The sequence below is a fragment of the Streptosporangium amethystogenes genome, from assembly GCF_000721075.1.
Taxonomy (GTDB): Bacteria; Actinomycetota; Actinomycetes; order Streptosporangiales; family Streptosporangiaceae; genus Streptosporangium; species Streptosporangium amethystogenes.
On sequence record NZ_JOEQ01000011.1, the window covers coordinates 1 to 55,296 of the forward strand.

General features: G+C 69.8%; 57 protein-coding genes, 2 tRNA genes and 4 pseudogenes (1 of these 63 only partly in view). 36 read left to right on the top strand and 27 right to left on the bottom strand.

What is annotated here, in order from left to right:
• Window positions 1–904: pseudogene (locus IG98_RS44980) on the top strand (IS630 family transposase); the annotation flags it as partial.
• Window positions 905–1,077: 173 nt separating this feature from the next.
• Here IG98_RS44980 and IG98_RS46970 read toward each other — a convergent pair.
• Entirely contained in the window at window positions 1,078–1,827 is a 750-nt protein-coding gene (locus tag IG98_RS46970; protein WP_084195416.1) for a TetR/AcrR family transcriptional regulator, read from the bottom strand.
• Between the two features lie 24 nt (window positions 1,828–1,851).
• Here IG98_RS46970 and IG98_RS0117310 point away from each other — a divergent pair, with 24 nt between their 5' ends.
• Entirely contained in the window at window positions 1,852–2,451 is a 600-nt protein-coding gene (locus IG98_RS0117310) for a class I SAM-dependent methyltransferase (protein ID WP_169750133.1), read from the top strand.
• A 73-nt stretch (window positions 2,452–2,524) separates the two neighbouring features.
• A complete protein-coding gene (locus tag IG98_RS0117315) occupies window positions 2,525–3,283 on the top strand; it encodes a hypothetical protein (RefSeq protein ID WP_157594376.1) in 759 nt (252 codons plus the stop codon).
• 101 nt (window positions 3,284–3,384) lie between these two features.
• Here IG98_RS0117315 and IG98_RS0117320 read toward each other — a convergent pair whose 3' ends face one another.
• Window positions 3,385–4,380 carry an ArsR family transcriptional regulator gene (locus IG98_RS0117320; RefSeq protein ID WP_157594377.1) on the bottom strand — a complete coding sequence of 332 codons (996 nt, stop codon included), beginning with the start codon at window positions 4,378–4,380 and terminating at the stop codon, window positions 3,385–3,387.
• Between the two features lie 66 nt (window positions 4,381–4,446).
• Here IG98_RS0117320 and IG98_RS0117325 point away from each other — a divergent pair, with 66 nt between their 5' ends.
• Window positions 4,447–5,757 (top strand): MFS transporter, encoded by a 1,311-nt coding sequence (locus IG98_RS0117325; RefSeq protein ID WP_030912970.1) that lies wholly within the window; start codon window positions 4,447–4,449, stop codon window positions 5,755–5,757.
• A 66-nt stretch (window positions 5,758–5,823) separates the two neighbouring features.
• Entirely contained in the window at window positions 5,824–6,660 is an 837-nt protein-coding gene (locus IG98_RS0117330) for a pentapeptide repeat-containing protein (RefSeq protein WP_051752279.1), read from the top strand.
• Between the two features lie 92 nt (window positions 6,661–6,752).
• Here the strand turns inward: IG98_RS0117330 and IG98_RS0117335 are convergent, their stop codons facing one another.
• On the bottom strand, window positions 6,753–7,742 hold the full coding sequence (locus IG98_RS0117335; protein WP_030912975.1) for a LacI family DNA-binding transcriptional regulator: 990 nt from the start codon (window positions 7,740–7,742) through the stop codon (window positions 6,753–6,755).
• A gap of 127 nt (window positions 7,743–7,869) precedes the next feature.
• Between IG98_RS0117335 and IG98_RS54310 the strand changes: the two are divergent.
• Together IG98_RS54310 and IG98_RS54315 are read left to right on the top strand one after the other, a co-directional pair.
• A pseudogene (locus IG98_RS54310) lies at window positions 7,870–7,932 on the top strand (hypothetical protein); the annotation flags it as partial.
• Between the two features lie 76 nt (window positions 7,933–8,008).
• Window positions 8,009–8,062: pseudogene (locus IG98_RS54315) on the top strand (hypothetical protein); the annotation flags it as partial.
• A gap of 129 nt (window positions 8,063–8,191) precedes the next feature.
• Here the strand turns inward: IG98_RS54315 and pcaC are convergent.
• Both pcaC and pcaB read right to left on the bottom strand, forming a co-directional pair.
• Window positions 8,192–8,581 (bottom strand): 4-carboxymuconolactone decarboxylase, encoded by a 390-nt coding sequence (gene pcaC / locus IG98_RS0117340; RefSeq protein WP_030912976.1) that lies wholly within the window; start codon window positions 8,579–8,581, stop codon window positions 8,192–8,194.
• 22 nt (window positions 8,582–8,603) lie between these two features.
• Window positions 8,604–9,938, bottom strand: a complete 1,335-nt coding sequence (gene pcaB, locus IG98_RS0117345; protein WP_030912980.1) for a 3-carboxy-cis,cis-muconate cycloisomerase — start codon at window positions 9,936–9,938, stop codon at window positions 8,604–8,606.
• A 210-nt stretch (window positions 9,939–10,148) separates the two neighbouring features.
• Between pcaB and IG98_RS54855 the strand changes: the two genes are divergently transcribed.
• Entirely contained in the window at window positions 10,149–10,370 is a 222-nt protein-coding gene (locus IG98_RS54855) for a hypothetical protein (RefSeq protein WP_030912982.1), read from the top strand.
• A 66-nt stretch (window positions 10,371–10,436) separates the two neighbouring features.
• Complete coding sequence (locus IG98_RS0117360; RefSeq protein WP_051752284.1) at window positions 10,437–11,666, top strand: CynX/NimT family MFS transporter; 1,230 nt, start codon at window positions 10,437–10,439, stop codon at window positions 11,664–11,666.
• A 32-nt stretch (window positions 11,667–11,698) separates the two neighbouring features.
• Here the strand turns inward: IG98_RS0117360 and IG98_RS0117365 are convergent, their stop codons facing one another.
• The 3 genes from IG98_RS0117365 to IG98_RS0117375 are packed head-to-tail and all read right to left on the bottom strand — an operon-like array spanning window position 11,699 to window position 14,584.
• Window positions 11,699–12,784, bottom strand: a complete 1,086-nt coding sequence (locus tag IG98_RS0117365) for an ATP-binding protein (protein WP_030912986.1) — start codon at window positions 12,782–12,784, stop codon at window positions 11,699–11,701.
• Entirely contained in the window at window positions 12,768–14,255 is a 1,488-nt protein-coding gene (gene kaiC / locus IG98_RS0117370) for a circadian clock protein KaiC (protein ID WP_211264005.1), read from the bottom strand. Before kaiC ends, IG98_RS0117365 begins: the two co-directional genes overlap by 17 nt.
• A gap of 23 nt (window positions 14,256–14,278) precedes the next feature.
• Window positions 14,279–14,584, bottom strand: a complete 306-nt coding sequence (locus tag IG98_RS0117375; RefSeq protein ID WP_030912991.1) for a circadian clock KaiB family protein — start codon at window positions 14,582–14,584, stop codon at window positions 14,279–14,281.
• 358 nt (window positions 14,585–14,942) lie between these two features.
• Here IG98_RS0117375 and IG98_RS0117380 point away from each other — a divergent pair, with 358 nt between their 5' ends.
• From IG98_RS0117380 to IG98_RS0117390, 3 genes are all read left to right on the top strand, one after another.
• Window positions 14,943–15,596, top strand: coding sequence for a response regulator transcription factor (locus IG98_RS0117380; RefSeq protein WP_030912993.1), 654 nt, complete (start codon window positions 14,943–14,945; stop codon window positions 15,594–15,596).
• A gap of 186 nt (window positions 15,597–15,782) precedes the next feature.
• Window positions 15,783–16,652 (top strand): sensor histidine kinase, encoded by an 870-nt coding sequence (locus IG98_RS0117385; RefSeq protein WP_084195419.1) that lies wholly within the window; start codon window positions 15,783–15,785, stop codon window positions 16,650–16,652.
• 176 nt (window positions 16,653–16,828) lie between these two features.
• On the top strand, window positions 16,829–17,926 hold the full coding sequence (locus tag IG98_RS0117390; RefSeq protein ID WP_030912998.1) for a glycerophosphodiester phosphodiesterase: 1,098 nt from the start codon (window positions 16,829–16,831) through the stop codon (window positions 17,924–17,926).
• Window positions 17,927–17,983: 57 nt separating this feature from the next.
• On the opposite strand, the gene IG98_RS0117395 is transcribed toward IG98_RS0117390, so the two are convergent.
• From IG98_RS0117395 to IG98_RS0117425, 7 genes are all read right to left on the bottom strand, one after another.
• Window positions 17,984–19,561, bottom strand: coding sequence for an FAD-dependent monooxygenase (locus IG98_RS0117395; protein ID WP_030913000.1), 1,578 nt, complete (start codon window positions 19,559–19,561; stop codon window positions 17,984–17,986).
• The gene (locus IG98_RS0117400) at window positions 19,554–19,871 is read right to left on the bottom strand and encodes a cupin domain-containing protein (protein WP_030913002.1); all 318 of its coding nucleotides are present in this window, start codon (window positions 19,869–19,871) and stop codon (window positions 19,554–19,556) included. Before IG98_RS0117400 ends, IG98_RS0117395 begins: the two co-directional genes overlap by 8 nt.
• 10 nt (window positions 19,872–19,881) lie before the next feature.
• The gene (locus IG98_RS0117405; RefSeq protein ID WP_051752288.1) at window positions 19,882–20,631 is read right to left on the bottom strand and encodes an ABC transporter permease; all 750 of its coding nucleotides are present in this window, start codon (window positions 20,629–20,631) and stop codon (window positions 19,882–19,884) included.
• Window positions 20,628–21,383, bottom strand: coding sequence for an ABC transporter ATP-binding protein (locus IG98_RS0117410; RefSeq protein ID WP_030913006.1), 756 nt, complete (start codon window positions 21,381–21,383; stop codon window positions 20,628–20,630). Before IG98_RS0117410 ends, IG98_RS0117405 begins: the two co-directional genes overlap by 4 nt.
• Before the next feature lies 1 nt (window position 21,384).
• Window positions 21,385–22,413, bottom strand: coding sequence for an ABC transporter substrate-binding protein (locus tag IG98_RS0117415; RefSeq protein WP_063766233.1), 1,029 nt, complete (start codon window positions 22,411–22,413; stop codon window positions 21,385–21,387).
• A gap of 113 nt (window positions 22,414–22,526) precedes the next feature.
• Complete coding sequence (locus IG98_RS0117420) at window positions 22,527–23,045, bottom strand: cysteine dioxygenase (RefSeq protein WP_037970647.1); 519 nt, start codon at window positions 23,043–23,045, stop codon at window positions 22,527–22,529.
• Between the two features lie 112 nt (window positions 23,046–23,157).
• A complete protein-coding gene (locus IG98_RS0117425) occupies window positions 23,158–24,069 on the bottom strand; it encodes an amidohydrolase family protein (protein ID WP_030913012.1) in 912 nt (303 codons plus the stop codon).
• A 235-nt stretch (window positions 24,070–24,304) separates the two neighbouring features.
• Here IG98_RS0117425 and IG98_RS0117430 point away from each other — a divergent pair, with 235 nt between their 5' ends.
• Entirely contained in the window at window positions 24,305–25,258 is a 954-nt protein-coding gene (locus IG98_RS0117430; protein ID WP_245651599.1) for a LacI family DNA-binding transcriptional regulator, read from the top strand.
• An 11-nt stretch (window positions 25,259–25,269) separates the two neighbouring features.
• Here the strand turns inward: IG98_RS0117430 and IG98_RS0117435 are convergent, their stop codons facing one another.
• Window positions 25,270–26,679 carry an aromatic amino acid lyase gene (locus IG98_RS0117435; protein ID WP_030913018.1) on the bottom strand — a complete coding sequence of 470 codons (1,410 nt, stop codon included), beginning with the start codon at window positions 26,677–26,679 and terminating at the stop codon, window positions 25,270–25,272.
• 4 nt (window positions 26,680–26,683) lie between these two features.
• Entirely contained in the window at window positions 26,684–27,064 is a 381-nt protein-coding gene (locus tag IG98_RS0117440; protein ID WP_157594378.1) for a phage holin family protein, read from the bottom strand.
• 845 nt (window positions 27,065–27,909) lie between these two features.
• On the opposite strand from IG98_RS0117440, the gene IG98_RS0117445 reads away from it, so the two are divergent.
• The 4 genes from IG98_RS0117445 (at window position 27,910) to IG98_RS0117460 (ending at window position 30,440) form a co-directional block, all read left to right on the top strand.
• Window positions 27,910–28,950 (top strand): NADP-dependent oxidoreductase, encoded by a 1,041-nt coding sequence (locus IG98_RS0117445; protein ID WP_245651600.1) that lies wholly within the window; start codon window positions 27,910–27,912, stop codon window positions 28,948–28,950.
• A 61-nt stretch (window positions 28,951–29,011) separates the two neighbouring features.
• Window positions 29,012–29,296, top strand: a complete 285-nt coding sequence (locus tag IG98_RS0117450; protein ID WP_245651601.1) for a hypothetical protein — start codon at window positions 29,012–29,014, stop codon at window positions 29,294–29,296.
• Between the two features lie 60 nt (window positions 29,297–29,356).
• Window positions 29,357–29,752 carry an OsmC family protein gene (locus IG98_RS0117455; RefSeq protein WP_030913025.1) on the top strand — a complete coding sequence of 132 codons (396 nt, stop codon included), beginning with the start codon at window positions 29,357–29,359 and terminating at the stop codon, window positions 29,750–29,752.
• A gap of 614 nt (window positions 29,753–30,366) precedes the next feature.
• Window positions 30,367–30,440: transfer RNA gene (locus IG98_RS0117460), tRNA-Lys, on the top strand.
• A 170-nt stretch (window positions 30,441–30,610) separates the two neighbouring features.
• Here IG98_RS0117460 and IG98_RS44985 read toward each other — a convergent pair.
• Entirely contained in the window at window positions 30,611–30,994 is a 384-nt protein-coding gene (locus IG98_RS44985) for an SbtR family transcriptional regulator (protein WP_245651602.1), read from the bottom strand.
• Between the two features lie 40 nt (window positions 30,995–31,034).
• Window positions 31,035–31,283, bottom strand: a pseudogene (locus tag IG98_RS54860) (hypothetical protein); the annotation flags it as partial.
• A gap of 26 nt (window positions 31,284–31,309) precedes the next feature.
• Between IG98_RS54860 and IG98_RS0117470 the strand changes: the two are divergent.
• The gene (locus IG98_RS0117470) at window positions 31,310–32,167 is read left to right on the top strand and encodes a hypothetical protein (RefSeq protein ID WP_030913026.1); all 858 of its coding nucleotides are present in this window, start codon (window positions 31,310–31,312) and stop codon (window positions 32,165–32,167) included.
• Window positions 32,168–32,320: 153 nt separating this feature from the next.
• Entirely contained in the window at window positions 32,321–32,776 is a 456-nt protein-coding gene (locus tag IG98_RS0117475) for a DUF488 domain-containing protein (protein WP_030913027.1), read from the top strand.
• A 114-nt stretch (window positions 32,777–32,890) separates the two neighbouring features.
• Here IG98_RS0117475 and IG98_RS0117480 read toward each other — a convergent pair whose 3' ends face one another.
• Window positions 32,891–34,156 carry an RNA-guided endonuclease InsQ/TnpB family protein gene (locus tag IG98_RS0117480; protein ID WP_245651604.1) on the bottom strand — a complete coding sequence of 422 codons (1,266 nt, stop codon included), beginning with the start codon at window positions 34,154–34,156 and terminating at the stop codon, window positions 32,891–32,893.
• A 23-nt stretch (window positions 34,157–34,179) separates the two neighbouring features.
• On the opposite strand from IG98_RS0117480, the gene tnpA reads away from it, so the two are divergent.
• Complete coding sequence (gene tnpA, locus IG98_RS0117485) at window positions 34,180–34,608, top strand: IS200/IS605 family transposase (protein WP_084195420.1); 429 nt, start codon at window positions 34,180–34,182, stop codon at window positions 34,606–34,608.
• Between the two features lie 62 nt (window positions 34,609–34,670).
• On the opposite strand, the gene IG98_RS46975 is transcribed toward tnpA, so the two are convergent.
• The 3 genes from IG98_RS46975 to IG98_RS0117500 all read right to left on the bottom strand — a co-directional run bounded on the left by IG98_RS46975 (window position 34,671) and on the right by IG98_RS0117500 (window position 38,290).
• Window positions 34,671–35,126, bottom strand: coding sequence for a hypothetical protein (locus tag IG98_RS46975; RefSeq protein WP_051752292.1), 456 nt, complete (start codon window positions 35,124–35,126; stop codon window positions 34,671–34,673).
• Between the two features lie 663 nt (window positions 35,127–35,789).
• A complete protein-coding gene (locus IG98_RS0117495; protein ID WP_051752293.1) occupies window positions 35,790–36,779 on the bottom strand; it encodes a hypothetical protein in 990 nt (329 codons plus the stop codon).
• A gap of 122 nt (window positions 36,780–36,901) precedes the next feature.
• On the bottom strand, window positions 36,902–38,290 hold the full coding sequence (locus IG98_RS0117500) for a DHA2 family efflux MFS transporter permease subunit (protein WP_051752295.1): 1,389 nt from the start codon (window positions 38,288–38,290) through the stop codon (window positions 36,902–36,904).
• A 93-nt stretch (window positions 38,291–38,383) separates the two neighbouring features.
• Between IG98_RS0117500 and IG98_RS0117505 the strand changes: the two genes are divergently transcribed.
• The 10 genes from IG98_RS0117505 (at window position 38,384) to IG98_RS0117550 (ending at window position 48,220) form a co-directional block, all read left to right on the top strand.
• Complete coding sequence (locus IG98_RS0117505; protein WP_051752297.1) at window positions 38,384–39,100, top strand: TetR/AcrR family transcriptional regulator; 717 nt, start codon at window positions 38,384–38,386, stop codon at window positions 39,098–39,100.
• Between the two features lie 206 nt (window positions 39,101–39,306).
• Entirely contained in the window at window positions 39,307–41,205 is a 1,899-nt protein-coding gene (locus IG98_RS0117510; protein ID WP_051752300.1) for a sensor histidine kinase, read from the top strand.
• Between the two features lie 396 nt (window positions 41,206–41,601).
• Window positions 41,602–42,426, top strand: coding sequence for a ThuA domain-containing protein (locus tag IG98_RS0117515; protein WP_245651605.1), 825 nt, complete (start codon window positions 41,602–41,604; stop codon window positions 42,424–42,426).
• Window positions 42,423–43,418: a hydroxyacid dehydrogenase gene (locus tag IG98_RS0117520; RefSeq protein ID WP_030913044.1), complete on the top strand. Its 996-nt coding sequence runs from the start codon at window positions 42,423–42,425 to the stop codon at window positions 43,416–43,418. The genes IG98_RS0117515 and IG98_RS0117520 overlap by 4 nt, the downstream gene beginning before the upstream one ends.
• A 186-nt stretch (window positions 43,419–43,604) precedes the next feature.
• Window positions 43,605–44,525 (top strand): NADP-dependent oxidoreductase, encoded by a 921-nt coding sequence (locus IG98_RS0117525; RefSeq protein WP_030913053.1) that lies wholly within the window; start codon window positions 43,605–43,607, stop codon window positions 44,523–44,525.
• Between the two features lie 275 nt (window positions 44,526–44,800).
• The gene (locus tag IG98_RS53360; protein ID WP_245651606.1) at window positions 44,801–45,667 is read left to right on the top strand and encodes a lytic polysaccharide monooxygenase; all 867 of its coding nucleotides are present in this window, start codon (window positions 44,801–44,803) and stop codon (window positions 45,665–45,667) included.
• 217 nt (window positions 45,668–45,884) lie between these two features.
• Entirely contained in the window at window positions 45,885–46,571 is a 687-nt protein-coding gene (locus IG98_RS0117535) for a DUF305 domain-containing protein (RefSeq protein ID WP_051752302.1), read from the top strand.
• 68 nt (window positions 46,572–46,639) lie between these two features.
• Window positions 46,640–47,476 carry a MetQ/NlpA family ABC transporter substrate-binding protein gene (locus tag IG98_RS0117540; RefSeq protein ID WP_030913061.1) on the top strand — a complete coding sequence of 279 codons (837 nt, stop codon included), beginning with the start codon at window positions 46,640–46,642 and terminating at the stop codon, window positions 47,474–47,476.
• A 163-nt stretch (window positions 47,477–47,639) separates the two neighbouring features.
• On the top strand, window positions 47,640–47,906 hold the full coding sequence (locus IG98_RS0117545; protein WP_030913064.1) for a DUF6458 family protein: 267 nt from the start codon (window positions 47,640–47,642) through the stop codon (window positions 47,904–47,906).
• Window positions 47,907–47,992: 86 nt separating this feature from the next.
• Complete coding sequence (locus IG98_RS0117550; RefSeq protein ID WP_030913067.1) at window positions 47,993–48,220, top strand: DUF4235 domain-containing protein; 228 nt, start codon at window positions 47,993–47,995, stop codon at window positions 48,218–48,220.
• A 114-nt stretch (window positions 48,221–48,334) separates the two neighbouring features.
• Here IG98_RS0117550 and IG98_RS0117555 read toward each other — a convergent pair whose 3' ends face one another.
• A complete protein-coding gene (locus IG98_RS0117555; RefSeq protein ID WP_037970649.1) occupies window positions 48,335–49,555 on the bottom strand; it encodes a glycosyltransferase in 1,221 nt (406 codons plus the stop codon).
• Window positions 49,556–49,701: 146 nt separating this feature from the next.
• Between IG98_RS0117555 and IG98_RS0117560 the strand changes: the two genes are divergently transcribed.
• Window positions 49,702–49,947, top strand: a complete 246-nt coding sequence (locus tag IG98_RS0117560) for a BON domain-containing protein (protein WP_030913072.1) — start codon at window positions 49,702–49,704, stop codon at window positions 49,945–49,947.
• Window positions 49,944–50,657 (top strand): metallophosphoesterase family protein, encoded by a 714-nt coding sequence (locus IG98_RS0117565; protein WP_211264007.1) that lies wholly within the window; start codon window positions 49,944–49,946, stop codon window positions 50,655–50,657. The genes IG98_RS0117560 and IG98_RS0117565 overlap by 4 nt, the downstream gene beginning before the upstream one ends.
• A 210-nt stretch (window positions 50,658–50,867) precedes the next feature.
• On the opposite strand, the gene IG98_RS51935 is transcribed toward IG98_RS0117565, so the two are convergent.
• Both IG98_RS51935 and IG98_RS0117575 read right to left on the bottom strand, forming a co-directional pair.
• Window positions 50,868–51,017, bottom strand: coding sequence for a GPGG-motif small membrane protein (locus IG98_RS51935; RefSeq protein WP_165959640.1), 150 nt, complete (start codon window positions 51,015–51,017; stop codon window positions 50,868–50,870).
• 22 nt (window positions 51,018–51,039) lie between these two features.
• Window positions 51,040–51,552 (bottom strand): DUF6328 family protein, encoded by a 513-nt coding sequence (locus tag IG98_RS0117575; RefSeq protein ID WP_051752304.1) that lies wholly within the window; start codon window positions 51,550–51,552, stop codon window positions 51,040–51,042.
• Window positions 51,553–51,618: 66 nt separating this feature from the next.
• Here IG98_RS0117575 and IG98_RS0117580 point away from each other — a divergent pair, with 66 nt between their 5' ends.
• A complete protein-coding gene (locus tag IG98_RS0117580; protein ID WP_030913078.1) occupies window positions 51,619–52,215 on the top strand; it encodes a nucleotidyltransferase family protein in 597 nt (198 codons plus the stop codon).
• Window positions 52,216–52,293: 78 nt separating this feature from the next.
• On the opposite strand, the gene IG98_RS0117585 is transcribed toward IG98_RS0117580, so the two are convergent.
• Entirely contained in the window at window positions 52,294–52,665 is a 372-nt protein-coding gene (locus IG98_RS0117585) for a hypothetical protein (RefSeq protein WP_030913080.1), read from the bottom strand.
• Between the two features lie 250 nt (window positions 52,666–52,915).
• Between IG98_RS0117585 and IG98_RS0117590 the strand changes: the two genes are divergently transcribed.
• The 3 genes from IG98_RS0117590 to IG98_RS0117600 form a co-directional block, all read left to right on the top strand.
• Window positions 52,916–52,989 (top strand) — tRNA-Lys (locus tag IG98_RS0117590).
• 298 nt (window positions 52,990–53,287) lie between these two features.
• A complete protein-coding gene (locus tag IG98_RS0117595) occupies window positions 53,288–54,340 on the top strand; it encodes a LacI family DNA-binding transcriptional regulator (RefSeq protein WP_030913082.1) in 1,053 nt (350 codons plus the stop codon).
• A gap of 82 nt (window positions 54,341–54,422) precedes the next feature.
• On the top strand, window positions 54,423–55,296 hold the 5' portion of the coding sequence (locus IG98_RS0117600) for a sugar ABC transporter substrate-binding protein (protein ID WP_084195423.1). 185 nt of this gene lie beyond the right edge of the window; only the first 874 of its 1,059 coding nucleotides appear in the window; it begins with the start codon at window positions 54,423–54,425; the stop codon falls past the right edge of the window.

Consider the following 55,296-nt stretch of genomic DNA (forward strand, 5'->3'; position numbering starts at 1 on the left):
AGGGCGACAAGGCCGCTCTGGCCTCCAAGGGGGCCGCCGGGACCGGTTGCAAGCTCACCGAGGCGCAACTGATGCGGCTGGAGGCGTTCTTGGACGAGGGCGCGATCGCGCACGGGTGGGACGATCAGCGCTGGACGAGCGCGCGCATCGCCGCCCTGATCGCTGAGAGGTTCCACATCCGCTACACGCCGCGTGGGGTGGCCTACCTGATGGAGCGGCTGGGATGGTCGTTCCAGGTGCCGGCGCATCGGGCGGCCCGGCGCGACGACGAGGAGCTCGCCGGTTGGAAACGGCAGGTGCTGCCCGCTTTAAAAGCACCCGGGCGGGCTGGGGCTCCTGGCTCGTCTTCGCCGATGAGTCCGGACAGAACCTGAGACCGCCCAAGGGCAGGACCTGGGCTCGCAAGGGGCGAACCCCGGTGTTGCAGGTGGTCTACCGCGGCCGTGGGCGGGTCTCGATCGCCGCGCTGATCTGCGCCAAACCGGGGATGCGGACGCGGCTGATCTACCGTATGCGCGCCTGTCACCATCGCAAAAACGAGCCGAAAGGCTTCACGGTGGCCGACTTCCAAGCGCTGCTACAGGCCGCGCACGCTCAGCTGGGCGGCCCGATCTCGTTGGTGTGGGACAGGCTGCCCAAGCACGTCAGTGCCGAGATGCGCGCGTGGATCGCCGGCCGGCAGGACTGGTTGCTGGTCTATCGGTTCCCGGCGTATGCGCCTGAGCTGAACCCGGCCGAGGGCGTGTGGTCCAACTTGCGTACCAAGCTGTTCAACTTCACCGTTCACGGCATCGACGAGCTCGCCGGTCTGATCAAGAACCGGCTCAAATCCCTGCAGTATCGGCCCGACCTGCTGAACGGCTTCATCGCCGAAACCGGACTCATGATCTCCGGCCCGGCATAACCCCCGGCTTTCATGCTCAGTAGTTGCTCGTCTGTCCTGTTCGGGCTGTCTGTCGTCAACGGCATCACGTGGCGAAGGTCGGTGACAGAGATCTCGATCAAAGCCGGTCGCCCGCCGTCGTACATCCCGTCGGCGAAGACCGTGCCCCCTGCCTGTCGTGACCGAGGTGTGGTTCATGCCTGTCGCCCGTCCCGAGCCGCCGCGAGCACCGCTTCCAGACCGGGCAGCACCACGGCGCGGAACGCCGTGTCCATCTCGGCGGGCGTGGCGACCAGCTCGCCGTCGGCCCACTTCCGCAGCAGCGCCATGAACGCACCGGTGACGCAGGTGACCATCATGTCGAGCGAGGCCGGCGGGGTGGCTTCCCCGGGAAGCGCGGCCAGCAGCTCGTCACGGACGATGGCGGCCATGATCTGTTCTCCACGTGTGCCTATGGCGGTGCCCCCGCGCCGGCCGAGCAGCGCCCGAGCCAGTCGGCGCTGCTCCTGGAGATGTTCGAAAATCGGCAGGCTGAACGCGAACAGGGTCTCCGAGCGTGACTCGGGTGCGAAATGCAGAAGTTCGGAGAGTTCGTCGAGACTGCTGAACAGCACCTCCTGTTTGTCCGTGAAATGCGCGTAGAAGGTCGAGCGGCCGACATCGGCGCGATTGATGATGTCGGTGACCGTCACCGCCTCATAGCCCTTGCTCAGAATCAGCTCCACCAGTGCCTGCCGGATGAGCCGGCGGGTCCGTCGCACCCGCCGGTCCGAGCTCTCCCGCTCCCGGGTTCCGAACACCTTTCCCGCTCCTGTCCGGTTCGGCACGGCCTGGTGGATCTGATTGTTGACCACTCCGCGCTGGTGAACTGACCATTCATAACTAAACAACCTATGCGGAAAAGGGGAAGCGCCATGGGTATCGGAAAATCCCTGCACGACCATTCGAGGCACGGCGACGGAGGCGGCGTGATCAACTACCCGCGCGCCTATGAGGTCCTGGCCGAGATCGGCTTCGCCGGGCGCCGCCGCAGGGTCTTCTCCCGCCTGGCCGCGCTTACCGGCATCCGGCAGGGGGAGCGGATCCTGGACGTCGGCTGCGGCACGGGCTACCTGACCCGGCTACTCGCACCTCTCGCGGGCCCCGCCGGGCAGGTGACCGGTATCGACCCCTCGGCACCGATGCTCGACCACGCCCGCGAGCGCGCCCCGCACAACTGCTCCTACCAGGTGGGCGAAGGACAGGCTCTCCCCTTTCCCGACGCCTCGTTTGACGTCCTGGTCTCAACCGTCGCGGTCCACCACATGCCCTCCTCCGCCCGGGGCCTTGCCGTACAGGAGATGTTCCGGGTCCTGCGGCCTGGCGGCCGGCTGCTGATCGCCGAGTTCCACCCGCCCGCCAACCCCATCGCCGCCCACCTCGTCGGCGTCCTGGTCGGGCCAGCCATGCGGCCCAGCATGCCGGAGCTGCTCGCCGAACTGGTGCCCGGCGCCGGTTTTCAGATCAGGACCACCGGCAGGGTGAAGCCGTTGCTGTATTACGTCGAAGCCGTTCGCCCATCCTTCTGAAGACGCCACCGAACCGATCTTCGCGAGCCCCTGAAGGGCTGAACCGAACGGGTCCGGTCAACGTCTCACGATCATGAGACTGCCGGTCCTGCTGCTTCTTGGCGCGCTGACCGCCTGCGGCGCCCCCGCGACCACGGCTCGAACCCTGGATACCCCGGCAACGGCGTCCGCACCCCCCGCGCGGGAGGCGCCGGAGGTCCCCAAAGCCTCGGCGATTCCACCGCCGTCCCCGGACCCGACGGAGCCGACGTCCCGATCCGCGTGCGCCCCGGCTCCGGCCAGAGAACTGAACGTCAGGCTGCTCCGGCAGATGGTCTTCGACTACGACCCGCTCAACTCCCCGGAGGAACTCGCGGCGAAGACCCCGCTGGTCGTCGCGGGCACCGTCGAGGACTTCCTGCCGGGAGACATCGTCGAGGAGGGGATCCCCGGTGACCGCACGCACTACGTGCTGATGCCGGTGCGGGTGACCGAGCGGTTCAAGGGACCGGCCGCCCGCCTGGTCCACCTGAAGTTCTTTCAGGGCGGGAGGTGGAAGAACCAGACCCCGGTCAACTCGGTGGCCGACTTCCGGCGGGGGGTGCCCCGGGGCACCCGGGTCCTGGTGTTCGTCTATCCGGACACCAGCGAGGGAACCGTCATCAAGGACCGCGCCGGCCTCCCGGCCGGAACGCCGATCTACTCGGCCCACCCGCAGGGCGTGCTTCTCGGCCGGGGCCTGACGGTGATCGGCGGCATGGAGGAGATCAACCCGGCCTCCCGCTGGGCCGACCCCTGCGGCCTGGACGGCATCGCCACCCGCCTGCGCGCCGCCGGCCACCAAGGACAGTGATCACCTTCACCGCAGGTGGAAGCCCGCACCTGGCTTCCACGAACGATTCTCGATTGATCGGACGCCACCACCGTGAACCCGCAGTGGGGGCCGACCGGGCCTCACCGGAAGGCGTCAAGGACCGGTGAGCGGCTGACCAGGGCGTCGCCCAGGGGGGTGCGGTGGTAGAGGACGGTGCGGCCGGTGCGGTTGCCGGTGATCAGGCCCGCGTTGCGCAGGGCGGTGATGTGGCCGCCCACGGTGCCGAGGCCGAGGCCCAGCAGGGGGACGAGCTGGGTGGTGGTGGCCGGGGTCGCGAGCTCCAGCAGCAGGCGGGTCCTGGTCCTGCCGATCAGAGCGGCCAGGCCGTCCGCCGCCTCGGCCGGGATGCCGGTGCCCCTGGCCGGATAGCTGATCGCGTACGGCCAGTCGTCCTCCAGGTAGGAGCCCATCTTGATGGGGAACACGGTCGGCACGAAGAGCAGCCCGCGCCCGTTGAGCCGATGGGTCTCGTCCACGCCCCCGGCCAGCACCTCGATGACACCGTCGGGGTGCCACCGGATCCTCGGGGTGAGGTCGTCGAGCGCCGCCGCCCAGCCGTAGGTCGCCAGGCGGCCCGCCCGCTGGATCACGTCCCGCTCCAGGATCGCGTGGAAGCGCGGCCACGCGGGGGAGACGATCTCCTCCCACGTCGCCTGGAGCGCCTCGGCGAAGAGCCGTACCACGTCGGGAGAGAACAGCACCTCCCTGACGGGTGCGGGAGGGCGCGGCATCCCTTCCAGGTTCCTGGCGATCTCGTCGTGCGCCTGGACCACCGAGGTGGCTCTCACCACCGCGAGTTCCGTCTCGAACGGGGTGTCCACTCCGGTCGGCGGCGGCGCGGGGAAGTCGGCGTTGTAATGTCGCTCACGGAAGAGCGCCACCAAGGGGGCCAGTCCCGGCTGCGTGAGCAGCAGTCTCTCGTACGGCTCCCGCATCCGGTCCGCCCAGGACCGCCACTGTCCGGGCCCTCTGGTCCCGGACAGGATCCAGAGGGCATGCTTGGTCACGATGAGCGGGGAGATGGCGAACCTGCTGGCCATGATGTCGTGCGGGGTGACCTCGATGCGATAGCTCACTAAGCAACCTTTCGGGTATATCCGAAAGATTAGCCAGTGGTCCGGGTGCCGTTCAGCATCGTCTCCATGACCACACAAGAACGCGGCGCGACCTACACGGAGGTCTTCGCGAGCGGTGAGTTCCGTGTCCTGTTCGGAAGTTTCACCCTTCTGGTGGCCGGCGACCAGGTCAAGATGCTGGCCCTGTCGGCGCTGGTCTACGCGCGGACCGACTCGCCCGGGCTGTCGGCGGCGGCGTACATGCTGGGCTTCCTGCCCTACGCCGTCGGCGCCACCTTCCTGCTCTCGCTGGCCGACCGGATCCGGCCGCGCGCGCTGATGATCGCGGGGGAACTGGTGCGGGTGGTGACCTGCCTGCTGATCGCCTTCGCTGGGCTGTCCGTTTGGGCGATGCTCGCCCTGGTCCTGGTCACCGGCCTGTTCTCACCGGTCTTCGGGGCCGCGCGGATGGCGCTGCTGCCCGACCTGCTGCCGGGGGACGCGTTCGTGCTGGGCAGGTCAATGCTGACCGTAACGGCGGCGGGAGCGCAGATCGGCGGGCTGGCCGTGGGTGGCGGCATCCTCGCCGCCGCCGGCCCCTCGGGAGCGCTGGCCGTCACCGCCGCGCTGTCCATGCTGGCCGCCGTGGTGCTCCGCTTCGGCCTGCCCGACTTTCCGGCCAGGGGCGCGGAGGCCGGGGAGCGTACGGGCGAGGGCGGCGTTCCCGGTGGGGGCGCTGTGCGGGACGGCGGTTCTCCCGCGAGTTCTCCCATCGGGGAGGCGGAACGCGGGGGCGTGCGCACCGAGCGGGCGAGAGGCAGGGGCGCCGTCCGGGAGACCCTGCGGGTCAACCGGGCGCTGCTGGCGGACACCCGGATACGCGGCCTGCTTCTCGCGCAGTGGCTGCCGGTGACGTTCGTGACGGGCGGCGAGGCGATGCTGATCCCCTATCTGGGGAGTACCGCCGGGTACGCGCTCGCCGCGGCCTCCGCGGGCCTGGCGGTGGGGAGCTTCGTCGTTGGCCGGCTGGTCTCGCCCTCGGGCCGGGAGCGGCTGGCGTTTCCCATGGCGGTGGCGTCGGGCCTTCCGCTGCTGGTGTTCGCCTTCCAGCCGGGGCTCGGAGGAGCCGCGCTGCTCGTGCTGCTCGCCACGGTGGCGTCGACCTCCTACGAGCTCGGGTTGCAGCGGTGGTTCGTGGAGGCGGTGCCCGAGCCGGTCAGGGGACAGGCGTTCGGTCTGGCCTCGGCGGGGATGATGTCCGGACAGGCGCTCGGCGCGGCCCTGGTGGGCGTGGCCGCCGAGCTGACCTCCTCGCACATGGCGATCGTCCTGGCGGGGGCCACGGTCGTCTGCTGCTCGCTCGCCCTGCACCGCTCCCTGCGGCCGGAGCCTTCCTGACCGGACTTCCTCGTATTCTCGGAGAGAATGGAGAGCATCCCATCCAGCGTTAGGAGATCACCTACGTTGTCCCAGAAGCACGAAGTCCCCCTGCTGGGCGGAGACCGTCCCGGTCTGCGGGCCGACTGTGCGAACTGCTTCGGGCTGTGCTGTGTCGCGCTGCCCTTCGCCGCCTCGGCGGATTTCGCGATCGACAAGGACGCGGGGAAGCCGTGCGTGAACCTGCGGGCGGACTTCCGCTGCGGTATCCACGCGAACCTCCGCGAGCGGGGCTTTCCCGGCTGCACGGTCTTCGACTGCTTCGGCGCGGGGCAGCAGGTCTCCCAGGTCACCTTCGGCGGGCAGGACTGGCGGCAGGCCCCGGGCACCGCCGGGCAGATGTTCGAGGTGTTTCCCGTCATGCGGCAGCTCCACGAGCTGCTCTGGTACCTGACCGAGGCGCTGGCGTTGCCGCAGGCCCGCCCCATCCACGACGATCTCCGTCGCGCGCTGGACGACACCGGGCGCCTCGCCCGTGGCAGTGCCGAGACACTCGTGAAAACGGACGTGGCGACGGTCCGTCAGGGCGTCAACGCCCTGCTGCTCCGTACCAGCGAGCTGGTACGGGCCGAGGTGCCCGGCCGCAAGAGGAACCACCGGGGAGCCGATCTGATCGGGGCCAGGCTCAAGGGGGCCAACCTGCGGGGGGCCAACCTGCGCGGGGCCTACCTCATCGCGGCCGACCTGCGGAACGCCGACCTGCGTACGGCCGACCTCATCGGGGCGGACCTCCGGGACGCCGACCTGCGCGGTGCCGACCTCACCGGGAGCATCTTCCTCACTCAGGCCCAGGTCAACGCGGCCAGGGGAGACGCCGCGACCACGCTGCCCGCCGCGCTCATCCGCCCCACGCACTGGTCCTGAGGCTCGATGTCCCCACGACGGTCGTGAACGCGCGGTCCTGGACCCGGGAGCCCGGGGTCAGGTCCCTCGGCCAGGGGAGAGGCCGCGCTCACTCATCCCGGAAGCTCCCCCGAGCCCCGGGGGATGAGCCGGGTCGGCAGCTCGACCCGCTCGGGAGTGCCGTGGTCGCCCGACAGGCGGCGGAACAGCAGCTCGGCGGCGGTCCTGCCGAGCCGCACCGGGTCCTGGGCCACCACGGTCACGCCGGGGACCAGTAGGTCGGCCAGCTCGAAGTCGTCGAAGCCCACCAGGGCCAAACGGTGTCCGGTACGCAGCACGGCCACGGTGATCCGGCCGTTGCCGGTGAACACCGCGGTGGGCGGGGCGTCGCCGGAGAGCATCCGGTTCAGCGCGGGACCCGCCTGTTCGGCCGGGCCGGTCGCGACCAGTGACGGGTCGAAGGGCAGGCCCGCCTCCGCGAGGGCGCGGCGGTAGCCGTGCAGCCGCTCGCCCGCGGTGAAGATGGACGCGCTGTCGCCGATGAAGGCGATGCGGCGGTGTCCGTGCCGGATCAGGTGGCTCACCCCCGCGTGCGCGCCGCCCGCGTTGTCGCAGAGCACGGTGTCGGCCTCCAGTCCGCCCGGCCGGTCGGCGAAGACGGCCGCGATGCCCGCGTCGAGTTCGGGCCGCAGGTAGTCGTGGTCGGTCCCGGCGGGGACGATGACCAGGCCGTCGACCCTGCGCGAGCAGAAGGCGAGGATCAGTTCCCGCTCGCGCCGGGGGTCCTCTCCCGAGGAGCCGCTGAGCACCAGCGAGCCGTGCCGGAGCGCCACGTCCTCGACCGCACGGCTGAGCCCCGAGTAGAAGGGGTCGGCCACGTCCTCGATCACCAGGCCGATGGTCGCGGTCCTGCCCCGGCGCAGCACGCGGGCGCTCTCGTTGCGCCGGTAGCCGAGCCGCTCGATGGCGGCCGTGACCCGTCCGGCCGTGGCGGGGTTGACCCCCGGCTCCTCGTTGACGACCCGGGAGACGGTCTTCAGCGCCACCCCGGCTGCCTCCGCGACGTCCTTCATGGTGGGACGGCCTCGCACACTCTCTGTCACGACTCGATCATCGCCCATGCATGGCGCACTGACAACGTTGTCAACAGCGATCGGGGGAACTCGCGCCCGAGTCGTCGTCCGTTGAGGGCGGGCCCGCGGCTGCACCTTCCGGGCGGCTCTGGAGGACGTGGCCGGCAAGTGGGGAATCCTCGCGCTGCTCGCCCTCGGTGAGTCCGGTTACCGGTTCAACGCCCTGCGGCGACGGGTGGCGGGCGTGAGCGAGAAGATGCTGGCGCAGACCCTGCAGACCCTTGAAGCGAGACGGCATGGTCACCCGCGAGGTCCTGACGGTGATACCCGCCCGGGTGGAGTACTCCCTGACCCCGCTCGGCGCCCGTGTCGCCGAGCGCCTGCGCGATCTCGCGGATCTACTCGAAGGCTCGGTGGACGAGATCGGCGCGGCGCGAGGCGTACGACAGCCGCCAGGCGTGACCGCGGGCGGGAACGGCTCAGGAGGACTCTCGGTCGGACTCCAGTGCCGCCCGCGCCACCGCGAACGCCCGGTTCGCGGCGGGTACGCCCGCGTAGATCGCGGTCTGCAGCAGTACCTCCTTGATCTCCTCCTCGGTGAGACCGACGCGGAGCGCGGCCCGTACGTGCATGGCCAGCTCGTGCTCCTGTCCGAGCGTGGCCAGCATGGCGAGGGTGATGCAGCTGCGGGTGCGCCGGTCCAGGCCGGGACGGGTCCAGATCTCCCCCCAGGCGTACCTGGTGATGAAGTCCTGGAAGTCGGCGGTGAACGGGGTGGCGCTCGCGGTGGCACGGTCCACGTGCTCGTCACCGAGTACGGCCCGGCGTGTCGCGTCCCCGGCCTCCCACCCGTTCGTGTCCTCGGTCATCCGCCGGTTCCTCCTGTGCTCATCACGGCTCCTCGCGGTTCTGGTGGGCGGCGAGCGCCCGGTCGACGAAGGTGAAGGCGGAGCCCAGGGCACCCGCCGGGTCGAGGGCAGCGTCGACCTCCCCGGCGGTCAGCGAGACGCCGGGATCGGCGAGCAGGACCTCCCGCAGCGCCAGGCCCCCGGCGGCGGCGCGGGCGCAGGCGGCGTCCACCAGCCGCCGGTCCCGCGGGGTGCCGCCGAGCCGGACGACCACCTGCTCGGCCATCAGCAGCCCCCGGGTCGCGTCGAGGTTGGCGCGCATCCTGACGGTGTCCACGGTCAGGCCCTCCAGCACCTCGCGCAGCCAGCAGGCGGCGCTGCCGGTGAGCCGGAGCAGCTCGCCCAGCGTCTCCCACTCGGCCTGCCAGGGCCCGGCCGCGCGTTCGTGCTCGGCGACCATGCCGCCGAGGAGGGAGGCGACCAGCCCGGGTATGCGCTGGACGCAGGCGAGTACCGACATCGAACCCACCGGGTTCCGCTTGTGCGGCATCGCGCTGGAGGTGCCCCGTCCGGGCCCGGTGGGCTCGGCGACCTCCGCCACCTCGGTCTGGGCCAGCAGCTTCACATCGTTCGCGATCTTGCCGAGTGTCCCCGCGACGGTGCCGAGCGCGCAGGCCAGCCGGGCGACCGGGGTCCGGTCGGTGTGCCAGGGAATGACCGGCTCGGCCAGCCCGAGTTCGGCGGCGAGCGGCGGTGGCACCTCGTGGCCCCGCTCGCCGAGAACCGACAGGGTGCCCGCCGCCCCGCCGTACTGGGCCGGCAGCGGCACCCGCGCCAGCTCGGTTCGGGAGCGGTCCAGCGCGCTCAGCCAGCCCGCGGCCTTCAGCCCGAACGTGATCGGTACGGCGTGCTGGCCGACCGTACGCCCGGCCATGACGCTGCCGCGGTGCTCGGACGCCAGTCGCGCGCACGCCCCGGCGCAGGCGGACAGGTCGGCCAGGACCGGGGCCAGGGCGCGGCGGGCGACCAGCATCGCCGCGGTGTCGTTGATGTCCTGGCTGGTGGCGCCGTAGTGCACGAACCGCCGCAGGCCGGGCTCGATCCGCGTCCGCAGGGCGGCGACCAGGCCGATGACGGGGTTGCCGCTCCGGGCCGCCTCGGCGCCCAGCTCGGCGAGGTCGTAGAGCTCGGGGCGGCAGGCCGCGGCCACCGCCGGGGGCACCTCGGCGGGGACCAGGCCGATCCCGGCCTGCGCGGCGGCCAGCGCGGACTCGACGTCCAGCATGGCGGCCAGCCACGCGACGTCCGACACCTGCGCGGCGGCCCCGCCCCTGGCGAACATCCCGGAGAACAGCTCGCCGGCCGGGGAAGAGGTCACGGTCACCTCCGGATGGTTCGAATGTCGTTCAGGGCGGACCGGGAGCCGCTGTCGCCGTCGTGCACGAGATCGGCCACCGCGTCGGCGAGCGGAACCACCGTGGCCATCGCCCCCTTCACGCATGTGCGCTGTGCGAACGAAAGTTCTTTGGGCGAACCTACTGATTCGTCGTGCGGACGGTCAACGTGGCGGCCATCGTTCCCTGACCTGATGGACGCCAGGACGTGGACCGGGCAGGTCTTCACCGGCGGCTGGACCGTCTCATGGGCGGGCGACACGGCGGTGGTCGAGCCCGCCACCGGTGCGGAGCCCGGCCGGGTCGGCGCCTCGGGCACCGGCTCGCGCTTCGGCGGGAGACGGGCGAACATCGAGGCGTTCACCAAGACCCGCTGGGTGACGATGCAGGGAAATATCGAGAAATATCCCTTCTGATGGATGGGAAGTGAGATCGCGCCCCCTTCTCACAGGCCACCGAGCGGGCTGTGGGAAAGTTGGCCAATGGTCGAGCGAGGGGTCGATGTGTCGCGGGTGTCGTGGGTGGTGCTCATCGCGGGCTTCGTTCTCGCCTCGCTCAACCTGCGGCCCGCGCTGGCGAGCGTCTCCCCGGTGCTGGACGAGATCATGGGCGACCTCGGGCTGAGCGCCGCCGGGGGAGGGGCGATCACCACGGCCATGGTGGTCTGCCTGGGCGTGCTGGGCCCGCTCGCCCCGCTGCTCGCCCGCCGTTTCGGCCTGGACCGCACGCTCATGGCCGGGTTGCTGATCCTGGCCGCCGGGGTGATGCTGCGCAGCGCGGGAAGCGTCCCCGCGCTCTACGCGGGAGCGGCCGTCGCCGGCATGGCCATCGCCGTCATGAACGTCGCGATGCCCGGCGTGGTCAAGCAGCACTTCCCCTCGCGGGTCGGCCTGTTCACCGGGATCTATGTCTCCGGCCTGGTGCTGGGTTCCGCCGCGGCGTCCGGGCTGATGATCCCGCTGGAGCGCGCCACCGGGTACGGCTGGCGCGAGGTGACCGCGATGACCGCGATCCCGGCGCTGGCCGCCGCGGTGTTCTGGCTGCCCCAGGCACTGCGCCGCCCCGCCCACTCCAAGGTCGCGCCCAGACCGTTCGCACCGCTGCTCCGCGCCCGGGTGACCTGGTACGTCACCGCCTACATGGGCCTGCAGTCGCTGACCTTCTACGTCATGCTGGCCTGGCTGCCGACGATCTTCAAGGACGCGGGGCTCCCCGCCGATCAGGCCGGATACCTGCTCAGTCTCACCAGCCTGGCCCAGGTGGCGGCCACGTTCACGGTCCCGATCCTCGCCGGGCGCGCGCGGTCGCAGGTGTCGTACGTCACCGCCGCGACCCTCCTCACGGTGGCCGGATATCTCGGAGTGCTGTTCGCCCCTGCCACCCTCCCGTGGCTCTGGATGATCGTCCTCGGGGTGGGGCAGGGCGCCTCGGTCGCGCTGGCCCTGCTCATCATCACGCTCCGCGCCCCCGATCCGGTCTCGGTCACCGCGCTGTCGGCCGTCGCCCAGTCCGTCGGGTACGTGCTGGCCGCGCTCGGGCCGCTCCTGGTCGGCACGCTCCACCAGTTCTCCGGCGGCTGGACGCTGCCGTTGCTGGCCGGGATCGGCGCATGCGGCCTGCAACTGGCGGCCGGGTTCCTGGTGGGGCGCCCGGTGACGCCGGCCGGCCTGGGCGAGCCACGACCGGCCGAGGATTCGCCCTCCCCGGTCTGAACCCGTCGCCACCCCGGGATCGGCGGAGCGGCTCAGGACATCGGCTCTCGTCGTAGGCGGAGGCAGAAACAGGCGCCCCCGTCCTTGCCGGGTTCGTACCAGGCGTCGCCGCCGTTGCCCCGGGCGAGGCTGCGGACGATCCAGAGTCCCAGCCCGGTTCCCTCCGTCTCCTGCTCGACCGCCGGCGCACGGCTGAAGCGCTCGAACAGCCGGGGCACGAAATCCTCCGGCACACCCGCCCCCCGGTCACACACCCGGATATGGACCCAGCCAGGCCGGCCGAACGCGGACACCTCGATCGGCGGGTGCCCATAGGCCAAGGCGTTCTCCAAGTAGTTCTCCAGCATCGCCGAGAACTCCTTGCGATCGACCATCGCCACCAGGTCGGGACTGCAGGACAGCTGCACGTCCTGGAGCCGCCCGTCCACCTCGCCCAGCCGTTCGAGGATGAATTCGAGCACGGGGACGCGTTCCAGGGAGGCGGACACACCCTTCGCGTCGATCGTCGAAGCGGTGAGGAGCTTCCGGACCAGCCCTTGAAGGCGAGCCGTGCGATCGGCGATGCGCTCGACGATCTCGGCCCTCTGCTCCTCGGCCAGCGCGACCAGGCGGTCACGCAGCACGTCCACCAGCACGCTGATCGCCGCCAGGGGATTGTGGAGTTCGTGGGCCGCGATCGCCACGGCGACGTTCTGGCGATCCAGGGCCGCTTCCATCTCCCGCTCTTCGCGCCTCTGGCGTGTGACGTCGCGAAGTGTCGCCACGTAGAGGTGCTCGCCCTCCAGAGTCGTGGCGGTGATCCGCATCTCGACCACCCGCCTGCCTCCGCCGGGCAGCATCAGGTCGATCGCGGTCGCCGCGCCGGCGACGAGGGGGAAGCCGAACAAGGTGCCGATGAGTTCCTCAGCCGGGCGGGCGAAGAGCTCCGCGGCGGCCGGATTGCAGAGCCGGATGACCCCTTGCTCGTCGACCGCGATGATCCCGTCCGCCGAGGCCGACACGATCACCTGGTTGATGTTGCCCGGAGATCCCGCGTCGTCGGGCCGCCCCGGCTCGGAGCCCGCGGCGGCCTGCCCTCTGCTGAGGGATCCCCCTCGATCCTCACTCCGACGGCCCATCTGTCTCCTCGGATTCGGGTGCCCACAGGATCGCGGGGCTGATGTCCCCGGTGAGGACCTGGGAGACGCCCCGCAAGCGCTCACCGATGTGCATGCCGGTGCCGTCGACCGTCACCTCGCGAATGCCTTGGTCGTGGGCGGAACCCCGCGTCTGGAGTACGGTGATCGCACGCTGGATCTCCCCGACGCGCTCGACGTACTGGAGCAGGACCCAGACGTCGGTGAAGCCGGCGATCTCCGCGGTCGTCGGCGTGCCCGTCGCCATGAGCCGCCCCGTGGGTCTCGCCGTGAAAAGCGTCGTGATCTCGTTCTGGCGGAGGACCGCTCCCAGCGCGATGACGAAGTCGAGCAGGGCCCGGGGCGTGACGACGCGTTCGAGCGCGGACAGCGTGTCGATGACCAGCCGACGGGGCCCGAACTCCTCGATGGTCCGCCTGAGCTGGAGAAAGTGATCCTCCGGCGACGCCACCTCCGGGTAGTCGGAGATGACCTGGAGCAGACCCGATGCCTGCATGGACCTGATGTCCAGGCCCCAGCCGTCGGCGTTGCGTAAGAGTTGCTCACGGGTCTCGTCGAAGGTGCAGAACAGGCTGCGCTCGCCCGCCTCGAACGCGGTGGCGATGAAACGCAGACCCGCCAGCGTCTTGCCCGTGCCGGTCGGGCCGGACATCAGGACGATCGCGTCCCGGTAGAAGCCGCCGCCGCACATCTCGTCCAGCTCGGTGTTGCCCGACGAGACACGTTCCGATGACGCGCGGCCGGAGGACATCAGGAACGCGAGGGGAACGACCACGATTCCGTCCTGCGGGTCGATGGTGAAGAGCCATTCCCCGGAACGGTGCGGGGCACCGCGGAACTTGACGATCTCGACGGTACGGTTCCGCCGCCCCTGCCGCAGGACGTTGCGCAGGATGATGACGTTGTCCAGCACGAACTGTTCGACCCCGTAGCGGGTCACGCCGTCGTACTCCGCGGGCCGCTCCGCGGTGAGCACCGAGGTGACCCCGAGCGTTTCGAGGATGGAGGCGATCCGGATCAGCTCGTGGCGGATGGTCTCGACGCCGGTGAAGCGGGTGAAGATCGCGCCGAGTGAGTCGAGCGCGATACGGCGGGCTCCGGTCTGGCGGACCGCGTGCTGGATGCGGGCCACCAGCGCGCCGAGGTCGTAGGACCCGATGGCCTGCTCCTCCTCGCCGATGCCCATTGACGCGTCGACGAAGGCCCACTTCCCCTCGTCCTCCCACCGCTCGATGGGGAAGCCCAGCGAGGCCGAATTACGCCGGATATGGCCGGCTGTCTCCTCGAAGGTGACAAACACCCCCGGCTCGTTGAATCGCATGATCCCGCGCGCGAGGAACTCGATGGCGAACAGTGTCTTACCGCTGCCGGTCGTGCCGCTCACCAGCGTGGACCGGTTGGCGGGCAGCCCGCCCAGGGCGACATGGTCGAAGCCGTTGATCCCCGTGGGCATCCGCTCGATCCTTCCGCCGCCGCTCATCGTCGCTGCCTTTCCGAGGACGGTTCCTCCAGAACCGGGAGGCCGAGGGCGACGGCGGCGCGGTCGTGATCGGACAGGTCCCCGATCACCCGTCGCTGCGGCGTCGGCGCGAGTCTGATCACTGTCGGGGTGGCCAGGATCCGTCCCTCCTCCGCCAGGTCGGGCCGTTCGGCGGCGTCGATGACCTCGACCTCGTACGTGCCGGGCAGGCGGGCGTCGCAAAGGAACCGCAGGTTCACCTCCGCGGCTTTGGACCGTTCCGTATTCCCGGCCACATACAGCCTGAACGAGTAGGTGGTCACCTGGGAACTCGTCTCCAGCCTGCGCGGATCCCAAACGGCGCCCCGCGGGATGTGCCGCCGCCCGTACCCCGTCGGGGGTGGGACGACCTTCCCCGGTGTCTCGCGTACTCACGAGTCCCCGCGGTCACACCCGCCGCACGAAGACCCCCGTGACCGGGTCCGGCGGGACTTGCCCGTCGCGTCGCGTCGCGGGTAGCGTCGTGAGCAGGGCCTTCGAACAGGGGGTATCGGCTGTTCGGCCTGTTACCGGCCCTTGACCCCTGACTCACCCGCGGGGCCATGATCGGCGGACCGTATGGCGGCGGGGGCCGCCCAGGAGCCAGGAGGCGTTCGCGGTCAAAGTGAGCAGGAGCATCCGATGACCCGGGTCCTCGTGGTCGAGGACCAGCGGGCGCTTGCCGGCGCTCTTGAGATCGCGATCGGCGCCCAGCCGGATCTGGAATGCGTGGGAGCCGTTGGAACGGTTGAGGATGCGGTACCCCTCATGAAGGCACACCACCCCGACGTCGTGCTCATGGACATCCACCTCCCCGACGTCGACGGAATCGAGGGGACGAGACGGATCAAGGCGGCCTACCCGGAGACCCGCGTCCTCATTCTGACGGGAGACGCCACCCCCGATCTCTTCGCGGCCGCCGCGGCGGTGGGCGCCGCCGGATTCCTCGCCAAGGACACGACGTTCCGGGCCATCCTCAGAGTGATCCGGGCTTCGGTCGACGAGAAGCTCATCATGGTCGAGGGCGAGACGCTCGGAGTGTTCCTGCGGACCCCCTCACCCGGCACACCGCCCCGAGACGGCGGTGAGAACCGGGCGGGGCTCACCGCGCGCGAACGGGAGGTCCTCGGGCTGATGGGGGAGGGGCTCGACCCCCGGGCGATCGCCGAACAGCTCGTCGTGAGCCTGCACACCGCTCGCGGCCACGTCAAGAACGTCATGGCGAAGCTGGGCGCGCACAGTCAGCTTGAGGCGGTCGTCGTGGCCACCCGGACAGGTCTCCTGCCCGGCCGGTAGGCGTACGGCCGAGCCGCGAGGGTGGCCCGAGGCGCAGGCGTCCCGTCCGGCCGAGGTCGTCGATCCGGCCCATCTGGGGGTGGTCATCGGACCACCTGGGGGTGGCGGGTCCGCCGGTCGTCCTCCTAGCGTGGTGACCACGCACCGCACACTGCCAAGACTTGGTGGCGGGAAGGAAAAACTGACATGAGGGATATGGCCGGTCTGTGTGACTATGTCGATGATTTCGACGCGTCTTCGGACCTCGGGTACGGGTGCCACGAGACTCCCGAGCCCCCCGACGGCGTCGAGGTCGCCCAGACCGTCGCCCGCACGCTGAAACGACTCAGGCAGGCGCTGCAGCAGCAGCGCCGGTTCGCCTCCGACGCCTCGCACGAGCTGCGCAGCCCCGTCGCCGCGCTGCGCGTGGAGCTGGAGGAGGCTCAACTGCATCCCGGCGATCACGACCTGGGGGAGGTGCTCGGGCGCGCACTGAGCGACGTCGATCGACTTGAGGCGATCATCACCGACCTGCTCGCGCTCTCCAGAGCCGGGGAGAACACGCCGATCGAGTGGGAACCGGTGGACCTGGCACAACTGGTCCGGACGGAGGTCTTCCGGCGGGCGGACCGGCTCGGCGTCCAGCTGCGGCTCGTATCAGGAGTGAACGTCAACATGGTCCGTCTCCAGCTCGCCCGGGTGCTCACCAACCTGCTGGACAACGCCCAGAGGCACGCGGAACGCGTGGTGCGGGTCGAGGTCACCCGTGACGCGCACACCGCGGAACTGACGGTCTCCGACGACGGAGCGGGGATCGCCGAGGCCGACCGGGAACGGATCTTCGAACGGTTCACCCGGCTGGACGCGGCCCGCAGCCGTGACCACGGCGGCACCGGCCTTGGCCTGGCGATCGCCCGCGAGATCGCCGAGGGCCATCGGGGGACCCTCCGGGCCGAGGACTCACCCGTCGGCGGCGCGTGTTTCGTGCTGCGGCTCCCGCTCACCACCCTCTCCGGACTCCCGTTCCACGACGGGGACGGCGCCTTCGGGCGCCAGATGCTTGGCAACCCCGTGTGACCTGTTCCTACCTGGGGATCGGGCCACCGAGTCAACCATGGCGTGCTTCCGGAGGATCGCCAGGCCGGTGCCCCAGGCCCCCGGGGCCGTTGTCTTTGTGACTCGCTGTCCTTGTGGCTGACTTCCTTTGCGAGTCGTTGTTCCGGTGGTCATCCGGGCCTCCTACGGTCCTGAACATGATCCGTAGGTTTCAGGTCGCGCTGCTGGCGTTCCTCACGACCGGTACCGTCGCCTTCGTGTTGCCAAAATCCGAACCTGTGATCGCCGAGCCCCGTGTCCGCGAACCCATCGTCATCGGCCACCGGGGCGCCAGTGCGCATCGGCCCGAGCACACCCTGCTCTCGTACGAGGCGGCCATCGCGCTCGGCGCCGACTACATCGAGCCCGACCTGGTCGCGACCAAGGACCACGTGCTGGTCGCCAGGCACGAGAACGAGATCGGCGGCACCACGGACGTCGAGAGTCATCCCGAGTTCGCGGACCGCCGCACCACCAAGACCGTCAACGGCCGCTCGATCACCGGCTGGTTCACCGAGGATTTCACGCTCGCCGAGCTGAAGACCCTCAGGGCCGAGGAGCGCATCCCCGACCTGCGCCCGGGAAACACCGTCTTCAACGGCCTCGCGGAGATCCCCACCTTCGACGAGGTGGTCGAGCTGGCGCGGCGGCACGGGGTCGGGGTCTACCCGGAGACCAAGAGCCCGAGCTACTTCGACTCCATCGGCCTCCCCCTGGAGGGGCCGCTGCTGGAGGTGCTCGGCAGGCACGGCTGGAGCAGGAGCGGCGCCCCGGTCTTCATCCAGTCCTTCGAGACCGCCAACCTGCGTGAGCTGAGCAAGAGGACGGAGCTGCCGCTGATCCAGCTGATCACCGCCGGTGGCGCCCCGTACGACTGGATCGCGGCCGGAGATCCGCGCACCTACGACACCATGATCACCCCCGCGGGGCTGCGTGAGGTGGCCGGTTACGCGGACGGGGTCGGCGTCGACACCCGGCGGATCGTGCCGGCGGGACCCGACGGCCGCCTCCTGCCGCCCACCACGTTCGTCCGGGACGCCCACGAGGCGGGACTGAAGGTGCACGCCTGGACCGTCAGGAACGAGAACTCACACCTTCCGCTGGACTTCCGGCTGGGCAACCCGGCCAGCCCGGCCTTCTCCCGGGCCACGGGGGACGTGATGGGCTGGCTGGAGCGGCTCTACCGGCTCGGCCTGGACGGCGTCTTCGCCGACGACCCGGGCATGGCCAGGGCGGTGCGGGAGCGGGTGTTCTGACCCGCGGCGTACCGCCCCGGGTGCGGCTCCCGGCCGAGGAAGCCGCACCCGGGGCGGTCACCGCGGCGGTCGGTCCGTGACGGTCGTGTAGAGGTCCGCGGCCAGATCCTTGTCCTCCCGGGGATCGAACGGCCTGATCGCGGCGATGTGCCCGTCGGGCCGTAGCAGCACCAGCGTGTCATCGGGAACGCCGAACCGGCGGCGGACCCGCTCGCCCGGATCCACCAGGAGCCGGTCCCGCAGCTCCGAGCCCGGGGACGTGTCCCACCTGCTGACCACGTACCGCCGGAGCGCGGGGGTGTCGGCGGGAGGGATCCTGGGTGCCCGCCGGGCGTCGGTGAAGTGGAGCGCGACGAAGGAGTCCGCGCACAGGTCGTGCAGGTACGCTTGCCCGGCGGGGCCGAACAGCGGCAGGTCCGGAACACGGTCGCCGAGGAGCACCGGCGCGGGGGTGTCGCCGGTCTTGACCATGCCCCAGTCGCCGCTGCCGTCCACGTCGAGCCGTACTCCCAGCAGCGTGCGGGTCTGGGCGGTTCCCCAGCCTCCGTCCTGGATGGACCTGACGCCGTCATCCCGGTGGGCCATGCCGGCGCGGGCCGCCTCGGCCATCCTGCCCGAGCCCAGGGAGGCCACCGGCAGCTGCTCGCGCTCGTACTCGTCGAGCAGCCGGTCACCGGCCCATCCTCGCGACACCCACGCCAGGCGCCAGGCCAGGTTCGAGATGTCCAGCGCCCCGGTGTTGAGGCCGAGGGCCCACATCGGGGTGATCAGGTGGGCGGCGTCCCCGAGCAGGAAGACCCGCCGCTCCCGCCAGTGGCTCGCGATCCGGTGGTGCACCCGGTAGACGTTGGTGTCGACCAGCCGGGTGGGGCCCACATCCCCGAGGAAGCACAGGGCCCGCTGGTACAGCTCCGCCCCGTCCGGATCCGGCGCGTCCGGGGTGAGCGGGTAGACGAAGCGCCAGCAGTGCGGCAGCCGTACCACGACCACCCACTCCCGCGGATCGGAGAAGTAGGCCAGGTAGGGGTAGTCGCGCGGGGTGGCGATGTCGAGGTCGGCCTCCAGGTCGACCAGGGCGTACCGCTCGTCCAAGGTACGGCCCTCGACACTCACGCCGAGCGTCCCCCGGATGGCCGACCGACCGCCGTCGCAGCCCAGCAGGTAGGACCCGCGGACCGTCCGCGGTCCCGACGCCGTCTCGGCGTGCACCGCCACCCCCGCGGAGTCCTGCTCGAAACCGGTCACCCGGTGGCCCATCCGCAGGGCGCCCGGCGCTCGGCGCTCCAGTTCGTCGCGGAGCACCGGCTCCAGATGGTGCTGCGGGATGTTGGCGATGAAGGGGAACCGGGTGTCGGTGGCCAGCGCGTCCATGAGCACCCGGAATTTGGGCAGGTTCGTGGAGCGGTCGAACTCGCCGATCTCGTCGACGCGCAGCGCGGCGCGGAGCACCGGGGGCAGCGCGCCGTACCGGTGCAGGATCTCCAGGGTGCGGGTGAGCAACGAGCCGGCCCTGGTATCCGGCGACAACCTCTCGTCCTCCTCAAGCACCACGACCGGGAGCCCGTGGTGGACCAGGCCGAGTGCGGTGATGAGCCCGACGGGGCCCGCACCGGCCACGACGACCGGGTCAGCCATTCTTCAGCTCCACCAGGCGTGAGACGTACCTGGTCTCTCCCACGTTCCGCAGCAGGTGCACCGCGCCGGGATCTCTGAAGACCACCGACCCCTGCGGCTCCGGTGCGTCGATCAGCTGCCCGTCGGCGGTCTCGATGACATTGACGGCCTCCTCGACCGCGACGACCAGATAGGGATGGTCGTGCCGGTGCAGGGGCTGGATCTCGCCCGGTTCGAGCTCGATATGCCAGACCCTGACCAGGTCGTTCTCGAAGACGACGTACTGGCCGACCGGGGCGAGTCCGTCCTCGCCCGTCTCCAGATCACTCATGGGACACCTTTCAGGCGGTGGTCTCCCGCGCCCACGGCAGCAGGAGATGTTCGAGCGCGGCCAGGATGTAGAACAGCGCGATGCTCATCGCGCCGAGCAGGGCCATCGCGGCGAACGCCAGCGCGGTGTCCGCGGCGGCGCCGGACTGGACGATGACGTAGCCGAGGCCGGCCTCGGCGCCGACGAACTCACCGATCACCGCGCCGATGACGGCCAGCGAGATCGCGACCTTCAGTCCCACGAAGATCTGCGGCAGGGCGTGGGGGAATCGCACCTGGAGGAAGGAACGTGCCCAACCCGCCCGGAGCGACCTGCTCAGCTCGATGAGTTCGGCGGGGGTGGAGCGCAGGCCGGTGGCCGTGGAGATCACGATGGGGAAGAAACAGACCAGGAAGACCATGACCACTTTGGGGAGCTGACCGAACCCCATCCACACGACCAGGATCGGCGCGACGGCGACCTTGGGCACCGCGTTGACGGCGATCAGCAGCGGGTAGACGCTCTGCTCGACGGTCCGGAAGGTGGCGATCAGAACGGCGATCAGCACGCCGGCCGCCACGGCGAGCGCGTAGCCCAGCAGCGTCTCGGCCAGCGTCACCCAGGTCTGGTCGAGCAGATAGCCGCCGTGCTCGCCGAAGACCGCGAGCACGTCCGGAGGTGCGGGCAGGATGTACGGCGGGATGCCGAAGGCGACCGTGGCCAGCCACCACGCCGCCACGGCCAGCGCCGTACCGGCCAGGGGAGGTGCCCAGTTCCTCATCGGGCGGATCCCCTCGTCCGCTCGACGAGCAGCGAGCGCAACTCGGCACCGTACCCGGCCAGTCGCTCCCCGAGGGATCGCGGCCGGGGTACGTCGATCTCCACGATCTTCCTGACCCTGCCGGGCCGAGCGCTGAGCACCACGACCCGGTCGGCGAGCAGCACCGCCTCCTCGATGGAGTGGGTGACGAGGACGGTCGTGGTGGTGTTCTCCAGCTGGATCCGCTGGAGCTCGGCGGAGAGCTCCTCGCGGGTGAGCGCGTCCAGCGCGGAGAACGGCTCGTCCATGAGCATGACCTTCGGCTCGCAGATCAGTGACCTGCACAGGGCCACCCGCTGCTGCATCCCGCCCGACAGCTCGTGCGGGAGCCGCCGCTCGAAACCCTCCAGCCCGGCCAGGTTCAGCAGTTCGCGCGCCCGGTCCAGATGGGCGGCCTTGGACCTGCCGAGGAACTCCACCGGCAGCAGTACGTTGCCGAGGACCGTCCGCCACGGGAGCAGGGCGGGCCGCTGGAACATGAGGCTGACATCGGGACGCGGCCCGGTCACCGGCTCTCCGGCGACCCGCACCTGCCCGCCGGTCGCCGGGATGAGACCCGCGATCAGGCGCAGCAGCGTCGACTTCCCGCAGCCCGAACGACCGATCACGGCCACCGACTCGTGCTCGCGCACCCGCAGGTCGATTCCCTGCAGCGCTGTCACCGCCCCGGACCTGCCCGGGAACACGCGGGACACCCCTGAGACCTCGATCATGTCAGGATCCGGGGGTCAGACCGAAGGTGACGATGTCAGAGGGTTTGAAACCGGGCGGGACCACCTTGGCGTCTTCGAGGATGGCGATGACGGCGGCCACGCGGCTCTCGTCCAGGGCGCCCACCGGCACCCCGGCTTCTGACGACCTGACGAAGGCGGCCATCTCCCGCAGTTCCGCGGCAGCGGTGACCGGGTTCTGGGTCGGCTGGTACTTCTTCAGGATCTCTCCGGTCTCGTCCGGGTGGTCGACGGCGTACTCCAGTCCCTTGAGCAGGGCGTCCCGGAACCTCTTCACCAGGTCCGGCTGCTCGGTCGCCATCTTCACGGTGGTGGTGAGGATGTTGCCGTACATCTCCTTGATGTGGTCGCTGTAGGGCAGGACCACGGCCTTGCGCCCCTGAGCGGCCTGTTCGATGGTCGGCCTGCCCACCACGAACTGGCCGATGGCGTCCACCTCTCCGGAGGCCAGCAGTTGCGGGAGCGACGGCGGCGGCGCCGGGACGAAGGTGACCTTGGCCGGGTCGATCCCGGCGGCCTTGGCGTACGCGGGGAAGACGAGCTTGACGGCCGAGCCCGGCGGGTCGGCGACCTTCTTGCCCTCCAGGTCCTTGGGCGCCGAGATGCCCGCGCCGTCCAGGGCGATGACGGCGGTGAGCGAACGCTGGTGGATCGCCGCCACCCCGGTGACCGGCATCTTCTGCCCGGCCAGGGTGACGATGGAGCCGGTCAGGTCGGTGATCCCGAAGTCGGCCTGGCCACTCGCGATCAGCTTGAGGCTGTCGGCCGTGCCGCTGCCCGGCTTGATGGCGACGTCGAACCCCGCGTCCTTGAAATACCCCTTCTCCAGGGCGACGTAGGCGTAGGAGTCCCGCCCGAAGACGTTGAACGATGTCAGGTAGTTGATTTTCGTCGTCGCGGCGGATGCGGCGGGCGCGCCGGTCTCCGGACGAGTGCCGGCACCCGTGCACGCACTCGTGAGGAGGACGGACAGTGCGATCAGAGAGCCGCGGACGATGCTTTGGGTACTCACTGTTCCCTTCTGTTGTCAGGCTTGATCAAAACCTTTTTGATCAAGCCTGACAACAGTCGGGAGTTACCTTGACGTCAAATCTTCACCGGAGTCCGAGGCTCTCCGGCTCCTCCTCAGGCGACCTCGACCATCTGCTCGGCGTCGTCCAGCGGGCGCAGTTCGTCGGCGTAGCTGACCGAGACGCGGCGCATCACGCCGCTGTCACTGATCGAGTACTGGCCGAGGCGCCAGAGCGGCGGTGAGTAGGCGTGGATCGAGACACTGCCGTGCACCGCGCCGTTCAGCCGGTGGATGTGGTCGGGGCCGAAGGAGAAGGACTCACCCTCGGAGATCACGGTCTCCAGGTGTTCGCCGCCGATCCGGGGGTTGCACTCCAGCAGAGTCCCGGCCACCACCCGGACCGCGCCGGAGGAGGTGTCGTGGTCGTGCCAGCCGGTGTCGTCCTCGGGCCGCCAGCACAGTAGCCAGATGTCGACGTGGGAGTCACGGTAGAGGGAGGCGTAGTGGCGGCCCCCCTCCTCAGGGAACTCGACCTGGTTCTCCCACCGCGAGGGGTCGGCGGCCAGTTCGTTGACCAGGTTGAGCAGCTCGCGTCGGTCGAGGACACGGGCGGGCAGGGCCTCGTAGCTCATGAGGACTCGCCGCCGAACGGCTTGGCGCCGCCGCTGTTCACTCGTGTGGCGCTCTCGCCGCTCGGGGCCGTCGTCGCCGGGAGCGCACAGCTCTCGCGGCCCTGGGACTGGTTCACTGACGCGACTCCTTCCGGTTCAACAGACGGTTGGGATTGGTGACCGCGATGGCGTGCCAGGCGGCGTCGCCGAGCCCGGGGTCCGGGGCGGTGGCATAGGGCTGGTCGGAACCGCTGACCACGACGTCGACGCCGAGCTCGCGGATGATCGCGTCGATGGCGCGCGGACCGTAGGAGGAGGTCTCCAGGAAGAGGCCGGGGTCGACCTGCCCCCGGCCCTCCCCGCCGCGGTTGGCCAGGCGCTCGGAGTGGAGCGGGGCCAGCCCGGCGAGCAGCGAGAAGCAGACCCGCAGGCGGGGGTGGCGGGCCCGGCCGAAGGCGGCGAAGGCGTACCAGGCGGCGTGCATCTGCTGCACGTACGGCACGACGGCGGGCCACCAGCCGGGCACCAGTGCCCCCTCGGGTTCCTCGGCTTCCGGGGCGGGGCCGGGGTGCACGAAGAGCGGCAGGTCGCGCTCGGTGAGCGCGTCGAGCAGTGGGGCGACCCCGGCCAGGCCGGCGGCGTCGCGTACGGCGGTCGCGGGCAGCTGGAGCCCGGCGAACCCCCGGGTGTCGAGGCTTTTGGCGAGTCTGTCCGGATCGATCTCGCTGAGGCAGGTCGCAGCCCAGGCACCGAACGGCGCGGGCAGGGCGAGGGCGTCCTCGTGGTAGGCGTCGATGATCGGCCAGGCCTCCCCGGGCGGCAGCGACTCGATGCCGAGCGGGCTGGACAGCGACACCAGGGCCAGGGCGAGGTCCGAGTTCAGCGCGAGGCGCGCGGCGAGGTCGTGGTCTGAGGGGTTGACCTGGTAGGGGGGCTCGCCGTCCGTGTGGAGGGTCCAGCCGTCGAGGCGGGGGGCGGCCGTACGGCGCCTGAGCGCGTCGACGAACGCGGGCGTCCACAGATGTTGGTGAACGTCGACGGTCACAACCGGCCTCCTCCCGGGCTATCGAGGTATTCCCTACCTAGAATATAGGTAACCACTCTCACCATGCTACATCCAACAGTGACACGGTTCAGTGAACCGTTTCAGTGAACCGTTTCACCTCCTATTGTGTCAATACCTCCGGAAAGATGCGATCCGCTGTGGAGCGCGCCCCGGAGATCCTGGGGAATAGGCTGGTCCGATGCCCCAGCCCCGGAAACGAGCGACCATACGTGAGGTGGCGAAGGCCACCGGCCTGTCACCCGCCGCCGTCTCGTACGCGCTGCGCGGCATGCAGGTCTCGGAGGAGACCATCGAGCGGGTACGCCAGGCCGCGGCCGAACTCGGCTACGAGGCCGATCCCATCGCCCGCGCGCTGGCCAGCGGCAGAACCGGCATGATCGGTCTGCTCTGCGGCTCGCTGGAGGATCTCTGGCAGCAGGCGCTGGCCGTCGGCATCGGCCGCGCGCTCAAGGACAACGACCGCTACGCCCTGATCCTGGACGCCGCGGGCGACCCCGCGAGGGAGCACACCCTCGCCAGGCAGCTCCGTGACCAGCGGGTGGACGCGCTGATCGTGCAGCCGGTCGACCCCGCGGCACCGCTCTGGGCCGAGCTGTGCGAGGGGTTGCCGGTGGTGTCGATCGGTGACGCGCTGGCCGGGGCGCGCGCCGCGGGCGAGGTCGTCTTCGACAACAGGGCCGGGGTGACCCTGGCCCTGGAACACCTGCGCGAGCGAGGACACCGGCGCCTGGCCGTTCTCACCTCGACCAGGGCCAGCACCCCCGACAGGCCCGCCGACGTACACGTCATGGCCGAGGCCGGGCGGCTGGATCTGGACATCGAGCTGGTCACCGCCCCGCAGTCGCCGGCATCCGCCACCAGGGTCGCCGGCGAGATGCTCGACGCCGGGCACCGGGCGTTCTTCTGCTTCGCCGACTCGATCGCCTACGGGGTCTACGCGGCCTCGGCCGAGCGGGGGCTGGTCATCCCGTCGGAGGTGTCGGTGATGGGCTACGACGACCACCCCATGTCGGGACTGCTCACCCCCGGCCTGACCACCGTCGACTGGGACATCGACGGCATCGTCCGCGCCGCCGTCCGGATGGTGGTGGCCGCCGCCGACGGCAACCCGCGCCGCCGCCGCATCGTCCAGGCCCCCCAGCTCCGCGAGCGTGGCTCGGTCGGCTGACCGGCGGGGAGTCAGCGAGGGGCGAGGCCGGGCAGTAGCCCGCGTGCCACGTCGAGGTCGGTGTCCAGCGGGCGGTCGGCCGGTGTGGCATCGAGGGGCAGGTCGCAGGGGATGCCGCGCAGGCGCAGGGTCCGTACGGAGGCCACCAGCTCGCAGGCCAGCACGATCTCCAACGGCTCGACGGTGGCGAGCGCGGCGCGGGCCGCCTGGGGGGTGAAGCTCGCGTGGTCCTCGGTCCCCAGGGAGAGCACGGCGCCGCCCAGGGTGACGGGGGCGGCCAGGTGGCGCAGCTCGGCCAGGGCGGAGTGCGCGACGTATTCGAGGATCATCACCCCGGAGCCGCCGGGGTGCTCGGCGAGGAAGGGGAGCAGCCCGGTATGGGCCGGGTCGTTCAGGGTGGCCAGCCTGGCGGCGCTCACCGTCGCGGTCTGCACGAGCGCGGCCCGCAGGGCGTCGAGGGCGAGCGCGACCCGTGCCGAGTGGAAGTTGCCGTTGTGCCAGGCCCGGCCATCGGCGATCAACGGGTTCTCCGGAGCCGCGTTCATCTCCTCGGCGACGGTCCGCTCCGCGTGGCGAAGAGCGCCGAGTGCGGCCCCGTGTACCTGCGGGAAGGCGCGGTAGCCGTACGGGTCCTGCACACGGCGCGGGCTGGTGGCGCCGACCAGGTCGCGCAGTCCGGCCGCGACCGAGGTCTGCTCGGGGCCGCGCTGCACGACGGGGGAGAGCGGTTCCAGTGAGGCCTCGACGGCGAGGAAGGAGTGGGCCGCGACCGCGGTGGCGGCGGACAGCAGGACTCCCAGGCGGTGGCAGGCCAGCGCGGCGTCCGCCAGCGTCGCCGCGCCCGAGCTGATGAACGGCAGCGCGTCACCGGCGGCGAGCGCGAACCGGGGTACGGGCTCACCGGCCCGCGTTCCGGGATCGGAGCTCCCGGCCTGTGTGTCTCCGGCCTGTGTGCCCTCGGTGGGAGGTCTCCAGGCAAGTTCGCCCACCAGGCAGAGCGCGGTGGTGGCCAGGGCGGTGAGGTCGCCGGTGCCGATGGCGCCGTAGGTGCGGATCGGCGGGGTCAGGCCCCGGTTGACGGCGGCGGCGAGCACCGGCAGGAGCGCGGGGTCGACCCCCGAGCCGCCGGCGAGTAGCTGGTTGAGACGGACGACGAGGGTGGCGCGGGCACGGAACTCCTCGATCCGCGGTCCCGCGCCGCCCGCGTGGCTGCGGAGCAGGTCGAGACCGGCGGCCTCGGTCGCCACGTCCTTGTTGGCGCCCACCCCGGTGGTCCGGCCGTACACCGGCCCTTCGAGCAGGGTGGCCGTCCGCCACGCCGCCCGCGCGCGGGCCGTGGAGCCCAGCGCGACCCCGGAGCCGTGAGCCGCCCGATCGACCTGCTCGCAGGTCAGGTGGGCGCCGTCAAGGAGGACGACCATCGGCTCAGTCGCCGACGACCGCGTCGAGGATCAGGTCGAGGATCCAGCTGACCAGGCCGATGACGATCGCGCCCCAGAACGCGGGCCAGAAGCCCTCCACGTGGAAGGGCAGGCTGAGCTCCTTGGCGATCCAGCTGGTCAGCAGGAGCAGCCCGGCGTTGACGACCAGGGCGAACAGGCCCAGCGTGAGGATGTAGAAGGCACAGCCGAGCGTCTTGATGATGGGCTTGAGCACGGCGTTGACGATCCCGAACACCAGGGCGACGGCGAGCAGCGTGCCGATCTCCTTGACGGGGGTCTGCGCGGACACCGTGATGCCGTCCACGAGCCGGGTCGCCGCCCACAGGGCGGCGGCCACCACCAGTATTTTGATGATTATCTTCACGTTTAGGCATCCTCGCATGGATGGTCGGGCGGGCGGCAGATCTGCAGCCCGAGGCGGATATATACGGACACTAGACACTTTGCTGGTCGGCTGAGCGCCTGCTGATCCGATCGATACCGAGCGCCACGGGCACGATGATCATGGTGACCGGGGCGGCGGACCGAGTCCCGGCTTCCGGGCAAAGTTTCGCATCCATGACCAGATGCGGTCACGAAAGTGGCGAGATCTTGTCAGGTGCGTCGCCGTCTCGCGAGGAGGACCGCTACCGGATGGGAAAGTCCCAGATGAGAAGTGCGAATCGCCGAGGGGGCCTCATCATGTCGGACGACCGACCATCCAGCGGCCGATCAGGAGATCAGTCCATCGGAGGCGGGACGGAACCTGGAACCCGGCCCGTCCCCAAGCCGGGCCCGAGGCCGGGTCCCGCCCCCAAACCCGGCCCTGGCCCGGCTCCCAAACCCGGTCCCGGTCCGGTTCCCAAGCCTGGCCCCGGGCCCGGCCCAGGTTCGGTTCCCAAGCCTGGCCCCGTCCCCAAGCCTGGTCCTGAGTCCGGTCCCGGTCCGGTTCCCAAGCCTGACCCCGTCCCCAAGCCTGGGCCTGGCCTCAAGTCAGGCTCTGAGCCCGGTCCTGAGTCCGATCCCGGCCCGGCTCCCAAGCCAGGTCCCGTCCCCAAGCCAGGTCCCGTCCCCAAGCCTGACCCCGTCCCCAAGCCCGGCCCCAGGCCCGGTCCCACCCCCGGTCCCGGAGCCGATCCCGGAGCCGGGACCGGGGGCGAATCCGGAACCGTTCCGGAGACGGGAGCCGGGACGAGGAACGGAGGTGGCACCGGCGCCGGGAGGACCGCCGTGAACAGGACGTCGGCGCGTGCCGCGGGCCGTACGGTGTCGCGGGAGATCCGGCTGGCGTCGCGGCCCTCGGGCTGGCCGGTCCCGGAGAACTTCGAGCTGGCCGAGGTCGAGTTGCCCCCTCCGGGGGAGGGGGAGATCGGCGTCCGCAACCTCTTCATGAGCGTCGACCCGTACATGCGGGGACGTATGAACGACACCGAGTCCTACACCCCGCCCTTCCGGATCGGCGCCCCCCTCGACGGCGGGGCCGTCGGCGAGGTCGTCGTGTCGCGCTCGCCGGACCTCGTCCCCGGGGACATCGTCACCCACGGGTACGGCTGGCGCGAGTACGCCGTGCTCGACGCGGGGCAGGCCCACAAGGTCGAGGAGATCCCGGGCGTCCCGCTCTCCGCCTACCTCGGGGCGCTGGGCATGACCGGCCTCACCGCGTACGTGGGCCTGCTCGACATCGCGCACTTCAAGAAGGGCGAGGCGGTGTTCGTGTCCGGCGCGGCCGGGTCCGTGGGCAGCCTGGCCGGGCAGATCGCCCGGCTGAAGGGCGCCTCGCGAGTGGTGGGCAGCGCCGGGTCGCCGGAGAAGGTCGCGTACCTGATCCGTGATCTCGGCTTCGACGCCGCCTTCAACTACCGCGACGGCCGGATCCGCGAGCAGCTCGCCGAGGCGGCCCCCGGCGGGATCGATGTCTACTTCGACAACGTCGGCGGTGACCACCTGCAGGCGGCCATCGACGAGCTGAGGATGTACGGCAGGGTCGCGATGTGCGGTGCGATCTCGGTCTACAACGCCACCGAGCCGGTACCGGGTCCGAACAACCTCTTCCTGGCCGTGGGAAAGCGGCTCACCCTGCGCGGCTTCATCGTCTCCGACCACCAGGCGCGGCTGCCCGACATGATCGCCGAGGTGGGCGCCTGGCTTCGCGAGGGCAGGCTCGTCTCGATGGAGACCGTCGTCGACGGCCTGGAGAACGCCCCGCGGGCGTTCATCGACATGCTCCGCGGCGCCAACACCGGAAAAATGCTGGTCAAGCTGGTGCGCTGACTGCGCGTACCGCCGATCGCGCATGATGGCTGCAATCTCGGGGCAGAAGGGGCGTGAGGGGGTGGGTCTGTTGGAAACGGATGAGCTTGAGTCGCTGTCGGCCCGGGAACTGCATGATCGCGCGGTCCACTACGCCGTGCATCACGGAGATCTCGGCTTTCTGTGGGAGTTGCTCTCCTTGATCCCTGCGGCGGAGGCGTCATCGGGGCATGAGGACGAGACGACCAACGACCTCAGCCGGATCTCGGCCCTGCTCAGTGACGCCATGGTCTCGGGTCATGGGGAGCTGGGTGAGGCGCTGCGCCCGTTCTACATCGAATACCTGTCCAAACATCCCGATGCCTGAGGTGGGCGTCCTCCCTCTGTAGGGTGATCCGCAGATCGAGGAAGGCCGAGGAGGAGCGTCATGGCGCAGGTGAGGGTGGAGCGGACCGAGGACGGGTTCGTGGCGCGCAACGACCGCGGAGCCGAGGTCGCCATGGGCAGTGGTGACGAGCAGGGAACTTTCACCCCGGTCGAACTGCTGCTCGCGGCGCTCGGCGGCTGCAACATCGTCACCGTGGAGCCGCTGACGGCCCAGCGCGGTCACCGCATGGTTCGCCTGGCGATGACCGTTCAGGCGGAGAAGATCGAGGCGAGCAGGCTGGGGCCGATCACCATCAGCTACGACGTGGAACTGCCCGAGGGTGACGAGAAGGCCGCCGAGGTGCTCCGCGCGGTGGCCCACCGCGTCGAGGAGAGGTATTGCACGGTGAGCCGGGCACTGCGGGAGGAGACCGAGGTCGGCCTCGAACTTCCCTGATCCAGGCCAGAGGTGGCCGATCGGTTTCCGGTTCGAGCCCGAACCGGGCAGGTCGGTTCCCGCCTTGAACTCGAATGAGGAAGATCGGCCCCCGGTCCCGGTCCGAAGCAGGACGATCTACCGCTGGAAAGCCGGATTTTCGGGTATCCGGCGGGGGTTGACGGAGGCTTCGGTGATACCGGGTCAAGGTTGGGTGTAGGCGCAAAATCAACCTTTGGATGACGCGCCCGTTACATTTGGCCAGGTAGTGTTGTGGCAGGTCAAGGGGTCTGCGAAGCCCGGGGGGAGCGTTGCAGAGACTTTTCACCGGATAAAGAACGCGAGGGGGATCGCGTTCCTGAGCGGAGCCGCCGGAGTCTTGGGGGAGACGATGGCAAAGCCCGCGAGGAGATCGGGGCCGGACAGTTGGGGGACTGTCCGGCCCCGAGTCTATTCCGGAGCCGGACAGCCGCCGGAGTCGACGGCCAAGCCCGCGAGGAGATCGACCCCGGGCCTGTGAACGGGGACCGGAGAGTCGAGAACGGTCCGGCCCCGAGCCTCCCGCGGGGAGCCGGGCGGCGGTCAACCGAGATGCGATCGCGTCGGAGCTGCTGCTAGAGTTACCTCCGTCGCAAGCGCCGCTAGCTCAGTTGGTTAGAGCAGCTGACTCTTAATCAGCGGGTCCGGGGTTCGAGTCCCTGGCGGCGCACGTGCAAGAAGCCCAGGTCGGCATCGTCGGCCTGGGCTTTCTTCGTCCGTCGGCCAACCTGGCAACGACCTTCCGGCCACCTGGTCGCAGCTCTCGTCGGCAGGCCCTGCTGCTCGCACGGCCGCCACGCCCTGTGGTGCCGAGGAACAATCGTCACCGTCGGCCGAGCCCTACCTGAGGCGGCATCCCCTCGTCGCGGGGCGGCGCAGGCCGTCGAGCGTCAGTGTGAGCAGCCGCTCGGCCCTGCCGGGATCGGCGGTCACCTGGGCGATGCCCGCGGTCAGCTCGACCAGGTCGGCGAACTCGACGTCCGCGCGTACGGACCCGGCCCGCTGAGCCGGGTGGAGCAGGCGCTCGGCGGCACCGCGCAGCATCGCCCAGCAGTCCACCCCGGCCGAGGAGGTGGCGAGCATCATCCGCGCGCCCAGCCCGTGGTCGGTCATGGCGTGCGTGATCAGCAGGCGCAGCCAGGCGACCAGCGCCTCGCCGGGCGGCATGGCCTCGGCCGGCTCCTCCGCCTGCGCGCACAGCCTGGTCAGTCGCCCCTGGAACACCGCGGCGAGCAGCGCGTCGCGGGTGGGGAAGCGTGCCCGGCCCCACCTCGGCCCGCCGCGCGATCTCGTTCAGGGACGCGTCGGGCCCCTTCTCGGCGATCACGGCCATGGCCGCCGCCACCAGCAGGTCATGGTTGCGGCGCGCGTCGGCCGCGTCTGCCCGGGACACCTCGGGAGTTGAAGCGGAGAGTCTCTCCGTATTTTCCGGAGAACCTCTCCGGAAAGTCTGAACGGGACGACGGGCGACTCGAAGACCGCCGTACCGGAAGAGATTCCGTTTACCGCTCATCGGCTGGGTTTTCCTACGATGCGGGGGTGGAAGTGCTGAGTGAGCAGGAGTGGCGGGGCCGGGCCTCGGCGCATCGGGACCGGGTCGGGGCCTGGATCGAACCGCATCTGCGCCGTGGACAGGAGCGGGTCGCCCATCCGGTCGAGGACTTCCTGTTCACCTACTACACCTTCCGGCCCGGACGCCTGCTGCGCTGGCATCCGGGGGCCGAGGTGATCCTGGCGGGGGCGAGTTCCTTCGGGACGAACTACCGCGACTGCGAGCAGGGCGCGGTGCTGGACCTTGAGCTGGTGCTGCCACAGCGCACGGCCGCGATCAGCTGGACGAGGGAGCTGCTGGCCGCCACCGCGAGCCGTCCGCCCTATCTGGGCTGCTTCGGGATGCACGAGTGGGCGATGGTCTACCGGACGCCGGAGGTGGAGATCCGGCATTCCTCCTTCCCGCTCCGGCTCTCCCCCGAGCGGATCGAGGAGATCGTCGACCAGCGCGGAGTGCGGTGCGGTCACTTCGACGCGTTCCGGTTCTTCACGCCCCCCGCCCGCCCGCTCAACGTGATCCAGCCGACCCGCGAACGCCAGCGGGAGCTGGAGCAGCCGGGCTGCCTGCACGCCAACATGGACCTCTACAAGTGGGCCTACAAGCTGTCGCCGCTGATCGGCAGTGAGCTGGTCGCCGACTGCTTCGCACTCGCCCGCGACATCCGGACCATGGACATGCGGGCCAGCCCGTACGACCTGAGCGCCCTGGGCTACCGGCCGATCCAGGTGGAGACCGCCGAAGGCCGCGCGGAGTACGCCACCGCCCAGCGCGCCTTCACCGAACGCTCCGCCCCGCTCCGCAGGCGCCTGCTGCAGGAGTGTGACCGCCTACTGGCCCTGACCTGACCGGCACCGCCGCGAGGCTCACGACACGCCCGCCGAACGGGGTCTCGGCCATCTGGTATCGCACAGCTCAGGCCAGTACGAGATCCTTGAGCGGAAGAGGATCGCCGAGGCTTTGCCGGATCCGTGTGACGGCTGTGACCAGGCGTGCGATTCATGCTTACGATCGAGCAGCATGTGCGGTTGACCGGGGTCGGATACGAGGGATGTGATCTCGATGAGTTCATCCGACGGCTCCATCGGGAAGACGTGACGCTGTTGGTCGATGTGCGGCTGAATCCGATCTCCCGGAAACGCGGATTCAGCAAGACCGCGCTGGCCGGTGCGCTTGCCGGTGCGGGCATCGCCTACGAGCACATGCGAGAACTCGGCAACCCCAAATGGAACAGGGCGGGGTTCGGCGGCGGTCCGGCCGAGCTGGGCGCGGCCCGAGACGTTTACGCCGGACAGCTCGTCAACGCTGACGCGGGCGAATGCCTGGACCGAATCGCGGAGGCAGCCCGGCGGCAGACGGTAGCGGTCATGTGCTTCGAGGCCGACGAACACCGCTGTCATCGCGATCTCGTCCTGGAAGCCGTCCGCGAGCGATTCAGCCGCGCCGTACCGGCCTGATTCGCCGAGGATAGGCCACGCCCAGAACGATGAAGCTCTGTGGATGGGCCTGCTGGTTACCGACTTGAACTCCTCCCCGGTCTGAAGACCGGAGATTCTCCCGTCGCGTCGCGGTTAAGCGGCACGCGGGGGTTGACGCTTCACAGACCGGGTAACCCCGAGGTCTCCACGTCCTGACACCACAGTTCCTGCGGCGTTGTTGATGTTGATCGCGGCGTTGGTGTCGGCATGCCCGACCCATCCGCACGCGGGGCTTGTGCAGGTGAACACGGTTTTGACGCGGCCGGCCGGGTCGCGGTGCCCGCACTGGTGGCAGGTCTGCGACGTGCCTGGGGCGGGCACCTTCACCACCATCCCGCCGCGATCACGGGTTTTGTACTCCAGCAGGGTCACGGTGCGAGCCCAGGCCTCCCCGGCGATCGAGCGGTTCAGTCCGGCCTTCTGTGCGACGTTCACGCCGGGGTTCTCGACCGTGCCCTTGGCAGAGCGGACCATGTTCGTGATCTTCAGGTCTTCCACCTTGATCACGCTGAAGGTGCCGGCGAGTTCGGTGGTGGTCTGGTGCTGCCAGTCCACGGCTCGGCGCTTGGCTGTCGCGCGGGCCTTGGCGATCTGGTCGTAGGTGCGGGTCAGCCGTTTGGACGTGGGCCGGCCGGGAGTGCGTGTGCGGCGCTGGCGTGCGGACTTCTTCTCCAAGCGGCGCAGGTGTTCCTTCTCGCCGCTGGTGAGCCAGGGCCCGTGCTCACGCATGGTGGTGTCCGACAGGGCCAGGGCGACGGTGATTCCCCGGTCGATCCCGACCTGCGGGCCAGGGTGGCAGACCGGGGCAGGCACCTGGCGTTCGGTCCGGAACACGAGGTGCCAGCCGTCGGCTTCTTTGACCAGGCGGGCTCCGGTGATCCGCCCGGCCGGGCCGCCCTTGGTGACGCCGGGCAGGTCCTTGGTCCACCGAAACCGGACCCGCCCGACCTTGGGCAGGTTGATCGCGCCCCATCGCCGGTTGACCCGCTTGATCTGCAGGTCGCGGGCTTGGGGGACGTCGACGGCCATCCGGGACCGCAGGCGGCTCTTGAATGTGGGCCGCTTGGCGGGGTGGTCGGGGTCGAGGAAATTCGCCCACGCCTGCCGATACGTTTTCAGCACCGCTTGCGCCGCCTGGGCGGGCAGTTGGCCCATCCAGTCGATCTCGCGGCGGGCCTGTCGGATCGCCGCGTCGCAGTCCTTGACCGAGGCCAGACGGCCTTGGCGGAAGGTGAAGTACTCGTGCAGCAGGTTCCGCAGGGTGCGAGCGGTGTGGGCCTGAGCGTCCAGCACGGCCACCTGGGCCGTGCTCAGGTCGAGACGCGCCACGTGCGCCCGGGTCTGCTTCACCGACTCCACAGTGTGATCGTATCGTTTGGTTTATGTCACCGCGCTGGAATCCGAACCCCGACGTCCGGACGGGGTGCCATGTCGTTCATAACCTTCACGCGCACTTGGTGTTCGTCACTAAGTATCGGCGGGGGGTGTTCACGGACGAGATGCTGGCCCGCTGCGAGGAGATCATGCGGGAGGTGTGCGCGGACTTCGAGGTCGAGTTGCGCGAGTTCAACGGCGAACACGACCATGTCCATCTGCTGATCCACTACCCGCCGAAGGTCGCCCTGTCCAAACTGGTCAACAGTCTCAAGGGCGTCTCGGCACGGCTCCTGGGCAAGGAGTATGCCGCGCATGTCCGCAAGTACCTGTGGGGTGGACACTTCTGGTCCGGGTCCTACTTCGCCGGATCAGTCGGCGGTGCACCGCTCACGGTACTCAAGCAGTACATCGAGCAGCAGCAACGCCCACTGTGACCTGCGGGTGAAGGCACGCTCGCGCCCTGGCGGGCGCTCCCGCGCGGGCCTTCACCCCCGGCCTAAAGGCCGGAGCACTGGCCCGCATTTCGGTAGAAAATGGTGTCGCGGTCCGGAGCGTTCATTAGATCCCAGAACTTGTCGCGGATGGCCTGCTTGACTCCCGCATCATCGCGATCATGCACGGAGCGCTGCAGGGCCACCAGTTCCCAGTCATAGATGCCTTGGCGGTGGGTGTTACAACTGGCGGACTGGCAGCGGTAGCGGTACCACGCCTTGAAACGGGGTGCTTGAAGAGCGGTGCGGGGATCGGTGTCGAAGAGGCCGAGCTGGCTGACGTACTGATCGATCTTTCGCTGTTCGTCGGGCGTCCAGCCGGGGTGGGGTTGGATGTCAAGTCCGATGATCTCCATAGGGCGAATTGCGGCCAGCGAGCGGCCGACTGGCCGCTTCTTGGCCCCTGAGATGAGATCGCACATGGAGCCCTCGATGTAGTCGTCGAGGTGCTTCTCCACCACGACCTTGTCGGATCGGGGTCTCCAGCTCTCTGCTCGGGGGTCGCTGGTGTTGGGCTTGGCCTCAAGAGTGACGATGTCGTATTTACGGAATTGGTGACTGCTACCCAGTTCGCGAAAGTTAATTGGATATAGCCGTATCCAACCTGGTTGGTCTAGGTCAAGCCTGAGGGCGGCAACGCACACGGTCTCGCCGTAGGTCTCAGAGGGGTTAGGGGCGGCTTTGACTGTTATAAGCACCCTTATGCGCTGAAAATGTGCTTCCTTCGGTTTTTCGTGAATCGTTCCAAAGTTGGGGCCGAACAGAGAATGCTGCTCCGCCCTGAAACCCTCCAGGGTGATGTTCGAATCGACCTCCAGAGAATATCTTTACTTCCCGCTTGGAAATTAAGGGACGGCCAAATATTGCGCTATCGGGTATCCGCTATCTCGTGTCGCTGTTCGCGAAAGACATCACGATGCGGGTGATAAGTTCGAGATGTCCACTCTTTTGGAAAGATAGGAAAGCGGGGCCGTGCTCGGGCTGGTCATCACTCTGCGGTGGCGTGGTTGCTTCGGCGAGAGGGGCGTCAGGGGGCTCGGCGGCTGCCCGCTCCTTTCAGAGGGCGGCACCGCCATGGTCTGGCGGTTGTCTCGTACGCGGGGATCTCAGGAAGGCGATCGCAGCTATCCGGCGCGCTGGTGGAACAAGCCGCAGAGGCGTTCGAGGCCGAGGCCGCTGATGAGGAGGCGTTCCTTGGCGTCGCTGAGGAGGTCTGCGCTCCAGGCGGTGAATCCGCCGTCGCCGAGGCTGTGGTCGTCCCCGGTGGGGGTGACGGCGCGGATCTCGAAGCAGGCGCCGTCGTAGTAGCCGCGGCCGCTCACCCGGTCGTCGTCGAAGGCGAACGTGGTGCCGGGGTGCGCCCGCGCGAGCCGATCCAGGACGTGTTCGCGCAGGGCCCGGCGATGCCGCCCCTCGGTCAGGTCGGTGAGGAACACCCGTACGGCGGAGATCCGGTAGCCGAGCTGCCGGGACCTGCGCAGGACGTCGAGGTGGACGTCGATCTGCTCGGCCAGGGCCGACGTCTCGAAGGTGAACGAGCCCTCGGCGCGACCGGCGGTGCACAGCGCCAGCAGTGCGAAGTGCGCCGACATGCCGGGGCCGGCGAAGAGTTGGGCGCGCACCACCCGGTGGGTGGCGGCGAGCCGGACCCGCCGGCGCGATCGAGGGTCGGCCCGCAGCAGCTCCCGGCGGCGCACCGCGCATTCCAGGGCCAGGACGTTGGTGGCGTCCGCGACGACCTCGGTGTTGCGGACGGTGGTGACCACCTTGTGCTGGTCCACGGTCGCCACCGCCGAGTTGGTACCCAGCGGGCAGACCGGCGACAGCGCCAGCCCGGTGAAACCATGCCGGGCCAGCCGTTCGTGAACGAGCGCGTCTAGGCGTGCCAGCTCGCCCGCGTCCAGCGCGGACGGCGTGGTGAAACGGTTGCGCTCGTAGGCCCGCAGCAGGCCGGCCGGTGTCACATCGGTGGCGCGGCGGCGGTAGACCTCCAGCAGCAGTGTCTGCAGGTCGGTCGGCGAGAGCCGTTCGACCAGGGCGCCCAGCAGCCCGGGTGCGGCCCCCTCACGCAGGACCCGGTCGAGCCAGGGGGCGGACGCCGACAGATCACTCATCGCCTCATCGTGCTGGACGGCAGGGCACGACCGCACCAGGTTTATCCGTCACGTCCACGCGGTCAAGCGGCAACACCTGACCGCTCATGGAGCCCGGCCTGCCGGCGGTTCACTCGCCGGGGTCAGCGACGGGGGATCAGCAGGACCGGCACGAGGGCGGTTCCGGCGATCGCGAAGGTCCACCACAGGCTGCCGGTGTACGCCCCCGCCCCGGGGCCGTCCGACCGGGTGAGCGACTGCAGGACGACCGCGATCAGGGCGGCGCCCAGGGCGGTTCCCACCCGGACCGAGATCTGTGAGGCGGTCGTCGCCCCGGGGATGGAGGTCCCGGGCAGGGTGCGGTAGGCGGCGGCCATGATCGACGGCGTGGTCAGGCCGTGTCCGAGGCCGACGAGCAGGATCGCGGCGGCCAGCGGCGCCGTACCGGCGGTGACGTCGACCTGTGTGCAGGCGAACACCCCGGCCAGCACGAGCAGGATTCCCGTGCCGCCGGGGAACAGCGGGCCGATCCGGTCCGTCAGGCGTCCGGCGATCGGCATGGTGACGATCGCGCCCACCCCCATCGGGGCCACCAGCAGGCCGGCCTCCAGCGCGCTCGCTCCCGAGAAGGCCTGGGAATAGAGCGGGATGAGCAGCATCAGACCGAAGACCGACACCGAGTAGAGAAACAGCGTCGCGACGGACGCGGCGAAGGCCCGGTCTCCGAACAGCCGGACGTCGAACAGGGCGCGGCCTGGCGCGCGCAGCGAGCGCACCGTGAAGGCGGCCACCAGCAGGGCTCCGCCCAACAGGCCCGCGAGTGCCTGGGTACCGCCGGTACCCTCTCCGACCTGCGAGAGCCCGTAGATCAGCGCGGCGAGACCGGGGGAGAGCAGCGCGAGGCCGAAGGCGTCCAGGCGGCTTTCCGGCCGATGCTCCCCGTCGCGGGGCAGCAGCCGTACGGCGAGTACCAGCGCCACCGCGCAGAACGGCACATTGATCAGGAACATCCACTGCCAGGGGAGCCGGTCCAGGATCAGACCCCCGACCACCGGGCCGAGTACGGGCGCGAGCATCGCCGGGACGGAGACCAGTGCCATCACCCGGCCCATCCGCTCGGGGCCTGCGGCGCGGGCGAGCATCACCTGCGCGACGGGGATGAGCAGGCCGCCGCCGATGCCCTGCAACACTCGGAAGGCGATGAGGCTGCCCGCCGACCAGGCCATGCCGCACAGCGCGGACCCGGTGAGGAACAGCGCCAGCGAGGTGATCCACGTCGCCTTCGCGCCGAACCGCTCCACCGCCCAGCCGGTGACCGGGATCGTCATGGAAAGGGCCAACGTGTAGCCGGTGATCACCCACTGGACTGTGCTCAGTGAGGTGCCCAGCTCGCGGCCGAGGACGTTCATCGCGACGTTCACGATGGTCGCGTCGAGGACGGTCATGATCGTGCCCAGCACCACCGCCACGGCGATCCTTCGCAGTGCCGGGTCGAACGCGGTGTCGTCTGGCCTGGTCTGTGAGGTTGTCATCCCACATCCTCCGTACGGCGTATCGTTTTCCGCTACACCGTAGCGCAATCTCGTACACTGTAGCGTTCAGCCGCTACGCCGTACACTTGGCGGATGGAATCCGAGCAGGTACGAGGCCCGATCTGGGCCCGGGAGGCGACGAAACGGCGCAGCACGCTGTCGCGGGAGACGATCGTGCGGACGGCGATCGAGATCGCGGACGCCGAAGGACTCGCCGCCGTCTCGATCCGCCGCGTCGCCACCGAGCTCGGGGCGCGGACGATGAGCCTCTACAGCCATATCGAGCGCAAGGAAGACCTGCTCGACCTCATGTTGGACGAGATCGGCGCCGAGGTGCTGGTCCGGGAGGACCTGCCGGACGACTGGCGCGAGGCGATCACGCTGCTCGCCCGGCGCGAGCGGGAGGTGGCCGGACGCCACCACTGGATCATCGACCTCATCTCCCGCCGCTCGGAGATCGGCCCCAATGGGCTACGACACCTGGAACAGTCGTTGGCCGCGATGTCGAGCCTGCCGAGCGGTCCTGAAGGCAGGTGGCGCGCGCTGGCCGCGGTGGAGGACTACGTCACCGGGTTCGTGATCCGGGAGGCCAACGAGCGGGAACGGCCGCGCAAGGACGGCTGGACGCAGGCCGAGCGTGACGCGTTCATGCAGCCCTACCTGCGTGACCTCCTCGACAGCGGGGAGTTCCCGCATCTCGCGCCGCTGCTCGCGGACGGCGTCCCCGGCGCTGACGACAACTTCGAACGCGGTCTGCGCTGGCTTCTTGACGGCATCGCCGCGGATCTCCTCGGCGGGATGTCGTCATAGGCCCCTGATCGGCCGAGGCTGTTCCGCTAAGGGAAAAGGCGTCTTACGCGCGACCTTCGATCATGGGAGTCTCGGGGGTGTTCGGTCTTCTATCGGGTGTTCCGTCACCGCCGCCGATCGAAGATCGTCACTCTGGGTCTGACCTGGTCGTCAGAGTTTGCTGACAGGTCGGCGCAGGCCCCAGAATCCCCTTCTGGGGGGAATCCATGGGGCGGAAAGCGGACTACGCGGTGCGGGTCGTGGCCCTGTCCCTGGGCACGCTCGGCCTCGCGGCACTGGCCGCGCACGTGGTCATCGAGCTCGCGATCAACCCCCGGCCGCCCGGCATCGGCGACACCGCCCGCGTCCAGGCGCTGCTCAGCACCCCGCTGGGCATGCTGATCGTGCTACGCAGGCCAGGACTGATCGTCGGCTGGCTGCTCCTGCTGGTCGGGGCGGCCAACGGCTGGGTGACGCTCGCCATCTCCCTGTACGAGGTGTACGGGCCGGGCGCGGTGCCGCTCCCGCCGCCGCTGTACTGGCTCGTCTGTTTCCGTAGCACCGTCACCACCTGCATGGCGCTCATGCTGCCGCTCGCGCATCCGGACGCCGGCCTGCTGCGACCCCGATGGCGCTGGGTCTACCTGGCGCTGATCTCGTGGCAGCTGCTGCTGGTGGTGATCGTCATTTCGCGGCTGCACGAGTCCGCCGGGCCGCTCGCGAGCCTGTACCAGGTGTCCGCCGCGATCTGCGAGCCGCTGCTCTGGGTGAGCCTGCTCGTGCTGCTCATCCGGTTCTGGCGCGCCGACCCGGACGTGCGGCGGCAGATCGCCTGGCTGGCGCCCGTCGTGGCGTTCGACAACCTCGCCTTCAACGAGATCCTCGGCTGGGACCACCTCTGGCTGGACACCGTCGGCGAGGCGGTCGTGCCGATCGCGGTGGCCATCGCCGTGCTCCGCTACCGGCTCTACTCGATCGACACGCTTGTCAGCCGGGCCCTGGTCGGCGGCGCCCTGGTGGTCTTCGCCGCCACGGCGTACCTGGCCGTCGGCGCACTCGCCGGACTCTTCCTGGCCGACTACGGCGAGCTCTTCGGCGTGGTCGCGGCGATCTTCGCGGGCCTGTCGTTCCTGCCCGTCCAGCGGCGCCTGCAGCGCCTGCTCGACCGGCTCCTGTACGGCAGGAGCGGCGACCCCCAGGTGCACGCCGAAGTCCTGCGGCGGCAGATCCAGCATGTCGGTCCCGCCCAGGCGCTGGAGGCGGCGGTGCGGGCGGTGGCCGACGGCCTGGCGGTGACCGGGGCGGCGGTCCAGACCGAGGGGAGCCACGTCGTCGGCGACCTCGGGGACGACCCCCGCAAGATCCCCCTGGTGTGGCACGGTGAACCCGCCGGGACGCTGCTCCTCGGCCCGCCCGGGGCGCGGCGCTTCCCCCGGGCGTACGAGCGGCGGATGCTGGCCGTCCTGGTGCCGATCGTCGCCGACGTCGCGCATGCCGTACAGATGGCTGATGACCTGCGGCGCTCATGGGAACAGGCGGCCGGGGCGCGGGAGGAGGAGCGGCGGCGGTTGCACCGGGACCTGCACGACGGGCTGGGGGGCCGGTTGACCGGGATAACGATCGGGCTGGAGGCGGCGCGGCGATCCCTGGGGCACTCCCCAGACCTGGCCTATCAACTGCTGTCCGACCTCCGGGTGGGGATGGACGCCGTGAACGGGGAGATGCGGGAGCTGGTGCAGGGACTCCGGCCCCGCACACTGGACGCCGTCGGGCTGGAGCAGTCGATCCGGCTGCTGGCGGTGGAGGTACCGGTCACCGTCGAGGGGAGCCTGGCGGGGCTGCCACCCGCGGTGGAGGTCGCGGCGTACCGGATCGCGCAGGAGGCGCTGACCAACGCCCGGCGTCATTCCGGTGCGGAGGTCATCACCGTGGCGCTGGAGCGGGCGGTCGACCTGCGGGTGCGGGTCACCGACGACGGGGTGGGCGTCGGTGCGCCGGCTCGGGGCTCGGGCTCCGGCCTGTCGACGATGCGCGAACGGGCCGCCGAGGTGGGCGGCACCTGCTCGGTCCGCGGCGGCGAGCACGGCGGCACCGTGGTCGAGGCTGTTCTCCCCGTCCAGATATGACCGGTGCGGGCCGGTGGGTGCGGGTGACCGTCGCGAGCGATCGAAGCTCCTTCAGGAGGCGGACGGATGTCGCGCCGCCGGTCCCGGCCATCTGCCGCATCCCGCTGACGGCGGCGCCGGCCGGCTGAAGGAGGAGAACCAGACCGCCGGCCAGGACGGTGACGGAGAGAACGGATCGGACGCGCAAGGCGACTCCCATTGCGACAAATGTGGCGTCAGGGAAGACGTGCGAGGAAATTATCCGGTTGTCACCGTGTCCGTATCCGGACAGAGGCGTGCCACGTCACCTTCGCCGCGGCGGGCGCCCGGTACGTGCGGGCGCCCGGTACGTACGGGTGTACGGCACGCGGCGGGTCACCGTCTGGGGCTACTCGCCGTGGGAAATGAAGGTCTACGGTGCGTAATGTCATCGCGGTCATCACCGCGCTGCTCGTCACGATCGGATTGGGGGCGCCGGCCATGGCAGCGGACCCGGCCTACAAGGTACTCGTCTTCTCCAAGACCGCGGGGTTCCGGCACGACGCCATCCCCGCGGGCATCACCGCGCTGCGCGGGCTGGCGGCCGAGAACGGCTTCACCGTCGACGCCACCGAGGACGCCGCCGCCTTCAGCACGGCCAACCTGGCCGGGTACCGGGCGGTGGTCTTCCTGCTGACCTCCGGCGACGTGCTGAACGCCGCGCAGCAGACGGCGTTCGAGTCCTACATCGCGGGCGGCGGCGGATACGTGGGCGTCCACTCGGCCGCCGACACCGAGTACGACTGGGCCTTCTACGGCGGCCTGGTCGGCGCCTACTTCTCCTCCCACCCGGCCATCCAGCAGGCGACCGTACGGGTGGAGGACCGCACGCACCCCTCGACGGCCCACCTGCCGGCGACCTGGGTGCGCACCGACGAGCTGTACAACTACCGCACCAACCCCCGCTCCGCCGCCCACGTGCTGGCCACGCTGGACGAGTCGACCTACTCGGGCGGGTCGATGGGAGCGGACCACCCGATCGCCTGGTGCAGGCCGTACCAGGGCGGCCGGGCCTGGTACACCGGCCTCGGTCACACCATCGAGTCCTACACCGAGCCGAACTTCCGGGCGCACCTGTACGGCGGGCTCCGCTACGCGGCCGGGGTCGCTCCCGCCGGCTGCGGCGCCACCCCCGCCCCCACGCCGACGGCCTCCCCGGGGAACGCGTTGCTGTCGTCGGGGCGTCCGGTCACCGCCCGATGACCACTCCCGCGGCGTTCGCCATGCAGCCCCTGCTGCTGCCCGAGATCTTCCCCGCCGACCTGCGGCGCCGGTTGTCGCTGGTGACGCGGATGGACGAGCGGGTGATCGAATCCTTCGACGGGCCGCTCGACGTGGAGATCCTGATCACCGGCTGGGGGTGTCCGAGGATCGACGCGGACGTGCTGGCCGCGGCTCCACGGCTGCGGGCGGTCGTGCACGCCGCCGGCAGCGTCAAGGGGCACCTCACCAGCGAGGTGTTCGACAGGGGCATCGCGGTCTCCTCGGCGGCCGAGGCCAACGCGCTGCCGGTGGCCGAGTTCACCCTGGCGATGCTCGTACTGGCCGCCAAGCAGGCCATCGTCAAGGCACGCGCGTACTCCACGCGGGGCTGGTCGGGCGACCCGCTGCCCGGGGTGGCGACGCCGAGCGAGGGCGGCGGCCTGATCGGGGCGGTGGTCGGCGTCATCGGCGCCTCCCGGGTCGGACGGCTGGTGATGGAGCGGCTCCGTGCTCACGGTGCGCACATCCTGCTCAGCGACCCGTACATCGGCCCCGCTCAGGCGGCGGACCTCGGGGCCAGGCAGGTGCCGCTCGACGACCTCTGCCGCGAGGCCGAGCTGGTCACCGTGCACGCCCCCGCGCTGCCGGAGACCCGCGGGCTGCTCGACGAGCGCCGCCTCGCGCTGCTGCGCGATGGCGCGGTGCTGGTGAACACCGCCCGGGGCTCCCTGATCGACACCGACGCCCTGGTACGGCACTGCGCCACCGGTCGCATCGGCGCCGTCCTCGATGTGACCGATCCCGAGCCGCTGCCCCTCGGGCATCCGCTGCTCGCCCTGCCGAACGTCCTGGTCACCCCGCATCTCAGCGGAGCCAGGGGCAGGGAACTGCGCCGCCTGGGCGAGTTCGCGGTCGCGGAGGTCGAGCGGCTGGCGCGGGGCCTTCCGCTCCTCGGCGCGGTCCGGCCGGCGGATCTGGACCGGATCGCCTGACGTCCCGGCCGGTCGGGGAGATCCGCGAGGAGTCGGTCGCGCACAACCGGGTGGCCGCCCGCACAGGCGCCGTGGGGATGGCGGCGCGACCGCGGCTTCCTCCGGTACGGAAGGCGCACGGCTTGACCTCAATCATGCTTGAGGTTGCAGGCTGGGTGGCGGCGTACACAAGTGGAGGGGAACCCTGTGAAGGCAGCTGCTTTTTTCGAGTTCGGTGGTCCAGAGGTGCTGCGGCTGACGGAGCTTCCCACGCCCGAGGCGGGCGAGGGGCAGGTGCGGGTGCGGGTCAGGGCCGCGGGCGTGCAGCCGTTCGACCTGGCCATCAGGGAGGGGTGGACTCCGCCGGGAGTGAACGAAGAGCTGCCCCGGGTGCCCGGCAACGAGTTCTCCGGGGTCGTCGACCAGATGGGAGCGGGGGTGGAGGGGCTCGTGGACGGGATCTTCGTCGGCGCCGAGGTGCTGGGCTTCACCCTGCTCAACGCCTATGCCGAGTACGTGGTCGTGCCCGCGGGGAACGTCACGCCCAAGCCTGCGGGCATGCCCTGGGAGGTGGCGGGCGGTTTCACCGCAGGGACCCAGACGGCCCACATGGCGCTGCGGCAGCTCGGGGTGGGGGAGGGGGACACGCTCCTGGTGCACGCCGCGGCGGGCGCGGTCGGCACCGCCGCGGTCCAGCTCGGTCGGCTCTGGGGGGCCACGGTGATCGGCACCGCGCGTGAGGAGAACCACGACTACCTGCGCGACCTCGGTGCGATCCCGGTCGCGTACGGCGAGGGCCTGCTGGAGCGGGTCCGTGACCTGGCGCCCGGCGGAGTGGACATGGTGCTGGACGGCGCGGGCGGCGAGGCGTTCGACATCTCCCTGGAGCTGGTGAAGGGGGAGCGTCTTCTCACGCTGGTCGAGCACGGCAGGGCCGCCGAGCTGGGGGCTCAGCGGACCAGGGGGGAGCGGCTGGCGTCCCGCCTCGCCGAGCTCGCCGCCCTGTACGCCGAGGGCAGGCTCGTCTTCCCGGTGCGCGGGACCTACCCGCTGGAGCGGGCCGCGGACGCCCACCGGGAGCTTGGGACCAGGCACGGCAGGGGCAAGGTCGTGCTGGTCGTGGACTGAGGCGCGGGCTTCCGGAGGGAACAGGGGTGCCTCCGGAAGCCCGGTATCGGGCGGGGGAGGGGCAAGGTCGTGCCGGCAGTGGACCGAGGCCGGACCGGCCGGAGGGTGCCGAGTTCGTCCGCCGGGAGCCTTGGATCGGGCCGGTCAGGGATCTGTATCCTCGTTCGACTGGCATTATGGGACGGACTCTTAGTAAGGTTTCTTATTAATAACGTGCTATCCGTCGGCTCGTTGGACATGTCCCGCCTCCATTCCCCAACCCAGGAGGAGTCCACGTGCATCTGCGACACAAGGTGGCCACCGGTGCCGCCGCGGCGCTCAGCGTAGGGTCCCTGCTCGCGCTGCTGCCGTCCACCGCGGCGGTCGCCCACGGTTCCATGTCGAACCCGCCCAGCCGGGCCTACGTCTGCAAGACGGAGGGCCCGGAGACCCCCAAGTCCGACGCGTGCAAGGCGGCCGTCGCGGCCGGAGGCACCCAGGCCTTCTACGACTGGCACGAGGTGTCCCGGCTCGAAGCCGGCGGCAACCACCGCCAGATCATTCCCGACGGCCAGCTCTGCGGCGCCGGGCGCGACAAGTACCGGGGGCTCAACCTCACCAGGGCCGACTGGCCCGCCACCTCGGTCTCCCCGGGACCGCTGACGGTCACCTACCACGCGACCGCGCCGCACGCGAACAGCAACTTCGAGTTCTACATCACCAAGCAGAGCTGGGACCCGACCCAGCCGCTGAAGTGGTCGGATCTGGAGCACATCAAGACCTTCAACAACCAGAACCCCAGTACGTTCACCAACTGGACGATCAACCTCCCGCAGCGGAGTGGCCGCCAGCTCATCTTCTCGATCTGGCAGCGCATCGTGGGCAGCACCGAGGCCTTCTACACCTGCTCGGACGTGAACTTCGGCGGGGGAGGCAACCCCAGCCCCACGCCGACCCCGACGGTGACCCCCACGCAGACCCCGACCCCGACCCCGACCGTCACCCCGACGAGCCAGCCGGGTGGTACCTGGCAGGCGGGCACCGCCTACGCGGCGGGCGCCACGGTGACCTACGGGGGCGTGACCTACCGGTGCCTGCAGACGCACACCGCGCTGGCGGGCTGGGAGCCGCCGAACGTGCCGGCTCTCTGGCAGCGCGTCTGACCCGTTGACGTCCGGCCGGGACGAGCCATCGCCCCGGCCGGACGTTCTCCCCCGAGGTCCCGCACCGGTTCCGCCGGTCCGAAGGCGAGGGCGCCGCGCGGCACACGTACGGCGGCCTGGTCCTCGCCGCCACCGAACAGCACACCGAATCACGCGGCACCGTGCCGCGCTTCCTCCCCGGGACCAGAGTCCGGGGTCTCCACCCTGGAGGTATTCGATGAGACGTGCGGTCCCGGGGGTCGTCCTGGGCGTCCTGCTGCTCGCGGGCTGCGGTGCCCACAGCATCCAGGAGCTTCGGGGCGGCGCATCCGGTCACGCGGGGCACGGCGCCGCCGCCCAGAGTGCCGGTCAGGGGTCCGATCATGACGCGCACGATGGACACGGTGCGGGTCAGGGGGTGCCCAGCCCGTCGCCCGCCCCGCCGACGGGGACCGCCGAGGGGGTCGCCTTCAACGCCCCCGACGTGATGTTCCTGCAGATGATGGTGCCGCACAACGCGCAGGTGGTGCGGCTGGTGCGGCTGGCACGGGAGCGGCAGGTCCGCCCCGAGGTCTCCGAGCTCGCCGAGGCGATCGGGGTGACCCAGGAGCGCGAGTCCAGCACCATGTCCGGCCTGCTGGCCGCCTGGGGGCAGCCCGCGACGGCACCGGACGACGAGCACGCCGCGCACGGCGGGATGCCCGGGGTGAGCGAGGAGGAGGTGGCGGCGCTCACCGGGGCGCCCCCGGCCGAGTTCGAGAGAAGGTTCCTCGACATGCTCATCGCCCAGCAGGACGACGCCTCCCAGATGGCCAGGGTGGAGGTCGCGACCGGGTTGCACACCAAGGTCACCGAGATGGCGAAACGCGTCGATATCTCGCGTACAGCGCAGATCGCGCAGATGCTCGCTTTGCGCGATAAATAAGGATTTGTCCCTTTCCCCTCTTCTGTGAGATATTTCCTACCAGCTGTAAGGGGAATTAGGGGAGAATCATGCGCAAGATATTTGGGATCGTGGCCGGACTGATCCTGGCCGGGACCCTGGCCGGATGCGGGGGGACGTCCACCGACACGGCCCAACCGGCCGACGGCACGCCGAAGGCCGATGCCCCGCTCAAGGTCGGGGTCAACCCCGTACCTCACGGCGAGGTGCTCAAGTACGTCAAGGACAACCTCGCCGCCGGTGCCGGGCTGAACCTGGAGATCGTCGAGTTCACCGACTACGTCCAGCCCAACACCCAGCTCGACGAGGGCAACCTGGACGCGAACTACTTCCAGCACATCCCGTATCTGGAGGAGTTCTCCAAGGGCAAGAACATCCAGCTCAGCTGGGTCGTCCCGGTCCACATCGAGCCGCTCGGCCTGTACTCCAAGAAGATCAAGAACGTCTCCGAGCTCGCCGAGGGCGCCCAGGTGGCCGTGCCCAACGACGCGAGCAACCTCGGCCGTTCGCTCAAGCTGCTGGCCGACAACGGCCTGATCACTCTCGCCGAGGGTGTCGGCGTCAAGGCCACCGAGCGCGACGTCGCCGACAACCCCAAGAAGCTGGAGTTCAAGCCCCTTGAGGCCGCCCAGCTGCCCCGCTCCCTGGAGGACGTGGACGCCGCGATCGTCAACGGCAACTACGCCCTGGAGGCCGGGCTGCAGCCCGCGACCGACTCCCTGCTCCTGGAGAAGGGCGAGGGCAACCCGTACGCCAACGGCCTGGTCACCGTCCCGGCCAAGGTGGACGACCCTCGGATCAAGAAGCTCGCCGAGATCCTGACCGGCGCCGAGGTCAAGAAGTTCATCGAGGACAAGTACAAGGGCGCGGTCCTGCCCGCCCGGTAACCGATTCTTCGCCGTTGACTCACGGGGCCTGACGACTTTTCCGAAGTCGTCAGGCCCCGTGACGTCCATGGGGATGCCGTGGTCGGCATCTGTCTCCGCCGGGTGACGTTTGGGAGCCGTGTGGAGGATAGATGTGATGCGTTGGCTCGAAGGAGGAGATCCCATGACCATCGCAGGCGGCATCATTCTCATCATGCTCGGCGCCATTCTCACCTGGGCGGTCGAATTCGACATCGCCGGGTTCGACATCAACGTCGTCGGTGTCATCCTGATGATCGGCGGTCTCGCATGGCTCCTGTTCGCCGTGTACCGGCTCAGCATCGCCCGCCGGGCGGTGGCGGACTCGACGGCCACCACCGTGGTCGAGGACCCGGTCGCGCACCGTCGCGTCTACGAGGAGCGGCACTACAACGACCCCCCGGTCGTGTGAGTTAGGTACCGGTCCGGAAGGGTAGGCGTGCCTTCCGGTCAATCGAACGGAAGGGCGAGACGTTGAGCAGGGTCGTATCCCGCAGTATGAGCGCCGCGAGTGGAATGCTCGGTGGCGCGATCGCCGGAGCCGTCTTCAAGCAGGTCTGGAAGTTCGCGTCGGGCAAGGACGACGCGCCCCAGGCGACCTCGGATGAGTACGGCTGGCGAGAGGTTCTCGTGGCGGCTGCCATCCAGGGAGCGATCTTCGGTGTGGTCAAGGCCGCGATCGACCGTTCCGCGGCGCGCAGCATCCACAGAGCCACCGGCAAGTGATCACCCGCCGGGCCCTCCGGGGCCCGGTGTTCGATCTCCAGCCAAAGGCCGCCGGTCCCGACGGGACCGGCGGCCTTTCTGGTTTTTCGTCCTGATTCCGGGAGCGGGGAGCCGTCAGGCGACGCCCGGGTACGAGCGGGCGCCGCCCTTCCGCCATGCCGGGAGGCGGGAGGAGAGCACCTCCGCGTACACGGTGGCGGTCTGGGCGGCGATCTTGTTCCAGTCGTAGTCGGAGCGTGCCCGGACGGCGGCGGCGGCGCCGTACGCCGCCAGCAGGTCCGGCGCGGCGAGCAGCCGGCGCAGCACGCCCCCCAGGGTGCGCGGCTCGCGAGGCGGGACCAGTAGGCCGGTGACCCCGGGGACGACGGTGTCCAGGTGCCCGCCCACCGCGGACGCCACCACCGGCACCCCGCAGGCCATGGCCTCCACCGGCACGATGCCGAACGGCTCGTACCAGGACATGCTGACCACGGCGTTCGCCGAGCGCATCAGGACCGGGACGCGCTCGCGGGCCACCTTGCCGAGGAACCTGACCCGGTCCGCCACGCCGTGCCTGACGGCCACCCGCGAGAGCCTGCCCACCTCGGGGTCGTCCGGGTGGCCGCCGGCGACGAGCAGCCTGGCGCCGGGGACGTGGGCGAGGGCCTGGACCGTGGTGTCCACGCCCTTACGGGGCACGGGACGGCCGATGGCGAGCAGGACGGGGCCCGGACCGAGATCGGCGCGCGGGCCCAGCGGGGTGAAGGAGCGCACGTCGACGCCGCAGGGCACGACGCTCGTACGGCGGTGCGGCACGCCCATCCGGCGTAGTTCCGCCACCTCGTCGGCGCAGGTCGCGACGACCGCGTCCGTCTGGTGGGCGATCATCGCCTCGATCCCGAGGCGCTCGCGCGGGCTGGTGTCCGCCGCGCCCTGGTGGCGGAGCTTGACCGTACCGAGGGCGTGGAAGGTGTGCGCGATGGGGACGTCGACCTCCCTCGCGGCGACCAGGGCCGCCAGGCCGCTCATCCAGAAGTGGCTGTGCACCATGTCGGGCGGTGCGGCGTTCCAGCGCCTGGCCAGCCACAGGCCGAAGTCCGGCATCCAGGGGAGCAGGTCGTCCTTGGACAGGATCATGGCCGGACCGGCCGGGACGTGGACCACCGTGACCCCGGGGGCCAGGGCGACACTCTCCCGCTGGAAGGCGCACTCCCTGCGGGTGTAGACCGTCACCTCGTGCCCACGCGCGGCGAGCGCGATGGAGAGGGCTGCGACATGGACGTTCTGGCCTCCGGCGTCGGCTCCGCCGACGGTCGCGAGGGGGCTGGCATGTTCCGAAACCATGGCGATCTTCATAGGCACGTCTCCGCCGTGTCATGCGGGGCAGGCGTGCCCGCGTCCTGGGCACAACGGCCTCCCCTGCCCTCGGCAGGGGTTTTAAACGTGTTTGACCTTGAGTTCCATGGGAAGGCGAGCCTTTTTGGACGGAAAGGAGTTCGACGATGGAGGCTCCGCAGTACGTCGCCGCGCGCGTGCAGGGCGCGCTCGCCGAGGACGAGAGAACCACGGAACTCGGCGTCCGGGTGGATGTCCGAAATGATCAGCTCTACCTGCGCGGCCAGGTCACCAGTGCCGACCGCCGCGCGCTGATCGCCAAGGTGGCCGGAGAGGCGGCCCCCGGCCTGGTCGTCCACAACGAGATCGATGTCGTGAGCGTGGTGGAGCCGGTGAGGGAGGAGCAACTGTGAGCGCGCTGCGGATCGCGGCGGTCGGGGATGTGCACCTGGACGAGAGTCTCAGGGGGGATTACCGCAGGCGGCTCGACGGCATCGAGGATCGGGCCGACGTGCTGCTGCTCGCCGGCGACCTGACCCGGCACGGCACCATGGAGGAGGGGGAGGTGGTGGCGGACGAGTTCCGGGACCTGCCGATCCCGGTGGTGGCGGTGCTCGGCAACCACGACTACCACTCCGACCGGCCCGCTGAGATCGCCGCGCTGTTGCGCGGGTCCGGGATCGAGGTCCTGCACGACGACGCGACGGTGATCGACATCGACGGGGTGCGGCTCGGCGTGGCCGGCGGCAAGGGCTTCGGCGGAGGGTACGCGGGCAAGTGCGCCAGCGACTTCGGTGAGCCGGAGATCAAGGCGTTCGTCGGTCATACCAAGCGGATCGCCGATCGCTGGCGGGTGGCGCTGAAGGAGCTGGAGGCCGACTACCGGGTCGTGCTGTCCCACTACTCGCCGGTCAAGGACACCCTCGACGGGGAACCGCTGGAGATCTACCCCTTCCTCGGCAGCTACCTGCTGGCCGAGGCGGTCGACGCCGAGGGCGCCGACCTGATCATCCACGGGCACGCGCACGCCGGTACGGAGAAGGGCGTCACCCCGGGCGGCATCCGGGTGCGCAACGTGGCGCTGCCGGTGCTGGGCCGGGCATACGGGGTGTACCTCTTGTAGACGGGTACCTTCCCGCCGCCGGGCGCACCGCAATGAGGGCCGTCGGCGGCGGAGGAGGAGGGCGGACAAGAAGAAGCGGGCCGGGGAGACCCGGCCCGCGAGGCTTCTTGGGAGTTCGGGGCGACTTGCGTTTCTACGAGCGCGAAGCTCGCGTCGAATGGTCTAGTGGGCCGACACTGAACGGGTGCTTTCGCGAGCGCGGGGCTCGCGTCAGACATTGAAGATGCTCACACCCCCGGGGCCGACGAGGAAGCCGAGGACGATGAGGACGATCCCCCAGAGGAGGTCGCGACGGGCCAGGATCACATAGATCCCGGAGATGACGAGGATAACTGCGATGATCCAAAGTAGGGTAGCCATAACCGGCCTCTGCCCTCACAATTCATGACTTAACATCCTCATCATCCTCTGTTCGGTATAGATCAATTATTGGTTGAATGAACCACAGCCAGGCGCTGGACAGGGCCACGGTTCCGCCGAACACCGCCGCGGGCCAGGCGTTGATGACCGTCTCCGCGACCAGCGCGACCGAGCTCGTCATCGCGACCGCGAGCCCGGCGGCCCCCGCTATGCCGAGTCCGTTGGCACGGTGCAGCATCTTCTCCTTCAGGCCGGTCCGGAACAGCAGGCGGTGCTGGGCGGCGGGGGTGATGAAGCAGACGGACGCGATGGCGGCACTCAGCAGGGCGATGAAGAACAGCCAGTGCCCCAGAACGTCCACCTTGTTGAAGCCCGCGGCGAACGGCAGCGTCAGCAGGAAGGCGAAAAGCACCTGTACACCGGTGACCGCGACGCGCAGGCCCTGCAGAAGCTCGCCGAGCTCGCGGTCGACGCGTTCCTTACGGCTTTCTCCAGGATGGGGGGTTTCTTTTTGCGTATGTTCGACCTGAACCATACGCCCCGTTTACCCGAGTCAAAGTCCGGCATGCCTACCGTGGAGGCTATGGGGTACGCGTGAGCCATGGGCAGCCACAGTCATGAGGTCACGGACGCAATCCTGGAAACGCTGAAGCGGGCGAGCAGCGGGCTGAAGGAGGCGGATATCAGGTTCGCGCTCGCCGGAGGCTGTGCGGCGTACGCGCGCGGGGCCGCACCCTCGCTGCACGACGTCGACTTCGTCCTCCCCGTCGAGGACGTGCCGCTCGCGCTCGAAGCGCTGGGCAAGCTGGGCTTCGAGACGGTCAAACCGCCGGAGGACTGGCTGGTCAAGGCATTCGACGAGGGCAGGCTGGTGGATCTGATCTTCTCGATCTGCGATCACCCGATCACCCCGGAGCTGCTGAAGCGGGCCGAGCCGATGAAGACCTCGGCGGTGATCCTGCCCGTCCTGGAGGCCACCGACCTGGTCATCTCGTGGCTGCTGCCGTTCTCCGAGCACACCTGCGACTACGGCTCGCTGCTGCCCCAGGTCCGTGCCCTGCGCGAGCAGGTCGACTGGAACCGTGTCGCCGCCGTCGTGCAGGACTCCCCGTACGCCTCCACCTTCCTCACCCTTCTCGGGCGCCTCGATGTCATCCCCGACTCCCTCGACTCCTCGGGCGACCCGACCTGGCCATGAAGTGCCGTCGGGGCGGCACCGGAAACGAGAGGGGCCCCGCCGGGTGGCGGGGCCCCTCTCGTCGTTCAGCGTGCCGGATCAGACGGTGCCCGGTCCGCTCCCGAACGGGAAGCGGCCGTAGTACTCGCCGACGCGGTCCCGGTAGGCGGACTCCTTGAAGTTGGCCTCGTCGAACTCGGGCGCGTCCTTGATCTCGTGCTTGGTGCGCGCGACGTAGACCTTCTTCTCCTGCGGGTCGATCTGGGTCACGGTGCTCGCCGGCAGCAGGACCTTCTTGCCGAAGATCCACGGGCCGGTGTCGACGACGAGGTAGCTCTCGCCGACCTCGTAGGTCGCCTCGTCGACGGAGCCGATCTTCCCGTCGGTGGCCTCCACGTGGTACCCGGCGACGTCGAGCGTCTTGTCCTGGCCGTACACGTCGGAGCGGTAGTTCCAGAGCTCGGGCTGCATGGTTGAACATCTCCCTTGATTCGGGTTCTCCGGGCTCCGGTCAAGTACCCGAGCGAGGGGCACTAAACGGGGTCCGTCCACGTCAGCCGGTACGGAACACCGCCCTGCCCTTCTCGAACCGCAGGTCGCCGCGTGATTCCGCGCTCCCGCCCCGCCCGGCGAAATCGCAGCCGGCACATGTTCGTTGATGCTCATATGTCGGCGTATGTACGGACTACAGCGCCGGGTCCGGTACCCTTGTGGAGGTCGGGCGCCGCTAGCTCAGTTGGTTAGAGCAGCTGACTCTTAATCAGCGGGTCCGGGGTTCGAGTCCCTGGCGGCGCACATCACATGTGATCGGCGCGTTTCCCTTCCATCGGGGAGACGCGCCGGTCGCGTTTACCCCCTGATGCGCGGTCTGTGTTCGCTCCAGCGCCATCCACCCGGCAGAACGACCCCTCGACGGTCCGGACGCCCGTGGCACACCCGGCGAGACCGGAGAAGATGCCGCGGGAGATGCTTCTCCGAGGCCGGGATGCCGTAGACCGGCAGGTCAGAGGCCGCAAGGTTAACATGGTGAGGGCTTCGGAAACATTTCGGAAACATATTGACCCCACTGTGTGGTACAGCCAACATGATGGCCATGGTGAACCGGTTTCCTGAAGCTCGACGCACGACGATCAACGATGTCGCGTCGCTCGCCGGAGTTTCCAAGGCGACCGTGTCGAAGTTCCTGAGTACGACCGACTACTACATGTCGCAGGAGACCCGGGCCAAGATCGAGCGCGCCATCGAGGAGCTCAACTACCACCCGAACGCGCTGGCCCAGGGGCTTTCGAGCAGACGTTCCTACGCGATCGGCGTCGTCGTGGCGAGCATCACCAATCCCTTCTACCCGGAACTGGTGGCCGGCGTGGAAGAGGTCATCGACCCGGCCGGTTACACCCTGTTGCTGGGAGCGATCGCGGAGAGCAAGGCGAAGGAGGCCGCGGTCGTCCGCACGATGATCCAGCGACGGGTCGACGGAGCGATCATCGCCTCGGCCACCATGCGGGACGGCGGGGTGCAGCAACTGGTCAAGGCCGGGATCAACGTGGTGGTCGCCAGCCGGGAACTCGCCAAGCCGGTGGCCGACACCGTTGTGATTGACAACCGGATGGGCGGGCGGCTGGCCGCCGAGCACCTCCGTCAACACGGCTTTGAGCAGGCTGTCTACCTGACGGGGCCGCTCGACGTCCTGGCCTTCCGGCACCGGCTCGAAGGGTTCCGCAGCGTCTACGGCGAAGCCGATGGAGCGCTCCACATCGCGCGCAGCAGCGAGCTCTCGGACGCCACCGAGGCGGCGGCGAGCCTGCTCGCCGGGCTGCGCCGACCGGCGGCGGTCTTCGCCGCCAGCGACACCCTGGCCGTCGGGCTGATGACGGCGGCGCACTCACTCGGAGTGAGTGTCCCCGAGGACATCGCGCTGATCGGATTCGACAACGTCTGGGTCGGCCAGGTGCCGGGCGTCTCGCTCACCACCGTGGACAGCAAGGCGCGGCAGGTCGGCGCGGTGGCGGCGGGCATCCTCGCCGAGCGCATCGGCAGGCACCCGAGCGGCAGTCCCGGTGGGCGTACCCCGCCGGAGCGGCGCGTCCTGGCGCCGGAACTCGTCGTCCGCGGATCCTGCGGATGCCGGCGGACGGCGACAACGTGAGAGTCCAGCACGGTCCCCAATCAGCACGGGCTTTTGGGAAACCGGTTTCTATCCATCCATCCCCCTTAGAAGGAAAGCAGCAATGAGGAAGACAGCAGCTATCGCGTTGGCGTCGATCCTGGCGCTCGGTGTCTCGGCATGCAGCTCGGCGACGTCCGCCGAGGAGTCCGGCGCCGGAGGGTCGTACACCTACACCAGCGACCAGGAAGGCGTGAAGTCGCTCGACGGCGTCGCCCTGGCCTCGACCATCGGTGAGCTCAAGCCCGCCAAGAAGTACCGGGTCGCGGTGATCCTCAAGGCCCTCACGAACCAGTACTGGCAGGGCATCCAGAAGGGCGCGAAGGCCGCCGCCGACAAGTACGGGGTCGAGGTGACCATTCAGGCCGCGAGCAGCGAGAAGGCCCAGACCGAGCAGCTCACGATCGCCCAGACGCTCGTCGGCCAGAAGTTCGACGCCTACGTGGTGGCTCCCGAGAGCACCTCCAACCTGAACCCGGCGCTCAACCAGATGCGCTCGCAGCAGGCGCCCGTTGTCAACGTCGACGACGCCCGTGTCCCCGCGACCGTCTTCATCGGCCCGAACCACGAGGAGAACGGCATCCAGGCGGCGGACGAGCTGGCGAAGCTGTTCCCCGACGGCGGTGAGGTCGCGCAGGTCGAGGGGCAGTCGGGCTCCAGCGCGGCGATCCTGCGGATCAAGGGTTTCAAGGAGGGCGTCGCCAAGCACTCGAACCTCAAGCTGGTCGCCAGCGTCCCCGGCAACTGGGACGCGAACGCCTCCTATGCCGCGGCGCAGCAGATCATCCGGCAGAACCCGAACCTCAAGGGCATCTACGCCAACAACGACACGATGGCGATCGGCGTCGCCAAGGCCGTCCAGGAGTCGGGCAAGAAGGTCGCGGTGATCGGCACGGACGGTGTTCCGGAGGCGATCTCCGGCGTCCGGAACGAATCGA

Excerpts from the sequence above, each read along its gene's own strand:
- IG98_RS46970 (WP_084195416.1), bottom strand. The coding sequence starts at position 1,827 with ATGGTCGTGCAGGGATTTTCCGATACCCATGGCGCTTCCCCTTTTCCG.
- IG98_RS0117315 (WP_157594376.1), top strand. The coding sequence starts at position 2,525 with ATGAGACTGCCGGTCCTGCTGCTTCTTGGCGCGCTGACCGCCTGCGGC.
- IG98_RS0117325 (WP_030912970.1), top strand. The coding sequence starts at position 4,447 with ATGACCACACAAGAACGCGGCGCGACCTACACGGAGGTCTTCGCGAGC.
- pcaC (WP_030912976.1), bottom strand. The coding sequence starts at position 8,581 with ATGACCGAGGACACGAACGGGTGGGAGGCCGGGGACGCGACACGCCGG.
- IG98_RS54855 (WP_030912982.1), top strand. The coding sequence starts at position 10,149 with ATGGACGCCAGGACGTGGACCGGGCAGGTCTTCACCGGCGGCTGGACC.
- IG98_RS0117360 (WP_051752284.1), top strand. The coding sequence starts at position 10,437 with ATGGTCGAGCGAGGGGTCGATGTGTCGCGGGTGTCGTGGGTGGTGCTC.
- IG98_RS0117365 (WP_030912986.1), bottom strand. The coding sequence starts at position 12,784 with ATGGGCCGTCGGAGTGAGGATCGAGGGGGATCCCTCAGCAGAGGGCAG.
- kaiC (WP_211264005.1), bottom strand. The coding sequence starts at position 14,255 with ATGCCCACGGGGATCAACGGCTTCGACCATGTCGCCCTGGGCGGGCTG.
- IG98_RS0117380 (WP_030912993.1), top strand. The coding sequence starts at position 14,943 with ATGACCCGGGTCCTCGTGGTCGAGGACCAGCGGGCGCTTGCCGGCGCT.
- IG98_RS0117385 (WP_084195419.1), top strand. The coding sequence starts at position 15,783 with ATGAGGGATATGGCCGGTCTGTGTGACTATGTCGATGATTTCGACGCG.
- IG98_RS0117390 (WP_030912998.1), top strand. The coding sequence starts at position 16,829 with ATGATCCGTAGGTTTCAGGTCGCGCTGCTGGCGTTCCTCACGACCGGT.
- IG98_RS0117395 (WP_030913000.1), bottom strand. The coding sequence starts at position 19,561 with ATGGCTGACCCGGTCGTCGTGGCCGGTGCGGGCCCCGTCGGGCTCATC.
- IG98_RS0117400 (WP_030913002.1), bottom strand. The coding sequence starts at position 19,871 with ATGAGTGATCTGGAGACGGGCGAGGACGGACTCGCCCCGGTCGGCCAG.
- IG98_RS0117405 (WP_051752288.1), bottom strand. The coding sequence starts at position 20,631 with ATGAGGAACTGGGCACCTCCCCTGGCCGGTACGGCGCTGGCCGTGGCG.
- IG98_RS0117410 (WP_030913006.1), bottom strand. The coding sequence starts at position 21,383 with ATGATCGAGGTCTCAGGGGTGTCCCGCGTGTTCCCGGGCAGGTCCGGG.
- IG98_RS0117420 (WP_037970647.1), bottom strand. The coding sequence starts at position 23,045 with ATGAGCTACGAGGCCCTGCCCGCCCGTGTCCTCGACCGACGCGAGCTG.
- IG98_RS0117435 (WP_030913018.1), bottom strand. The coding sequence starts at position 26,679 with ATGGTCGTCCTCCTTGACGGCGCCCACCTGACCTGCGAGCAGGTCGAT.
- IG98_RS0117455 (WP_030913025.1), top strand. The coding sequence starts at position 29,357 with ATGGCGCAGGTGAGGGTGGAGCGGACCGAGGACGGGTTCGTGGCGCGC.
- IG98_RS0117475 (WP_030913027.1), top strand. The coding sequence starts at position 32,321 with ATGCTTACGATCGAGCAGCATGTGCGGTTGACCGGGGTCGGATACGAG.
- tnpA (WP_084195420.1), top strand. The coding sequence starts at position 34,180 with ATGTCACCGCGCTGGAATCCGAACCCCGACGTCCGGACGGGGTGCCAT.
- IG98_RS0117495 (WP_051752293.1), bottom strand. The coding sequence starts at position 36,779 with ATGAGTGATCTGTCGGCGTCCGCCCCCTGGCTCGACCGGGTCCTGCGT.
- IG98_RS0117500 (WP_051752295.1), bottom strand. The coding sequence starts at position 38,290 with ATGACAACCTCACAGACCAGGCCAGACGACACCGCGTTCGACCCGGCA.
- IG98_RS0117505 (WP_051752297.1), top strand. The coding sequence starts at position 38,384 with ATGGAATCCGAGCAGGTACGAGGCCCGATCTGGGCCCGGGAGGCGACG.
- IG98_RS0117510 (WP_051752300.1), top strand. The coding sequence starts at position 39,307 with ATGGGGCGGAAAGCGGACTACGCGGTGCGGGTCGTGGCCCTGTCCCTG.
- IG98_RS0117520 (WP_030913044.1), top strand. The coding sequence starts at position 42,423 with ATGACCACTCCCGCGGCGTTCGCCATGCAGCCCCTGCTGCTGCCCGAG.
- IG98_RS0117535 (WP_051752302.1), top strand. The coding sequence starts at position 45,885 with ATGAGACGTGCGGTCCCGGGGGTCGTCCTGGGCGTCCTGCTGCTCGCG.
- IG98_RS0117540 (WP_030913061.1), top strand. The coding sequence starts at position 46,640 with ATGCGCAAGATATTTGGGATCGTGGCCGGACTGATCCTGGCCGGGACC.
- IG98_RS0117545 (WP_030913064.1), top strand. The coding sequence starts at position 47,640 with ATGACCATCGCAGGCGGCATCATTCTCATCATGCTCGGCGCCATTCTC.
- IG98_RS0117550 (WP_030913067.1), top strand. The coding sequence starts at position 47,993 with ATGAGCGCCGCGAGTGGAATGCTCGGTGGCGCGATCGCCGGAGCCGTC.
- IG98_RS0117555 (WP_037970649.1), bottom strand. The coding sequence starts at position 49,555 with ATGAAGATCGCCATGGTTTCGGAACATGCCAGCCCCCTCGCGACCGTC.
- IG98_RS0117560 (WP_030913072.1), top strand. The coding sequence starts at position 49,702 with ATGGAGGCTCCGCAGTACGTCGCCGCGCGCGTGCAGGGCGCGCTCGCC.
- IG98_RS51935 (WP_165959640.1), bottom strand. The coding sequence starts at position 51,017 with ATGGCTACCCTACTTTGGATCATCGCAGTTATCCTCGTCATCTCCGGG.
- IG98_RS0117575 (WP_051752304.1), bottom strand. The coding sequence starts at position 51,552 with ATGGTTCAGGTCGAACATACGCAAAAAGAAACCCCCCATCCTGGAGAA.
- IG98_RS0117580 (WP_030913078.1), top strand. The coding sequence starts at position 51,619 with ATGGGCAGCCACAGTCATGAGGTCACGGACGCAATCCTGGAAACGCTG.
- IG98_RS0117585 (WP_030913080.1), bottom strand. The coding sequence starts at position 52,665 with ATGCAGCCCGAGCTCTGGAACTACCGCTCCGACGTGTACGGCCAGGAC.
- IG98_RS0117595 (WP_030913082.1), top strand. The coding sequence starts at position 53,288 with ATGGTGAACCGGTTTCCTGAAGCTCGACGCACGACGATCAACGATGTC.